46 protein-coding genes (1 of these 46 running past the window's edge) are annotated in these 57671 nt (G+C 39.2%); 28 read left to right on the plus strand and 18 right to left on the minus strand.

The annotated features are described in order from the left end of the window. Positions 1-166: 166 nt before the first annotated feature. Together I6F44_RS16160 and I6F44_RS16165 are read right to left on the minus strand one after the other, a co-directional pair. The gene (locus tag I6F44_RS16160) at positions 167-2749 is read right to left on the minus strand and encodes a TonB-dependent receptor plug domain-containing protein (RefSeq protein WP_197174172.1); all 2583 of its coding nucleotides are present in this window, start codon (positions 2747-2749) and stop codon (positions 167-169) included. 507 nt (positions 2750-3256) lie between these two features. Next, the gene (locus tag I6F44_RS16165; RefSeq protein ID WP_197174197.1) at positions 3257-3595 is read right to left on the minus strand and encodes an Mpo1-like protein; all 339 of its coding nucleotides are present in this window, start codon (positions 3593-3595) and stop codon (positions 3257-3259) included. Positions 3596-3734: 139 nt separating this feature from the next. Here I6F44_RS16165 and I6F44_RS16170 point away from each other — a divergent pair, with 139 nt between their 5' ends. Continuing rightward, positions 3735-5891: a prolyl oligopeptidase family serine peptidase gene (locus tag I6F44_RS16170; RefSeq protein ID WP_197174173.1), complete on the plus strand. Its 2157-nt coding sequence runs from the start codon at positions 3735-3737 to the stop codon at positions 5889-5891. A gap of 111 nt (positions 5892-6002) precedes the next feature. On the opposite strand, the gene I6F44_RS16175 is transcribed toward I6F44_RS16170, so the two are convergent. Continuing rightward, a complete protein-coding gene (locus I6F44_RS16175) occupies positions 6003-7295 on the minus strand; it encodes an anti-phage deoxyguanosine triphosphatase (RefSeq protein WP_197174174.1) in 1293 nt (430 codons plus the stop codon). A gap of 247 nt (positions 7296-7542) precedes the next feature. Here I6F44_RS16175 and I6F44_RS16180 point away from each other — a divergent pair, with 247 nt between their 5' ends. Both I6F44_RS16180 and I6F44_RS16185 read left to right on the plus strand, forming a co-directional pair. Next, the gene (locus I6F44_RS16180; RefSeq protein ID WP_197174175.1) at positions 7543-8349 is read left to right on the plus strand and encodes a glucosaminidase domain-containing protein; all 807 of its coding nucleotides are present in this window, start codon (positions 7543-7545) and stop codon (positions 8347-8349) included. Then, positions 8342-9010 (plus strand): DUF2987 domain-containing protein, encoded by a 669-nt coding sequence (locus I6F44_RS16185; protein ID WP_007585308.1) that lies wholly within the window; start codon positions 8342-8344, stop codon positions 9008-9010. The genes I6F44_RS16180 and I6F44_RS16185 overlap by 8 nt, the downstream gene beginning before the upstream one ends. Before the next feature lie 72 nt (positions 9011-9082). Here I6F44_RS16185 and I6F44_RS16190 read toward each other — a convergent pair whose 3' ends face one another. The 3 genes from I6F44_RS16190 to I6F44_RS16200 all read right to left on the minus strand — a co-directional run bounded on the left by I6F44_RS16190 (position 9083) and on the right by I6F44_RS16200 (position 12847). Beyond that, positions 9083-10087 carry a LacI family DNA-binding transcriptional regulator gene (locus I6F44_RS16190; RefSeq protein ID WP_007585306.1) on the minus strand — a complete coding sequence of 335 codons (1005 nt, stop codon included), beginning with the start codon at positions 10085-10087 and terminating at the stop codon, positions 9083-9085. A 62-nt stretch (positions 10088-10149) separates the two neighbouring features. Beyond that, a complete protein-coding gene (locus tag I6F44_RS16195; protein WP_024590902.1) occupies positions 10150-11472 on the minus strand; it encodes a glycoside-pentoside-hexuronide (GPH):cation symporter in 1323 nt (440 codons plus the stop codon). Positions 11473-11518: 46 nt separating this feature from the next. Beyond that, on the minus strand, positions 11519-12847 hold the full coding sequence (locus I6F44_RS16200; protein ID WP_197174176.1) for a GH1 family beta-glucosidase: 1329 nt from the start codon (positions 12845-12847) through the stop codon (positions 11519-11521). Between the two features lie 258 nt (positions 12848-13105). Between I6F44_RS16200 and I6F44_RS16205 the strand changes: the two genes are divergently transcribed. Next, positions 13106-14380: a sugar MFS transporter gene (locus I6F44_RS16205; protein ID WP_197174177.1), complete on the plus strand. Its 1275-nt coding sequence runs from the start codon at positions 13106-13108 to the stop codon at positions 14378-14380. Continuing rightward, a complete protein-coding gene (locus tag I6F44_RS16210) occupies positions 14380-16932 on the plus strand; it encodes a glycoside hydrolase family 3 protein (protein ID WP_197174178.1) in 2553 nt (850 codons plus the stop codon). Before I6F44_RS16205 ends, I6F44_RS16210 begins: the two co-directional genes overlap by 1 nt. A 180-nt stretch (positions 16933-17112) precedes the next feature. Here the strand turns inward: I6F44_RS16210 and I6F44_RS16215 are convergent, their stop codons facing one another. Beyond that, a complete protein-coding gene (locus tag I6F44_RS16215; protein WP_442960269.1) occupies positions 17113-17925 on the minus strand; it encodes a GGDEF domain-containing protein in 813 nt (270 codons plus the stop codon). 494 nt (positions 17926-18419) lie between these two features. After that, positions 18420-19310 carry a TIGR01777 family oxidoreductase gene (locus tag I6F44_RS16220; protein ID WP_197174180.1) on the minus strand — a complete coding sequence of 297 codons (891 nt, stop codon included), beginning with the start codon at positions 19308-19310 and terminating at the stop codon, positions 18420-18422. Between the two features lie 170 nt (positions 19311-19480). Between I6F44_RS16220 and I6F44_RS16225 the strand changes: the two genes are divergently transcribed. Next, positions 19481-20518 (plus strand): AI-2E family transporter, encoded by a 1038-nt coding sequence (locus I6F44_RS16225; RefSeq protein WP_170070738.1) that lies wholly within the window; start codon positions 19481-19483, stop codon positions 20516-20518. 69 nt (positions 20519-20587) lie between these two features. Here I6F44_RS16225 and I6F44_RS16230 read toward each other — a convergent pair whose 3' ends face one another. From I6F44_RS16230 to I6F44_RS16255, 6 genes are all read right to left on the minus strand, one after another. After that, positions 20588-21667, minus strand: coding sequence for a flavin monoamine oxidase family protein (locus tag I6F44_RS16230; RefSeq protein ID WP_197174181.1), 1080 nt, complete (start codon positions 21665-21667; stop codon positions 20588-20590). Between the two features lie 124 nt (positions 21668-21791). After that, a complete protein-coding gene (locus I6F44_RS16235; RefSeq protein WP_007585278.1) occupies positions 21792-22202 on the minus strand; it encodes a hypothetical protein in 411 nt (136 codons plus the stop codon). Further along, positions 22189-23526 carry an ATP-binding protein gene (locus I6F44_RS16240; protein ID WP_010552535.1) on the minus strand — a complete coding sequence of 446 codons (1338 nt, stop codon included), beginning with the start codon at positions 23524-23526 and terminating at the stop codon, positions 22189-22191. The genes I6F44_RS16235 and I6F44_RS16240 overlap by 14 nt, the downstream gene beginning before the upstream one ends. Further along, positions 23520-24194, minus strand: coding sequence for a response regulator transcription factor (locus I6F44_RS16245; protein ID WP_007375447.1), 675 nt, complete (start codon positions 24192-24194; stop codon positions 23520-23522). The genes I6F44_RS16240 and I6F44_RS16245 overlap by 7 nt, the downstream gene beginning before the upstream one ends. Positions 24195-24197: 3 nt before the next feature. Next, entirely contained in the window at positions 24198-24455 is a 258-nt protein-coding gene (locus I6F44_RS16250; RefSeq protein WP_002959808.1) for a PepSY domain-containing protein, read from the minus strand. 162 nt (positions 24456-24617) lie between these two features. Then, positions 24618-24920 (minus strand): YciI family protein, encoded by a 303-nt coding sequence (locus I6F44_RS16255; RefSeq protein WP_010552536.1) that lies wholly within the window; start codon positions 24918-24920, stop codon positions 24618-24620. Positions 24921-25109: 189 nt separating this feature from the next. Here I6F44_RS16255 and I6F44_RS16260 point away from each other — a divergent pair, with 189 nt between their 5' ends. Further along, positions 25110-26534 carry a sodium-dependent transporter gene (locus I6F44_RS16260; RefSeq protein WP_010552537.1) on the plus strand — a complete coding sequence of 475 codons (1425 nt, stop codon included), beginning with the start codon at positions 25110-25112 and terminating at the stop codon, positions 26532-26534. A gap of 275 nt (positions 26535-26809) precedes the next feature. Beyond that, positions 26810-27262 (plus strand): DUF1311 domain-containing protein, encoded by a 453-nt coding sequence (locus I6F44_RS16265; RefSeq protein ID WP_165726361.1) that lies wholly within the window; start codon positions 26810-26812, stop codon positions 27260-27262. Between the two features lie 53 nt (positions 27263-27315). Here I6F44_RS16265 and moeA read toward each other — a convergent pair whose 3' ends face one another. Next, positions 27316-28533: a molybdopterin molybdotransferase MoeA gene (moeA, locus tag I6F44_RS16270; RefSeq protein ID WP_197174182.1), complete on the minus strand. Its 1218-nt coding sequence runs from the start codon at positions 28531-28533 to the stop codon at positions 27316-27318. A 45-nt stretch (positions 28534-28578) separates the two neighbouring features. On the opposite strand from moeA, the gene modA reads away from it, so the two are divergent. From modA to I6F44_RS16285, 3 genes are read left to right on the plus strand one after another with little or no spacing between them, the layout of a single operon-like run. After that, the gene (gene modA, locus I6F44_RS16275) at positions 28579-29331 is read left to right on the plus strand and encodes a molybdate ABC transporter substrate-binding protein (protein WP_197174183.1); all 753 of its coding nucleotides are present in this window, start codon (positions 28579-28581) and stop codon (positions 29329-29331) included. Next, positions 29318-29995 (plus strand): molybdate ABC transporter permease subunit, encoded by a 678-nt coding sequence (modB, locus tag I6F44_RS16280; RefSeq protein ID WP_002959821.1) that lies wholly within the window; start codon positions 29318-29320, stop codon positions 29993-29995. Before modA ends, modB begins: the two co-directional genes overlap by 14 nt. A gap of 1 nt (position 29996) precedes the next feature. Next, positions 29997-31025, plus strand: a complete 1029-nt coding sequence (locus tag I6F44_RS16285; RefSeq protein ID WP_197174184.1) for an ATP-binding cassette domain-containing protein — start codon at positions 29997-29999, stop codon at positions 31023-31025. Here the strand turns inward: I6F44_RS16285 and moeB are convergent, their stop codons facing one another. Beyond that, complete coding sequence (gene moeB / locus I6F44_RS16290) at positions 31026-31784, minus strand: molybdopterin-synthase adenylyltransferase MoeB (RefSeq protein ID WP_197174198.1); 759 nt, start codon at positions 31782-31784, stop codon at positions 31026-31028. Positions 31785-32072: 288 nt separating this feature from the next. Between moeB and I6F44_RS16295 the strand changes: the two genes are divergently transcribed. From I6F44_RS16295 to I6F44_RS16350, 12 genes are all read left to right on the plus strand, one after another. Beyond that, positions 32073-33542: a NarK family nitrate/nitrite MFS transporter gene (locus I6F44_RS16295; protein WP_007585259.1), complete on the plus strand. Its 1470-nt coding sequence runs from the start codon at positions 32073-32075 to the stop codon at positions 33540-33542. Between the two features lie 13 nt (positions 33543-33555). Next, complete coding sequence (locus I6F44_RS16300; RefSeq protein WP_197174185.1) at positions 33556-35313, plus strand: bifunctional protein-serine/threonine kinase/phosphatase; 1758 nt, start codon at positions 33556-33558, stop codon at positions 35311-35313. Positions 35314-35322: 9 nt separating this feature from the next. Then, positions 35323-36516: an alginate export family protein gene (locus tag I6F44_RS16305; RefSeq protein WP_197174186.1), complete on the plus strand. Its 1194-nt coding sequence runs from the start codon at positions 35323-35325 to the stop codon at positions 36514-36516. A 227-nt stretch (positions 36517-36743) separates the two neighbouring features. Next, positions 36744-38267, plus strand: a complete 1524-nt coding sequence (locus I6F44_RS16310) for an FAD-dependent oxidoreductase (RefSeq protein WP_197174187.1) — start codon at positions 36744-36746, stop codon at positions 38265-38267. 26 nt (positions 38268-38293) lie between these two features. Next, the gene (locus I6F44_RS16315) at positions 38294-40990 is read left to right on the plus strand and encodes a nitrate reductase (protein ID WP_197174188.1); all 2697 of its coding nucleotides are present in this window, start codon (positions 38294-38296) and stop codon (positions 40988-40990) included. Between the two features lie 16 nt (positions 40991-41006). Continuing rightward, positions 41007-41978 (plus strand): GTP 3',8-cyclase MoaA, encoded by a 972-nt coding sequence (gene moaA, locus I6F44_RS16320; RefSeq protein ID WP_197174189.1) that lies wholly within the window; start codon positions 41007-41009, stop codon positions 41976-41978. A gap of 1 nt (position 41979) precedes the next feature. Continuing rightward, positions 41980-42660, plus strand: a complete 681-nt coding sequence (locus I6F44_RS16325; protein WP_197174190.1) for a molybdenum cofactor guanylyltransferase — start codon at positions 41980-41982, stop codon at positions 42658-42660. Then, a complete protein-coding gene (gene moaB / locus I6F44_RS16330; RefSeq protein WP_007585240.1) occupies positions 42657-43196 on the plus strand; it encodes a molybdenum cofactor biosynthesis protein B in 540 nt (179 codons plus the stop codon). Before I6F44_RS16325 ends, moaB begins: the two co-directional genes overlap by 4 nt. A 1-nt stretch (position 43197) precedes the next feature. After that, the gene (gene moaC, locus I6F44_RS16335) at positions 43198-43668 is read left to right on the plus strand and encodes a cyclic pyranopterin monophosphate synthase MoaC (protein ID WP_007585237.1); all 471 of its coding nucleotides are present in this window, start codon (positions 43198-43200) and stop codon (positions 43666-43668) included. Continuing rightward, positions 43646-43945: a MoaD/ThiS family protein gene (locus I6F44_RS16340; RefSeq protein ID WP_165721836.1), complete on the plus strand. Its 300-nt coding sequence runs from the start codon at positions 43646-43648 to the stop codon at positions 43943-43945. The genes moaC and I6F44_RS16340 overlap by 23 nt, the downstream gene beginning before the upstream one ends. Beyond that, positions 43945-44403 (plus strand): molybdopterin synthase catalytic subunit MoaE, encoded by a 459-nt coding sequence (gene moaE / locus I6F44_RS16345; RefSeq protein ID WP_197174191.1) that lies wholly within the window; start codon positions 43945-43947, stop codon positions 44401-44403. Before I6F44_RS16340 ends, moaE begins: the two co-directional genes overlap by 1 nt. 151 nt (positions 44404-44554) lie before the next feature. Further along, positions 44555-45874, plus strand: a complete 1320-nt coding sequence (locus I6F44_RS16350; RefSeq protein WP_197174192.1) for a hypothetical protein — start codon at positions 44555-44557, stop codon at positions 45872-45874. A gap of 143 nt (positions 45875-46017) precedes the next feature. Here I6F44_RS16350 and I6F44_RS16355 read toward each other — a convergent pair whose 3' ends face one another. Beyond that, positions 46018-47187, minus strand: coding sequence for a zinc-binding metallopeptidase family protein (locus I6F44_RS16355; protein WP_197174193.1), 1170 nt, complete (start codon positions 47185-47187; stop codon positions 46018-46020). A gap of 69 nt (positions 47188-47256) precedes the next feature. Then, positions 47257-48030: an SHOCT domain-containing protein gene (locus tag I6F44_RS16360; protein WP_007585227.1), complete on the minus strand. Its 774-nt coding sequence runs from the start codon at positions 48028-48030 to the stop codon at positions 47257-47259. A gap of 757 nt (positions 48031-48787) precedes the next feature. Here I6F44_RS16360 and I6F44_RS16365 point away from each other — a divergent pair. From I6F44_RS16365 to I6F44_RS16385, 5 genes are all read left to right on the plus strand, one after another. Continuing rightward, positions 48788-52099, plus strand: coding sequence for a transglutaminase family protein (locus tag I6F44_RS16365; RefSeq protein WP_197174194.1), 3312 nt, complete (start codon positions 48788-48790; stop codon positions 52097-52099). 112 nt (positions 52100-52211) lie between these two features. Continuing rightward, on the plus strand, positions 52212-54731 hold the full coding sequence (locus tag I6F44_RS16370; protein WP_024611321.1) for a circularly permuted type 2 ATP-grasp protein: 2520 nt from the start codon (positions 52212-52214) through the stop codon (positions 54729-54731). Beyond that, positions 54728-55606: a transglutaminase family protein gene (locus I6F44_RS16375; RefSeq protein ID WP_197174195.1), complete on the plus strand. Its 879-nt coding sequence runs from the start codon at positions 54728-54730 to the stop codon at positions 55604-55606. Before I6F44_RS16370 ends, I6F44_RS16375 begins: the two co-directional genes overlap by 4 nt. Before the next feature lie 46 nt (positions 55607-55652). Further along, positions 55653-57107: a circularly permuted type 2 ATP-grasp protein gene (locus I6F44_RS16380; RefSeq protein ID WP_197174196.1), complete on the plus strand. Its 1455-nt coding sequence runs from the start codon at positions 55653-55655 to the stop codon at positions 57105-57107. A gap of 1 nt (position 57108) precedes the next feature. Further along, a protein-coding gene (locus I6F44_RS16385) for an alpha-E domain-containing protein (RefSeq protein ID WP_101216455.1) crosses the window boundary here: on the plus strand, positions 57109-57671 show its 5' portion. It continues 370 nt past the right edge of the window; 563 of the gene's 933 nt are visible here — the first part of the coding sequence; it begins with the start codon at positions 57109-57111; its stop codon lies beyond the right edge, outside the window.

The raw sequence follows: 57671 nt of genomic DNA on the forward strand, positions 1-57671 counted from the left end.
AGAACGAGTGAAACGTTATATTCTTCCAGAAAAAAGAAAACGGCCCAAAAGTAGGACCGTTCGAATTTCAAAAACTCGGTACACCATTAAGTCAAAGCATGCTTAACTGAATGGTGTTAACCTAATCGGTGGCTTTTGTGTGTTTGGTTACTTTAAGCTGTGCTTATTAGAACTTCATTTCTATTTTACCGTACACGTAGCGTCCGTTAAATCCATACGGCGAGAAGCTAGAGTAAGCAAATAAACGTGAGAAGGTGGTTACATCGTCAACATTTTCACGGGTTGCATCTGGGTAAACATCAAAAATGTTATTAGCACCTAAGCTCAGCGATACGTTTTCACTAAGCGAGTAGGCGACATCTAAGTCGGTTATCCATTTAGGCTTAAGCACTTCGTTACGTTCTGGATTATCTGAAGGGTCTTGAGTTTCGCCGTAACGTGTTGTTCTAAGCGTTGTACGAATATCATCGTTAGTCCATGTTGCGCTTAAGTTGTACTTATTACGCGGTGTGCTTACTTCAAAACGACGCAGCTCAGTGCCTGAGAACAAGTTGTCTTGATCAAACCCTGCACCTTGAAGCTCTGCTGGTGGGTCGATAATATTTGTTACTTCATTTTTACCGTAGTTGTAACCTAGGTTAAAGGCTAAATCGCCGTAACCATCAGTTGCTACATTATAAGAGGCAACCACATCCACACCACGGGTTTTACTGTCAATTGCATTTAAGAAGAAACGACCTTGGTTAGCGCCTGTGCCTTGAAGTAAATCGGCAATAGCATCGCCCGATAAGTTGTTTGATAACACAATGCGGTCATCAATTAATATTTGGTAGTAATCAACCGATAAGCTGAAATTAAAGTCGGTAGACCATGTAAAACCAACGCCGTAGTTTGTTGCTTCTTCTGCATCAAGGCCAGGTGAGCCCAGTGCTTTTGCTACATCGCTGCTTGGTGCGAACGTACCTGTTTCGGTTGGTTCGCCATCAACAAATACAGTGGCCACTGAGGTAAAGTATTGCTGCTGCAAAGAAGGTGCTCTAAAACCAGTTGATACTGAGGCGCGTAGTGCTAGGTCTTCAGTTAATGAATAACGAGTTGCAATTTTACCGTTAAGTGTATCGCCAAAGTCCGAGTAATCTTCATAACGGGCGGCAACCGCTAAATTCCAATCGTCGGTTAGGTAGGTTTCAAGGTCTATATATAAGCTCACGTTGTGGCGGCTGTTATCGCCCTCTGATTCGGGTGTAAACCCCGGGAATACTTGTGCCCCCGCTGCGCCAAATGGGCCATCAACTGGGTCGGTTACTGCGCCTCCTGGGCCAAATGTGCCTTGTGCATATGATGCTTCTTCGCCTGCATCTATTTGGTATCCTTCGTGGCGATACTCAGCACCTACGGCTACGTTTACAGAGCTTTCTAAAAAGCTGACGTCTACCTCGCGGCTAAAATCAACGTTTAAAGTAAGTTGATCGTAGGTAAGTGTTCCTGCATCAAAGCTTGTTTGGCTAGAAGGGCCGTATGAGGTATTTAAGCTATTTATAACACCAAACTCAAATGCATCTTGACCATATACGGCCGATACATCGTAATTCCATTCACTTACAAAACCTTTAGCGCCAAGTGCCAGTGAAAAGTCATCTATGTCTGAGGTAATAACAGGTAAAAAGCCGTCAGGGTATACTTCTTCTATATTACGGCTATCGCTTGCACGGCGATAAAACCCGCCGCCTTCGCCTTCACGTTTGCTGTAAGAGCCAAACGAATATAAATCAACTTCGTTTGTTAACTGGTAACCTGCGTTATAAAACATTGAAAAATCTTCAACATCGCCATTACCAAAGTTATGGTTGTAACGATTTACGGTAAGTTCACGTGGGTCTAGCGCACCATCTACTGATCCGTCATCTATGCGTGCGTAGTTTTCACGGTTATCGTAGTCTGAGCGGTTAGTTGAATGGCGGTCGCGGTATTCTGTTGAAATGTTTAAAAAGCCATTATCGCCAAGCTCAAAACCCATATTACCTTGCAGCGTTAATGTTTGACCATCGGTTAAAGAGCGATCGCCTCCTTCGGTAAATGCTAAATTACCATCACTGCCTTCAGATACAGATTTTAGCTGTGGTACACCGTCCATTTCGGTTACGTTAGCACCATATATAGCCGCAACAGAACCACCGCTGCTGGCACTTTTAAGTACAATATTAATAACACCCGCTATAGCGTCAGAGCCATATTGCGCTGCTGCACCATCGCGTAATACTTCAATACGGGCAATAGCATTTGCAGGTATCGCATTTAAGTCAACCGATGATGAACCACGACCCGTTGAGCCATTTAAGTTAAGTAATGCGTTGCTGTGGCGGCGCTTACCATTAACAAGCACTAAGGTGTGATCGGGTGCTAAGCCACGAAGCTGAGCGGGACGTACATGGTCGCTGCCATCAGTAAGTGATGCTTGTGGGAAGTTAAAGCTGGGTAATAAACTGCTAAGCAGGGCATTCGTTTCAGTAAAGCCTGAATTTTTAAGTGCATCTGCACCAATTATATCGATGGGTACTGCGCTGTCTTCTACTGTACGGCCTAATCGGCGAGAGCCAATTACGCTTATTTGTTCGATGTTTTCTTCTGCTTTAATGTCTTGCTCTGCAGCATTTACGCAGAGCGAACCAAGTAGTGCAGCAGACGCGCTCATTGCGAGTAATATTTGTGGTACCGATTGCTGTAATTTAAATAACGGTTTTCTATTCATGCTGTATTTCCCCATACCCATTGAATTATTTTAGTTTTGTACAAAAAGATTAAACCTCTTTGTTACCTTGAACATATACTTAATTAACAAAGTCAGTCAATTGAATAACATTCAATTAATTTAAGGGTTTTTATAATTACATTTGGTTGTTTTTTATAATGATCATTGTTTTAGTTATATAGCGGAGGTAATTGCTAAGTAATTGATGGATAATGAATTATATTTAAAAGTTAAATTTAACGTTTAATTAACTGGTAAGATGAGATGGGTGGTTTAAATTAATTATGGGTAGGGAACCATTTTTATTGGGCTGGCAATAAATAGCTGTTGAGCTATAAATATTTTTTAAAATTTAAAATACAAATAAACCCATTAAATGTTAACTAAATTAACATTTAATGGGTGTACTATAAATTATGTACTACTTATTAGAACCTATACTTTAAAGCATGAAGCAATTTTGTTTTTATAAGTAATTGGTATAAAAAAAGAGTGCTAAAAATAGTGTTAAAATTTAATTTTTCCAACAAGCATATCTTTAAACATTACCCAATCTCCCCATAAACTGTAAAAAGGGTGTTTAAAAGTAGCAGGGCGGTTTTTTTCAAAAAAGAAATGTCCGACCCACGCAAACCCATATCCAATAACAGGTAATAGCCATAATAAACTGTAGTGTTGTTTTAATAATGCTATTGCGATTACAGCAAGAACGAGGGTGCTTCCTATAAAATGTAAGCGGCGGCAAATCACATTGCGATGCTCTTTTAAATAATAAGGGTAGAAGGCTTTAAAGCTTTTAAACGTGGGTTTGTACTTTGCATAGTGTGCTCTTTTATTGTTTTTTATTTTAATGAGGGTCGTGCTATTAAAGCGTAAGTTTACATTTGTTTACAGCGATAAATGGCGCTTAACGCATCTAAATAGACAAAAGGGCTAAAAGTTAATAACTTAGGCGCACTATTAATAAATAAGAATGGAACTCAGGATGTTTAAACACACTCTAGCATGTGCTGTAATTGTAGCGCTTAGCGGCTGTTCAGAGCCAACTAATACGGTAACTCAAGAAGAAGTAAAAGCACCAATGAAGCAAGTTAACGCAGTTATATACCCAGAAACAAAAAAAGGCGATATCGTAGATACCTACTTTGAAGAAGCCGTTAGCGACCCATATCGTTGGCTTGAAGATGACATGAGCAGCGAAACTGCCGATTGGGTTAAAACGCAAAACAATTTAACGTTTTCTTATTTAGAACAAATCCCTTATCGCGATAAGTTAAAGCAGCGCCTTGAAAAACTAATGAATTACGAAAAAATAGGCGCTCCTTTTACTGAAGGCGATTACACCTATTTTTATAAAAACGATGGCCTGCAAAATCAATATGTTTTGTACCGCAGTAAAGATGGCGGCGACGTTGAAGTATTTTTAGATCCAAACAAGTTTAGTGAAGATGGTACGACGTCTATGTCGGGTTTATCGTTTTCAAAAGATGGCTCATTACTCGCGTATCAAATATCTGAAGGTGGCAGCGATTGGCGCAAAATTATAGTTATTGATGCACGTACCAAAGAGCAAGTTGAAGAAGCGCTTGTTGACGTTAAATTTAGTGGCATTGATTGGTTAGGCAACGAAGGTTTTTATTATTCAAGTTACGAAAAACCTAAAGGGAGTGAACTTTCGGCTAAAACAGATCAGCATAAAGCGTATTACCATAAGCTAGGTACTGCACAGTCTGCTGATAGTGTTGTATTTGGTGAAACTGATGAGCAAAAACATCGCTATGTAGGCGCTGATGTAACTCATGACGGCCGTTACCTACTTATTTCAGCTAGTACGTCTACGTCAGGCAATAAGCTGTTTATAAAAGATCTAACAAAAGAAAACAGTGAGTTTGTAACGGTTGTTGGAAATACTGATTCAGATACATCAGTTATTGATAACGAAGGCAGCAAGCTGTTTTTAGTTACTAACCTCAATGCACCAAACAAAAAAGTAGTGACGGTTGATGCAAGTAATCCAAGCCCAGAAAATTGGGTTGATTTAATTCCAGAAACCAAAAACGTACTAAATCTTACAAAAGGTGGCGATACCTTTTTTGCCAACTACATGGTTGATGCTATTTCACAGGTAAAACAGTACAACAAAAAAGGTGAGTTAATTCGCGAAATTACATTACCAGGCGTGGGTACTGCACGTGGTTTTGGCGGTAAAAAAGATCAAACAACGCTTTATTATTCGTTCACTAACTACAAAACACCAGGCACTACTTATACGTTTGATGTAACTACGGGTGAATCGGGTGTTTATCGTAAGTCGGCTATTGATTTTAATAGTGATGATTACACGTCTGAGCAAGTGTTTTACACATCAAAAGACGGCACTAAAATACCGATGGTAATTACCTATAAAACAGGCATTAAGCTTGATGGTTCAAACCCTACTATTTTATATGGTTACGGTGGTTTTAATATTAGTTTAACGCCAAGCTTTAGCCCCGTTAATGCTGTATGGCTTGAGCAAGGTGGTGTGTACGCCGTTGCTAATATTCGTGGTGGCGGTGAGTACGGTAAAGACTGGCACAATGCCGGCACTAAATTGCAAAAGCAAAATGTGTTTGACGACTTTATTGCGGCTGCTGAGTATTTAAAAGATAAAAAGTACACGTCTAAAAAGCGCTTAGCACTTCGCGGTGGATCTAATGGTGGTTTATTAGTTGGTGCAGTGATGACGCAGCGCCCAGACTTATTTCAGGTGGCTCTACCTGCTGTAGGCGTACTTGATATGCTGCGCTACCATACCTTTACCGCAGGTGCTGGTTGGGCATACGACTACGGTACCAGTGAGCAAAGCAAAGAAATGTTTGAATACATTAAAGGTTATTCACCACTTCATAATGTAAAAGCAGGTGTTGAGTATCCAGCGACTATGATTACAACCGGCGATCATGATGACCGCGTTGTCCCTTCACATTCGTTTAAGTTTGCAGCTGAGCTTCAAGCAAAGCAAACAGGTAATAACCCAACGCTTATTCGCATAGAAACAAACGCAGGGCATGGTGCAGGTACACCAACGAGTAAAACAATTGAGCAGTATGCTGATATATTTGGTTTTACGCTATATAACATGGGCGTAGAGTCGTTATAAAAGCGCTTTAACAAAATAGCTAACTTTAATAGCTGAGCAAAAAGGCCGAGTAAATTTAATTTACTCGGCCTTTTCAATGTTAGCAGTTAGCAGTTAGTAGTTAGTAGTTAGCTATTGCATAGGTGAAAACAATCGTTGATACGTTTTATAAGCGTACTCGTCGGTCATTCCGCTTAAGTAATCGCAAATTATACGCATACCTTGGTTTTGCTTTTGCGCTTCTATGTATTGTGCTTGTGTTGTTTCGGGCAATAAACGCAGCGGATCGCTAGCAAACGCGGTAAATAACTCTATTAGTAAGTTTTGACCTTTGAACTCTATTTGCTGCATTTCGGGGTCACGTATTAAACGTTGAAACACAAAATGCTTAAATATTTGCAATACATTGTCGTATTGGGCATCTAATTTAGCGGTGTACTTTAAAATAGGGCATTCAAAGTCATCGTTTTGAATATCTAAATGTATATGAATAATAAAGGTATTAACCAGCTCACCTATGGCATCTTTTCGCTCATAATCATTTTTTGAAAACAAGCGCTGGGTCAGCGATTCAAGCATGGTGTTTAACCAGTCAAAGTTTAGTGCTTTTAAATGAGGTAGGGCATGAGTTTGCCAATCGTCTAACGTAAGTACATGGGTTGCAATGGCATCTTCTAAGTCGTGTACGGCGTATGCTATATCGTCGGCATGTTCCATTATTGCGCTATCGAGCGATTTATACGTTGTTTTAGCGCGGTACTTATCAATAGCGGCATGGTTACCCAGCAACGTTTTATCGTTTTGACTCAGTGGTTCTACTATCCAATTGAATATGGCTGCATCGTCGCTGTACAACCCTTTGGCAGGTCGCCAATCATCTGCTTTTATAAATGCACGACCGGTTGTATCGTCGGGAATGGTATGCCAAAGCGTATTAATAAACGCGGGGTATTTTATAAAACCTAATAAAGTACGACGAGTTAGGTTCATACCGTGCCCGTTACTGTAGGGCTCAAGTTTTGCAACTATGCGCAGTGTTTGTGCGTTACCTTCAAAACCACCGTGATCGCGCATCATGTAATTTAGCGCTATTTCGCCACCATGGCCAAAAGGCGGATGGCCAATATCGTGCGCTAAACACAGTGTTTCGAGCAGTCCGGTTGATGGAAAGTGCGTAAAGTCGCTATGTTGCGCTTTTAAATGGCGCAATATGCCAGTACCAATTTGCGATACTTCTAAAGAGTGGGTAAGGCGAGTGCGGTAAAAGTCGTTTAGGCCAATGCCCATAATTTGGGTTTTAGCTTGCAAACGCCTAAATGCAGCTGCATGAATAATACGCGAACGGTCGACCTGCCACGGCGAGCGATTATCGTTAGGACGATGTTTATATTGCTCTATTATTCGGCTTTGCCATTGTTTATTCATACTGCTTACTCACACATAGTTAATATTATTAAACTTTGCTCAGTATACCGATGGACTTATAAATTGCGAATGAACAAATGCACTACATAGGCTCTGTTTTATCTAAAACCCAAATACACTGCTGAAAATTCAACCGTAAAAGGTCACCAAACCCCAGTTATTCGCGTTTATAAAGTGGCTTAGGTATAATGCGCCTTCGTATGCTTGTGTATAAACCATGCATAACTAAGTTTAATAGAGAGAATAGATGTTAAAAACGATTTTTAAGCTTTTACTAACTGTATTTTTTGTTTGGGCGCTTGAATACCCGTTTATACAAAGTGACGATGTTGAACTAGATGAACAAACGTCAGAACAACCAAAAAAAGTGAAGAAAAAAGAAAAACCATTACATAATGTAAAACTGCCAAAGTTTTCAGAATTTAGTGATGTTAAAGAAAAAAAACATGCATTTTTTAGCTTTATTCGTCCGCACGTTGAAGCCGAAAATAAAAAAATATTACAGCAACGCGCTAAGCTCGAAATAGCACGCATGATGTTACAAAACGAATTACCTTTAGAAAAAAAGCAAAACAAAGATATTGCTAAAATTTTAAAGTCGTATGACTTACCAACCACAGTTGATACGCTAATACTTACGCAAGCATTGCGCCGTGTTGATATAATTCCTAAAGAATTAGCGCTTATGCAAGCTGCAAACGAATCTGCATGGGGCACTTCGCGTTTTGCACGTATTGGCCTTAACTTTTTTGGTCAGTGGTGCTACACAAAAGGTTGTGGCATGGTGCCAAAACGCCGTAATACCGGGGCTGCGCACGAAGTTGCTGCGTTTAAATCGGTAAGAGCTGCTATAAACTCTTACTTTAAAAACATAAATACGCATCCTGCTTATAAAGATTTGCGCGCAATACGTGAAAACTTACGTCTTGAGCAAAAACCAATTTTAGCGACTGAACTTACACATGGTTTAATGTCTTACTCTGAGCGCGGTGAAGCGTATATAGAAGAGTTAAACACGATGATTAGCCAAAATAGAGCCTACTTTGATGAATAAATACATTTTTAATTGTACCAACGCTATTGTGTTAGTACTGCTGAGCATTAGTGCGTTTAATGTAAATGCGAGAGAATTTGTGATGTCGTATGACGGTTTTTACGACCGCTTAAAAATTGTTAACAAAGGCGATTTTCAATATGCGCGAGTTAACTTTTACATTAGTGATATTGGTACTAATGAAACATGTGCGATTAAGAGCGGTACTATTTTAACCGAAAGAAACGAGTATCCACTTAACTTTACCGATAAAGCACAATTACTATTGCCGTTCGATAAGCAGCTTGATACCGATAAAGCGGTCATTGTAGTAGAGCCGCTCAATCCTGTACACGATTGCCAATTAAAGCTACAAATAGAAGCAAACGAACTTGAAGGTTTAGCATTTTCAAAGCAGTCGTTATATACCATTAACGAAGAACTTGATGAGCTATTAACTGATTTGTCGGGCTTTTTTGTAAGTAAATTAATGTGGTTTTTATTACCAGAGCAAAAGGGCGTAGCAGTTACATTTAAAAGCCCAATGCAATTTGATGATGAAAATATAACGTGTGAAAAGTCAGTGTGTTATTTTGCAGTTGAAGATAGCTGGGAAGATGATAGCGCAGTGCTTGGCGATATATCGAACGTTATTAAAGTAACGCCTTGGATTGTTAAGTAGCTCACATACAAAAAGCGGCATTTAGCCGCTTTTTTTGTACCAAAATCAGTACTCGTTTTTAGTCTTTGGTTTTTATTTAATAAGTGGCGCTGATGAATCGCGCTGCATTAAAGTAGGTTCAAAAAAGCGGTTTATAACGAGGTTTTTATTTTGATATACGTCTTTAAGCACTAATTTAGCTGCCATTTCGCCCATTTTCCCGACCGGATTATCTATGGTCGTGAGTGTAGGGTATAGGTAGTTTGCAAAAATAACGTTATCAAATCCAACAATTGATAAATCAATTGGTAAGTTATAACCGTGCTCTCGTGCATACTTCATGGCACCGGAGGCCATTTCGTCATTGGCGCATACCAGTGCAGTAAAGCTAAGTTTTTCATCAATAAAATGTTTTAAGCCTTTACTACCGCCAGTTTCGTTAAAGTCGCCAATATAAAAAAGCGTAGAATCAAATTTAACACCAGCCTCTGTAAGCGCTTGTTTATGACCTTCTAAGCGGTTAAAAGCATCGGCTTTAAACTGCGGGCCTGCAATATACGCTATTTGTGTATGGCCTTGATTTAATATCGATTTAGTGGCTAGGTAACCACCTAATTGATTATCTAGACTGATACAGTTGTCTTTTAGTTGCTCTACGTAACGGCTCATTAAGTAAACGGGTGTAGAGCCTTGGCTTAGTTTTATTAGGTAGTCGTCTGAGACGGCTTCTACGTGTAAAATAATAGCATCGCAGCGTCTGCTAATTAAAAACTCAATGCCTTCTTGTTCTTTGTCTTCTTCACTGTGTCCGGTAGTAATAATAACGTGTTTACCCGCAGCACGAAGCTCCGACTCAATGCCTGCCATCATTTGGGCAAAGAAAGGACCATGTAACTCAGACACTAAAATACCTACACTGTTAGTACAGTTAGAGGCTAAAGATTGCGCTATTGAATTAGGCTTGTAGCCAAGCTGCGCCATAGCATCAAGCACTTTTTGTTTAGTTTTATCGCTTACACGGGTATTTTTGTTCATCACGCGAGAAACGGTGGCTAACGATACGCCCGCAAGCTCTGAGACTTGATAAATTGTTGCCATGTTATTTGTTCACTCGCTTATCCTTAACTACTTCGGCTAAATAATACCTTAGAGTATATATCTTAACTAGCTGTTAGTTTAGATTGAATATTTTCAACAACCTGATTAGTCAGTGTATATTTTTTCATTATGTAGGCAACAAATAATGAGCCAAAAGCAGGTAGTACAGTGAATGACAGTAAAATACCGTGCTGGGTATCAAGAGTTTGTACTGCATCGGCCTGATAACTGTAAAAAGATAACAACCAGCCTGCAATTGCGCCGCCTACAGCCACGCCCATTTTAATAAAAAATATAACGCCTGAATAAACCAAACCCGTAATGCGTACCCCTGTTTTTTCATGCCCGTAATCTATGGTGTCGGCCATTTTTGCCCACAACAACGGGGTTGCCATATCTAAAAAGAATTTCCATAAAATAAAGGCAGTAAATGCGAGTACTAATTGATCTTTACTAATAAAGTAACTAAAACCACAAATAGCGGCGGCAATAACTTGTAAGCTTATATAGGCCTTTATTTTACAAAAGCGCTTTGCAAGTGGTTGAGCTAAAGCACAACCTACCATGCTGGCTGCAACACCTAGCGTCATAAATAAAGTGATTAAATCGTCTCGACCTAAATAGTATTTTACGTAGTAAACAGCAAGCGTAAGCCTTAATACTTGCCCGGTAAGTAAAAAGAATGCAGCTAAGCAAAGTGTTCGCCATTGATCGTTTTTAATTAATGCTTTAACACTTTGGGCAAAAGGAATGTTTTGCTCTTTAGGCTGTTGTATACGCTCTTTTGTGCCTAAAAAACAAAGTAAAAACAGTACAAAGCCTAAAATGCTCATTGCAGTCATTGTGTATTGATAGCCCTTGGCAGCATCGCCTTGGCCAAAATACTCAACCATTGGCATAGTACAACCCGCTACTATTACGCCGCCTAACATACCAAATACAAACCGGTAAGACTGAATAGTCACGCGCTCTTTTACATCAGCCGTAAGTACGCCGCCTAATGCACAATAAGGAATATTGATAGCGGTGTAGACAACCATAAGCAGAGTGTAAGTAGTAAAGGCATAAATTATTTTATCGGTGCCTTCTAAATCGGGCGTAGTGAACGCTAAAATACTAATAATGGCAAAAGGGAGGGCAAGCCAAAGTAAGTAGGGGCGAAAGTGCCCCCAGCGCGTATGTGTTTTGTCAGCAAGGTTGCCCATTAATGGGTCGGTTACGGCATCAAAAATACGCACTGCTAAAAACATAGTACCTACAACAGCAGGCGATAAACCCACTACGTCTGTGTAGTACAGCATTAAAAACATCATAACTGTTTGAAAAATAATATTACTGGCGGTGTCGCCTAAGCCATACGCTATTTTTTCTTTTACACTGACCATGATTGTTTATCCCGCTTTATACTTGTTTTTAGTTGTGGGTATACTCTTATCTTTTAGAGATGAGTTCTTTATAAGCTAAGCCACTATTTTTAATGGTGCGTTGCTGCGTCTTATAATCTACATACACAATACCAAAACGTTTTAAATAACCTTCTGCCCACTCAAAGTTATCCATTAAGCTCCAAGCAAAGTAGCCATCTATAACAACACCTTGTTCAATCGCATTATGAACCGCATTTAAGTGATCATTATAGTAATTTAAACGATCTAAGTCGTTAACTTCACCATTATTATATGTATCGGGCATGGCTGCGCCATTTTCTGTTATATAAATAGGCGGTAGGGTGTATGTTTTATTAAGCGATACGAGCAGGTCGGTGAACGATTGCGGGTAAACTTCCCATCCCATATCAGTCAACGGACCTGTAGGTGCAATGGGTTCATAAATGTCAGTAGGATGCGCCTTATAAACTTGGCGGGTATAAAAGTTAATGCCTAAGTAATCAATTGGCTGAGAAATTAATTCCATATCAGCAGGGTGTATGTCTGGTAAATGATCGCTTGGTAATTGGTTAATTATATCCGGGTATTTACCATCCATTATTGGTTTCATGTACCACTGATTTAAGTAGTCATCAGCGTATTTGGCACTGTCTATGTCTTGTTGATTATCGGTAAGTGGATATGCGGGTGTAAAGTTAAGCACAATGCCGTTTTGAGTATTAGGCGATGTTTTATTTAGCACGTTCATGGCCAGACCATGAGCGAGTAATAAGTGATGAGCTGCTTTTTTACCATACTGCTTGCCGACTAGGCCTGGGGCATGTATGCCAATTTCGTAACCCAAAAACGCGCTGCAAAAGGGTTCGTTTAATGTAGCGTACGAATACACTCGTTTTCCAAATGCGTTAGTAATTAGTTCTACGTATTGCTCAAATGCATAAGCTGTTTTTCTGTTGAGCCAGCCGCCTTCATCTTCAAGGTGTTGCGGTAAATCCCAGTGGTACAAAGTAACAAAGGCTTTTATATTTTTTCGTTTTAGTTCATCTAAAATATCAGTATAAAACTTAACGCCTACAGGATTTAACTTTCCGTCTTGAGTCATCACGCGAGGCCATGAAATAGAAAGCCTGTAAGCATCAACACCTAGAGACTCTATTAAATCTATGTCTTGTTGCCAATTATTGTAATGATCGCAGGCAATATGACCATGTGAATTGTCAGCAATTTTACCTGCAGTACTACAAAAGGTATCCCAAATACACGGTAAGCGATGCTCATATCCGCCCTCTATCTGAAATGATGCTGTAGCTACACCATAAACAAAGTCTTTTGTTAATAGAGGTGAATTAAATGGTAATGATATTTTTGTCATTGGTTACAAACCTTTTTGAGAACTTAATTGCACGCTTAGCGCTTATTTTTACTGACTTTCAGCGGGTACAAAACATTATTAAAAATAAAAGTTGTTGAAATATGTAACATGTTCGTATTTAATTAGCCGTGAAAGCGCTTACATTTTTAGATTAATGTTAATTAATCTTCAGGTCAACTCTTAAATACTGCGCCTTAGCGGGGGTTGTATTAATTACTTACTGAAGATCAATTTATAATAATAAATTGCGGAGAGCACATGGCTAGTTCAGCACCACTGACATCACACACACAGTCGCAAAACCACCAAGAGAAAAACTATGGTTTTGCACTTACATCTTTAACTTCACTGTTTTTTATGTGGGGTTTTATTACTTGCTTAAATGATATTTTGATTCCGCATTTAAAAGCGGTTTTCGATTTAACGTATGTACAAGCAATGCTTGTGCAGTTTTGCTTTTTTGGCGCTTACTTTTTAATGTCACTCCCTAGTGGACACATTGTTAAAAAGCTTGGTTATAAAAAAGGAATCGTGGTTGGGCTTTTAATTGCGGCAGTAGGGTGTGTCTTATTTTACCCAGCAGCGTCTTTACATAGTTATCCTGTATTTTTATTCGCTTTATTTGTACTTGCCAGTGGCATAACGTTATTACAAGTATCTGCAAATCCTTATGTAAGTTTGTTGGGTTCAGCAAAAACAGCGTCTTCTCGTTTAACGCTTACTCAAGCTTTTAACGCGTTAGGCACTACGGTTGCGCCATCATTTGGTGCTCTGTTAATTCTGGACTCAGCGTCGGATGCCTTTTTAACACCGGCACAAAATGCAGAATCAGTACAACTTCCTTACCTTCTTTTAGCTGCAATGCTTATTTTACTAGCCGGTATTTTTGCATGGCTTAAATTGCCAGACATTATGAGTGAACAAAAAGAAGCGGCTAAAAACTCAGAAACAATTGAAGGAAGTGCATGGCAATACCGTCACCTAACATTAGGTGCTGTGGGTATATTTATGTATGTTGGCGCAGAAGTGGCAATTGGTAGCTTTTTAGTAAGCTTTTTAGCGCAAGAACATATTGCAGGACTAAAAGAGCATGTTGCAGCTCATTACATCACTTATTATTTTGGTGGTGCTATGGTTGGGCGTTTTATTGGTGCTGCTGTAATGCAAAAATTACCCGCTGGTAAAGTACTTGGCTTTAACGCGACCATGGCTATTATCTTAGTCGTTATTGCCATGAGCACGTCGGGTCAATTAGCAATGTGGTCAATACTCTTGGTTGGTTTATTCAATTCTATTATGTTCCCCACTATTTTTAGTTTAGCGTTAAATGGACTTGGTAAGCATACAGCTCAAGGCTCTGGTATTTTGTGTTTGGCGATTGTGGGTGGTGCAATAGTGCCACTTTTACAAGGTGCACTTGCTGATAGTGTGGGTGTTCAACTTTCGTATGTTTTACCTATTTTATGTTACATATTTATCGTGTTCTATGGTTTAAGCGGTAGTAAACCAGTTCAAGCGCAGGAGACTCTATAATGAAAACCCCTTTTACACTTAATAAAATAGCCTTAGCAACATTAATTGCATCAGTAGGTACTTTATCGGCTTGTTCAAACGACGCAGTAACATCGGTTGAAACTAATGAAACGTTATCTAAAACAGCGCAAATTTGGCCAAAACTTAATATTGCCGTTAAAAAAGATGCCGATATTGAAGCTAAAATAGTTAACTATTTAAAAGCCATGACACTTGAGCAAAAGGTTGCTCAAATGATTCAGCCAGAAATTCGTGATATTACCGTTGAAGATATGCGTAAATATGGCTTCGGTTCATACCTTAATGGCGGTGGCGCATTCCCTAATGGCGACAAACATGCAACACCAATGGACTGGGTAGCCTTAGCAGAGAGCTTTTATCAAGCTTCTGTCGATGACTCACTTGATGGCAGTAGTATCCCAACTATGTGGGGCACCGATGCAGTACATGGTCATAATAACGTAATTGGCGCGACGCTTTTTCCACATAATATTGGTTTAGGCGCGGCTAATAACCCAGATTTAATAGAGAAAATAGCGTCTATTACCGCAGTAGAAGTAATGGCTACGGGGATAGATTGGGTATTTGCACCCACTGTAGCAGTAGTACGAGACGACCGATGGGGCAGAGCGTACGAAGGCTACTCTGAAGATCCAAAAATTGTTCACGATTACTCAGCAGCGATTGTAAATGGATTACAAGGTAAAGCCGATGACGATTTTTTAAGTGACAAGCGTGTAATTAGTACCGTTAAGCACTTTATTGGCGACGGTGGCACGGTTGGCGGTGATGATCAGGGTAATAATATCGACAGTGAACAATCATTATTTGATATTCACGCACAAGGCTATGTAGGCGGTTTATCAGCAGGAAGCCAATCGGTTATGGCTTCTTTTAATAGCTGGAATGGCGTTAAAAATCACGGCAATAAATATCTACTTACTGATGTATTAAAAACACGAATGGGTTTTGATGGATTTGTAGTAGGCGATTGGAACGGTCACGGTCAAATTGAAGGCTGTACTAACGAAAGTTGTGCGCAAGCCGTTAATGCTGGCCTTGATATTTTCATGGTTCCAACAGGTGCCTGGAAGCCTCTTTATAACAATACAATTGCGCAAGTTAAGTCAGGCGAAATTAGTATGTCGCGTATTGATGACGCAGTGAGCAGAATATTACGCGTAAAACTTCGCGCTGGTTTATTTGATAAACCAAGCCCGGCTAAGCGTCTTTACTCTGGAAAAACAGAACTAATTGGTGCCCAAGAGCACCGCGAAGTAGCACGTCAAGCTGTGCGCGAATCACTTGTGTTACTCAAAAATAAAAATAACCTATTGCCTATTGCAGCTAATCAACGCGTACTTGTTGCAGGTGATGGTGCCGATAATATAGGTAAACAGTCGGGTGGTTGGAGTATTACGTGGCAAGGTACTAATAATAAAAATGCTGATTTCCCTGGTGCTACTTCGATATATAAAGGGCTTGAAGATCAAGTATCTGCAGCAGGTGGAAGTGTTACTTTAAGCGCTGATGGTACGTTTGAGCAACGTCCTGATGTTGCCATTGTTGTATTTGGTGAAGAACCTTACGCAGAAGGGCACGGCGATAAAGATAACCTTGAGTTTGAGCGCGGGAATAAAAAGTCATTAGCACTTTTAAACTCACTAAAAGAGCAAGGCATTCCTGTTGTATCTGTGTTTATATCAGGTCGACCTATGTGGGTTAACAGCGAACTTAACGCATCTGACGCGTTTGTAGCTGCATGGTTGCCAGGTACAGAAGGCGCAGGTATTGCTGATGTTTTATTAAAAGCGGCAGACGGCACCATTCAAAATAACTTTAAAGGTAAATTATCGTTTTCTTGGCCTAAATCAGCAGTACAAACTGCGGTTAATAAAGGCGATGAAAATTACGAGCCATTGCTCCCTTATGGTTTTGGTTTAACGTATGGCGATAAAAACGTGCTAGCTGACGACCTTGATGAAGACTCTAAACTTGATAACTCAGGGCTTACGAGTATGGATATACTTGTTGGTGCACCTGTAGCACCATGGCGCTTATTGTTAAAATCGGGCGATGAGCTTTTAGATGTATCGAGTAGTACCCATGAATTTGGTGCAATTAAATACCGTACTGAGGACAAAACAGTACAAGAAGACGCGCGCCAATTTAACTTCAGCGGTACAGAAAAAGCCGGTGCTGAAATAGTAACAAGCTTTGCAGAAGATACCATTGCCTACGTTGAAGCCGATAGTGTGATTAGCTTTGATATTAAATTAAACGAAGCACTAACGAGCGATATAGCACTTGCTATGACTTGCTCGGGTGAATGTGGTGCAAGCATTGATTTAGCAAACGTAGTGGATAAAACCATTGAGAATAAATGGCAGTCAGTATCAATCGATCTAGGTTGTTTTGCTGATAAGGGTGTTAATTTTGCAAACCTAACAAGCCCATTTAGTTTACGCAGCAATGGTAAAGCGTCAATTTCTGTCGCTAATATTCAGTTTGTGCCAAATAAAGCAGGCGAAGCTACACTGTCTTGTAAGTAGTTTATTAACTCTATTGTGTGTATACCAAAGCCCTTCGAATGAAGGGCTTTTTTTATGTAGAGGTAACCTGCATAAACACTTGAGCTAATTGATATAACTTAATAGGAACTGGTAGCTATAAATACAAGGGTTACCGCGTTTTTATAAGAGGGGCCTTTTTGATAATTACTTATAAAATAATTAGCACTGCATTAAGAGGTTTTTCTCGTCAAAGCTGACTACTTTATCTCTGCCAGTTTCTTTAGCAAGATAAAGGCGCTTATCAGCCAGCGACAGTAAGTCTTTTACACTCATTTTACCATTTAGTGCACTACTCACACCGGCGCTTACAGATAGGTTAATATGCGAGTTTTGATAATAAAATGGATGCTTAGAAATATTTTCACGTAAGTGCTCTGCATATTCTTTAGCTGCTCGTAGAGAATAGTCTGGTAGTAATATAGCAAACTCTTCACCGCCTATTCTGGCGCAAATACCTTCATCAATAAATTGCTCTTTTATGTGCTGCGCAATCCATTTAATTGCTTGATCGCCGGTGTCGTGGCCGTACTTATCATTTACACGCTTGAAAAAATCGATATCTAGAATAATTACAGATACGTTTTTATCACTGTTGTTAGGTTGTTTAAGGGTTTCTTTGGCATTATTAAAGAAGCCTCTTCGATTAAATAATTGTGTAAGAGAGTCGGTATTCGCAAGGTTCGATAGCGTGTATTCACTATTAGAAAATAACAAAAATGGCAGTATAAGAGCACTTAGAGTGGCTAATAGTAAATGACTAATAAGCACAATTTGCAAAGGGGTTGCTACATCTTGAATACTCGAACTAAGTACCGGTATTGATAGAAATATAGCATTTAAAAACATAACACCGCTGTGCACTAAAAAGCAGGTGATCAACGCCTTTTTCTGGGCTTTAGCAACAAAGCTCATGCTTTTGATTAAATACGCCGTGTAAATAAATAATCCGGCAATTACTAAGCTCGTTAGCATTTTTGCTGCTTCGAAAGGATAAATTGCCAATAACAATAAACCAGAAAACCCAAATATGCAGTAAAGAGGCATTAAACTAATATTCTGTATATTTTTATATTTATATAGTCCAATAATAATTAAAAGTGGGCTCATAATCATAGAAATACTAGCCAAGTAGTGGGTTATCAAAGGAAAGTCTATGTATAAGCGCAAACATGCCAGTATTTCTGCTAGAGAAAATGTGGCACAGGCTAAACCAAATAGTAGAAAAGATGTTTGTTTTTTATATTTATAAATTGAGAGAAAGAATAAGCTTATGAGTAAGTTAAGAATAAAAGAGAGGAAGATCACAGTAGGCAAATGAAACATGATTTATTCTCTTTATTATAAAATGATGAAATATATATTCAATTAAGTGTGTAATTATTATGTATTAATAAGAAAAGGTCAATTCGGTTAAAAGGATTGCTTTTCAATTTTCTGCATTCTACCTTAAGAATTATTAACGCCAGCTAAACCAAGCTCTCTAAAGCTGATTTAATATCTGGATGATGAAAACGATAATTATGAGCTAGTACTTTTTTAGGAACTACAAATTGTCCCGTTGTAAGTAAGTCTGACATTTCACCCATTAATAGTTTAAGCACTACGGTTGGCATAGGGATAAATGCAGGTCGTGATAACGCCTCGCCTAAGCTTTTACTAAACTGAGTGTTGCTCACAGGGTTTGGTGCAGTTGCGTTAACAGGACCTGATATTTCAGGATGTCTAATAATAAAAAGTATTAGCTGAATCATATCGTCGATGTGTATCCACGACATACCTTGCTCGCCATCACCAATAGGGCCACCCAAGCATAATTTAAAAGCGGGTAGCATTTTACTTAATGCCCCACCTTTTTTGGCCAAAACAATACCCGTGCGTAATAGGCACACTCTGGTTTGTTCTGATTGCGCAAGTAAAGCTGCATTTTCCCAGTCTTTACAAAGCTGGTGGCTAAATTCGTCGTGTGGGTTTTCACAGGTTTCATCAATAGTGTTACTATTTTGTCGACCATAAAAGCCTACAGCACTTCCAGAAATAAAAGTATGCGGGGGAGTGCTACAAGCTTTAATAGCTTCGCTAATTTGTTGTGTAATACCAATACGGCTGCCGCGTATTATTTGCTTTTGCTTGTCGCTCCAGCGTTTATTTACAATCGGTTCGCCAGCTAGATTAATAACAATATCAACGGTGTTAAAATCTACTGTATTAACATTGCTTACGGCTTTAACTTTATGTCCCAGTAATACGTTAGCTTTAGTTGGATTTCGGCTAAGCACAGTAACAGTATTATGATGAAGTAAAAAAGGGCATAAGTGCTTACCAATTAATCCCGTCGCGCCAGTAACAAATATATGCATTATTAATCCTTACAATAAAATAGTAGCAAGTGATTAAAAAACATACTCGCTAGCAAACAGCTTTGCAAATTTATACGTAAAACAGGCTTTTATGATCACTTCGTCATTATTTCATTTAATTACCTTTTGCCTTACACTAAGGCCATATAATTAATAAAAGGATTAATAAATTGGCAAGTTTAACTGGAGTAAATAAAAGCTTAATAGTTTTTGCTTCCTTAGTGGTCGTACTCGCGGGGATAAAAGCAGCAAGTGTAATTATTATTCCGTTTATTTTGGCAGCGTTTATTGCCATTATTTGTAATCCGCTAATCAAGTTTTTTGCGCGCTACCGAATTCCTAAAGGCATTGCTGTTATGTTGGTAGTGCTTATTATAGTTGGCTTAGGTGTGAGTCTTGGCGGGCTTGTAGGGCAATCAATAAATGATTTTTCGCAGCAACTTCCTGAGTATAAAACACAACTCAAAGAAGAATTTGTATGGCTGGTAGATTTAGCATCTCAATACAATATATTGATCAATAAAGATCAGTTAATCAATATGTTCGACCCAGGTAAAATGGTTGATGTAGCCACCAATATGCTCACTGGTTTAGGTGGCGTAATGGCAAACATGTTTTTAATTATTTTAACTGTTGTTTTTATGCTGTTTGAAGGGCCAATGCTGAGCAAAAAAATACACATGGCACTTGAAGATCCTGATAGCAAAATGAAGCAAATTGACCGCTTTTTAGAGTCTATTAATTCATATTTGGCAATTAAAACGCTAGTAAGTTTAGGTACGGGTATTATTGCTGCGTTTTACTTATGGATTTTGGATGTAGACTACTTTGTGCTTTGGGGCGTATTGGCGTTTATGTTCAATTACATTCCTAATATTGGGTCAATTATTGCGGCTGTACCGGCAGTATTACTTGCACTTATTACTCAAGGCCCGTTAATTGCGGGATTGGTTGCTGCAGGCTATTTAACAATAAATACGGTAATGGGTAATATTGTAGAGCCTAAATTTTTGGGCAAAGGGCTAGGTCTTTCAACGCTAGTAGTATTTTTATCATTAATATTTTGGGGCTGGTTATTAGGTACTGTAGGTATGCTTTTATCTGTGCCATTAACTATGATTGTAAAAATAGCCCTAGAAGCCAGTGCAGAAGGTAAGTGGGTTGCCACTCTACTAGGCAGTGGCGAAGACGTTGCTAAAAATAACTAACATCTATAACCATCAAGGGCTGTAAAATTAAAGCCCTTGATGGCTACGTTAACAGTAAATACAAGACTATTAATTAACAAACAATTTAATAGCGTCATCCACTGCGTTTATTGCGCCTTCTAAATATCCCGCTTCTTGTTTTGCAAACTCACTCGCTACAAAATGAATATTTAGGTTATTTAATTGCTCATCCAAGCCAGAAAAATCAAATTCTGGGTGCTGTGAAGGCTGAGTTTGATCGTCTCTATTCGCTACAAACTTATCGTCTGCCCAGTCTTTAATAAAGTACCCCGTTGCCTTTTCTGCATCTTTACCATAAAAGTAGCTAAGCTGCTGGGCACAGGCTTGAATTAATTGCTCTTGAGTTACTTGGTTTCGTGATAAGTAGGGCACACCTATAAAGCCAAATAATGCGGCGTAATTGCCATCTTCAGCACTGGCGTCGTGAATTTCGACCATAGGGCCTACGCGGCTAAAGCACTGCCCTGATAAGTTTTTATCACGCCAAAATGCATGTTCAAAAGTAGCTATAAATTTGGCTTGTCCTGCCATCCATGTAGGTACACTACTAAGGCGGTTTATGAGTGCTGGAGTCGCCCATAGTTCAGGTGTTAAGTGTGTTGTAACCATACGAGCAGGAACTGCTGAAATTAGTTTTTCAGTAGTAAAGTGCTTAATATTACCTAAGTGATTAACCGTAATTTGCCAGTTGTTATCACCTTTTTTAAGCTCAGTGACATTGTGTTCTAATAACACAGAATCAGGATTAAGTTGCTCGTATAAGGCAGTTATTAAAGTATTCATGCCGTGTTTGAGTCTAAATAGTTGCATATCTCCAGCACCTGCAATTTGTTGAGGCTGCTTGGCGTTAGGTGCTTGATATAACACATCACCTTTGTTGTATTGCTCAAATATACTTAAGTGGAGTGACTTTACTAAAGCTTGGATTTTTGGTTGGTGAGGAAATATCCACGTAGGACCCAAATCAAAACTAACATCGTTATTTATTGGTGATTGCGCAGCAAAAATTCGGCCGCCTAATTGCGATTTAGCTTCCAGTAATAAGTACTCAATATTAAGCAGTTGTAATTTATACGCACTGTATAAGCCGGCCAGTCCGCCACCTATAATTATTACTGGTTTAGTCATTTGTTTACCTATTAGCTATTTAGCAATCTACTAGTAGGTAGTTTGTTTTGATATGAATAAATTGTCAAGTAGGCTAAAGGGAGTGAGTAAAGAAACGTAACTAGTCTAGTGCGCTTAAGTTACGTTAAAATGGGTGTTTTAGTGATTCTGTAAATTGATTTATAAGCTCAATTTCACAGAGTTTATAGCTAATGGCCGCTGTTGTCGCATTAGGAAGTTTTATTAAGTAACGCCATTGGCAGGCACTCTCAAGGTACTTTTCGTTATTTTTAATGCTGCGCATAAATAACGGCAATACTTGCGTATTGCCTGTGCTTTCTTGTGATTTAGTTAGCTCATATTTGCGCTTTTGTATCCAACTGCCTTGTGCTTGCTTTGCTTTATCGATTTGGCTATCTAGGCATTGAATATACCGCTTAGCTTCATCGGTTGTTGCTTTAGCGGCTAAAGTACATGCTTCATCTGCAAAGCTGTACTGGCTTGTAGTTAATAGCACAATGGCAGTTAGTTTTAATAAATAGTTACTTTTTGTCATTGTAATTAAACTCTAAGATAAATTGAGCGCCGGCTAAGTTATCAGCATCGGTAATGGTAAGCGTCCCGTTATACGACTTAACTAAATCAGATACAATCGCCATGCCTACGCCGTGTCCGCTTTCGTATGTATCGAGGCGAGTACCACGTGTAAGTAAAGATTCACGTTTATCCTCTGGCACACCAGGGCCATCATCGCTAATTCCAATACACAGAGTTTTACTTTGGATTACTTGTATTTCTACTTGCGAGCGACACGCTTTACAGGCGTTATCAATTAAGTTACCGAGTAATTCCATTAAATCTGTTTGGTCACCTAAAAAGTAATCTTTTTCGGTTACGGTGCAGGTAAAAATAATATCTTTATCACGGTATACTTTTGCCATAGCACTGAGTATTGAATCAAGTACTGGCTTAATAGGTGTTTGCTTTTTCCACGTGTCTGATGCACCGGTTGCAGCACGCTTTAATTGGTGCTCGATCATCACATTAATTCGGTCGAGTTGTTCTTGTGCATCGGCATCGTTTGCCAATGGACTTGATTTTAGTACTGCAAGCGGTGTTTTAAGTGCATGAGCAAGGTCGCTTAATGAGGCTCTGTAGCGCTCTTTTTGGCGCTGTTGCGACTCAAGTAGTAAGTTTAGGTCTGCTTTTATTGTTTGCAGCTCTACAGGGTAGAGGCCTTTAATTTCTTGAATATCACCCGATTCAATCGCTTTTATTTCTTTATCGAGTCGTTGGAGTGGGCGAGCGCTCCAAATGAAACCAATCGCCATTAGGCCTGCAATTGCAATCCCCATGATAAACATCCAATCTACTAGGGTTTGCTTAAAGCCATCCATTATACGAAGTAGAGCGTCGTTACGTTTGACTAATATAAAGCGAGCTTGTTCTGATTGATCTATGTTGTTTAAAATTACAGTCAGGCTAAGTTGCCAGTACGCGGTATTATTATACTCCACACGCCTGAAGTCGGCGGCACCGGCTTTGGTCTCTATTTGTTGAGGTACATAGTTTAAATTTACAGCCGATTCTGAGTTCCAAACAGGGTCATCATCGCGGTAAATCATTGCGTAGGTGTCTGAATTTAATCTGTTTAACTCAGGCGCTAAAATAGTGCTGGGCATAATAATACCATGCTCAGTAAAGTCGACTTCAGATATTAGCGAGTAGAGCTGTGCCTCGAGGGTTTTTTCTGTCGCATCAACAAGTGAAGCGTAATACGCTTTGCCAATTGAATAAAATAAGATAGGGAGTGCGACTAATAAAACAAAGACAAGGATAAATCCTTGCCTTATTTTTAACGATATTTGCGGTATTACCACTGGCTTTTAAGCCTGTAACCACGCCCACGTAGTGTTTCTACTGGGTTTAGTACGCCTTCAGGGTCAAGCTTTTTACGCAAACGTAGTACAAATACTTCAATTACGTTTGAATCAAGGTCGAAATCTTGGTCGTAAATATGCTCAGTAAGTTCTGATTTAGAAATTACTTTTTGCGGATTTACCATTAAGTATTCAAGTACTTTATATTCGTAAGCTGTAAGGCTAAGTTCTTTATCATCAACCCATACTTGTTGTGAACGTGTATGAATTTTAATTGGACCCGCAGTCATTTCTGGATTTGCTTTACCAGCACTACGGCGAATTAATGCATTACAACGTGCAATAAGTTCTTCAACATGAAATGGTTTTGTAAGGTAGTCATCTGCACCTGCATCTAAACCTTCTACTTTATCCTGCCAGCGATCGCGCGCTGTTAAGATTAAAATAGGGATGGTAATGCCTTGTGCTCGTGCTTTATTGATTAGCTCAATACCGTCTATTTTAGGTAAACCTAAATCAACTACGGCCATATCAAGCGGGTATTCTGTAATGTGGAAAAGACCTGCTTCACCATCGTGACATAAATCCACGCTGTAACGTTCTTTTTCTAAAGCATTACGTAGGTTATCTGCTAAATGTAAATCGTCTTCAATAACTAAAATTCGCATTTGTTAATCCTTTTTCACTTCGCCGGTTTTTTTATTTATATGTAAATCAACGACGTGGCCGTCAGATTTGAGTATTCGTACGGTATAAAAATCTGTTTTTTCGGTAATTTTTAAGGTCTTACCGCCTATTGTTTTCTTTGCAAGTATTACGGCTTTCTTTTTGTCCACCTCAGCATGAGATGCTTGGGTGGCCGTCGCTGCTTGAGCAAAGTTAGCTAAGCTAACACAAGCAATAAAACCGAGGCTTAATAATACGCGCATAATGGAAAACTCCTAGACCAGACCCACTTAGTTTAATTAACTAAGTTACTAAAATTCAAGTAAAAACGCTAAATTCGCTTTTATCTCAGCAATTTTAATTAAAATCTTGTGAACAAACCCTGAATTACAGTGCAACACACGCTCTTAGGGTTTAATACACTTTTAAGCAGGGAACACTTTTTTAAAAGGTTTAACAATTGTATTTTCATAGATGCCAGCGGCAACGTAAGGGTCAGCTGCTGCCCACTCTCGAGCTGCTTCTATTGATTCAAACTCAGCAACAACTAATGAACCGGTAAAACCTGCTTCTTGAGGATCTTCACTATCGACTGCCGGAAACGGACCCGCAGTTAATAAACGGTTTTGTGAATCAAGCTCACTAAGGCGTGCTAAATGTGCCGGGCGTGCTGCTTTTCTAAGCTCTAAGCTGTTTTCAACGTCTGTTGAGTGAATCATGTACAACATAAGGAATCTCATAAAAATTGTTAAATTTGATTAACGCAATACTACCACAGCGTTGAAAATTGGTGAATTAAAAGCGTATTTACACAGGTTTACACTTCGATTTTATTTTTAAGCTGTAATTGCTTGAAAATCTCTGTGTAACACTGGTAGAGTCGCTGAAATATACAAAATAATAAAAAGGTTTTATGCATGAGCGAAAATAGAGAACGATTTAGTTCCCGTCTCGGATTCATAATGGCAGCGGCAGGTTCGGCTGTTGGTATTGGTAATTTAGTTGGTTTTCCGGTTTCTGCTACCAAAAATGGTGGTGGCGCATTCTTATTAATTTACGCTTTATTTGTCGTATTTATTTGTTTACCAGTCATGATGGCTGAAATGGCAATGGGTCGTAACGCTCAAAAAGATCCACTTGGTTCGTACAAGCTATTATCTAATAACGATAAAAAATGGAAGCTAGCAGGTTTTTTAGCGGTGCTTACACCATTTATGATTGCTGTGTTTTATATGGTAATAACGGTTTGGATTTTTGGTTACTTAACGCAAACAGGCCTCGGTAATTTAGATTTACTTGCAGATCCTGGCCACTTTGGTGTTTTTATTAATAGTTACACTGTGTTTGGCTATATGGCCGTTGTAGTTATTATTGTTAACTTAATTTTGTTAGGGGGTGTTAAACAAGGCATTGAAAAAGCCGCTAAATTCTTGATGCCAGCCTTACTTTTCATGCTACTTGCTTTAGTTACTTACGTATTAACGCTTGATAACGCAATGGCCGGTGTTAAATACTACATTATTCCTGATTTTTCTAAGATGAGTGCAAGTGTACTTAATGGCGCATTAAGCCAAGCGTTTTTCTCGCTATCGCTGGGTATGGGTATATTAATGACTTACGCGTCGTATATTTCTAAAAAGGATGACATTGTAAGTAGCGCTAAAATGGTCGCTATTACAGACTCACTCGTTGCGTTTGTAGCGGGCCTAATGGTGTTGCCCGCTATATTTAGCTTTGATCCAAACACAGACCCATCAGCACTTTCTGACTCGTCTGTATCAATGATTTTTGTATACCTACCTAAAATATTATTAGCACTGCAAAATGATATTGGTTATGTAGGTGCATCTATTGTTGCGTTCTCATTCTTTTTATTAGTATTTTTTGCAGCGATTACTTCACTTGTTTCAATAGTAGAAGTACCGACAGCAACACTAAGTGACCGTAAAGGTATTAGCCGTAAAAAAGCATTGGGCATCCTTACACTTTCAACCGGTGTACTTACTATTTTATGTACAATGTCGTTTGGTATGATTGACAGCCTTACTTCGTTCACCAGTTATGGCGGCGTTAATAAGAGCTTTTTTGATATTATTGTTGATGTATTTTACGACACAATTTTACCGCTTAATGGCTTAATGGTGTGTTTGTTTGTAATGTACCGCTGGAAAAAAGCACGCTTAACACAAGAGCTAAGCTTAGGTTCGCCTAATTATGCGGGAAGCTTGATGGAAAAGTACGTTAACTTTTCACTTTCAACGTTTATTCCTGTCATTCTAGCTGTGATATTTATAAATACAGTGGCGACTAAGTTTTTTGATTTAAAAATATTTGGTTTTTAAATAGACCTCTTTAAAAGCTTATTGAATAATATAATGCCGCTCAGCTAAGCTTAGCGGCATTTTTTATAGGCGTTTTTTACAGGTATCTGGTCTAACTATTATACCAACCTGCATAAATCTTTGATCAATTTAACGAATTAAATTTCACTATAACGCCGTTAAAAATTTTTTATTTAGAACAACTAGATACAAAAATTTTTGCCTAGTTCTAGCGTAATTTTCTTAACGTTAAATAGACCCCATATATAAGCAGATTGGTATTAAAGAGATTTAAAATGAATAAAATTATTATTGGGTTTGCTTTTGCTATTTCATCATTTGGCGCATTTGCACAAAGCGCTGATGGTTGGCCAGAAGGCGGTGCAATGCACACGGGCAATACTTATAATTTAGAGGGCAATAGATACAAAACTAAAATCAGTAAAATGATGGATGAAATCTACCCACAACTAAATGACGATTACCAAGTAGATGCAGTTAAAGCACAAATAAAAGCATGGGAGCAGTATATAGATGCTACATGTAACGTTGTTGGCATAGCAACGGGTGCCGGTGGCTCTTGGCCCTCAACATATAGTGTTAAATGCGAAAGAAGCCTAAGTTATGATAGATACTTTGCGACTAAAAATGCGCTAAAGTGTGTTAATAGATTGAGCAAAGAAGAGTTTGTAGGACATAGCGAAAAGTTAAATTGTTTAATTCAAACATTAAATATAAAAATATTTTAAGACCTACATAGCGCTACAGCTAAATTATACAGTTAGCTGTAGCATTTTAGGCTTTATAGTAACTCAATACTTACTGTTGCGCCTTTTTCGATATTGCCGCTTTGTGCTGGCACTACAATTAAGCAGTTAGCTTTACTAAGCGACGAAAGTACACCCGAGCCCTGTTTATTAAACGGGGCAACCACCAAGTCACCTTGCTCGTTAGTTGTTGCAGTACCGCGTTGAAAATCAGCTCTTCCTGGGCGCTTTTTAATAACGGATGTAGTAACAGCGTTAAAACGCATTTTAGGGTTTACTTCACCAAGACCCGACAGCTTTTGCAGTGCCGGCTCTACTAACTGATTAAACGTAACAGCAGCCGACACAGGGTTACCTGGCAAGCCAAAAAAGTAACTGTTACTTAGTTTACCAAAGGCAAAAGGTTTGCCTGGTTTCATGGCTATTTTCCAAAAGTGAATTTCGCCAATTTCGTTGAGCACTTCTTTAGTAAAGTCGGCTTCACCAACCGATACACCGCCTGAGCTTATTACGGCATCGGCAAGTTCGTTCGCTTTTAAAAATGCATTAGTGATGAGTTCTTTGTCATCAGGAATAATTCCTAAATCAATCACGTCGATATTGTTTTGTTGCAGCGCACTAATAATAACAGCGCGGTTACTTTCAAAAATAGCACCTTGCTTAAGCGGCTGACCAGGTTCTATTAGCTCATCACCAGTAGAAAGCACGGCTATTTTTAAGGTTCTTACCACGTCTATATTGGCAATCCCTAAAGATGCAAGTAATCCCACATCAACGGCTTTTAATTTATCGCCTGCTTTTAAAATAACATCGTCAATTGCAATATCTTCACCAGCAAAACGCACGTTTTCATTTAGCTCAGGTTGCGCAGTAAACGTAATTTTATCGCCATCAACCGAGGCGTTTTCTTGCATTACAACGCCGTTAGCGCCTGGTGCAATGGCGGCGCCGGTCATTATTCTTACGCATTGACCAGGGGTAAGCGTTTCTTCAAAAACTTGCCCCGCAAACACGCTACCTACTTGTGTATAAGTTAAGCTTTTATCTGAAATACACAGCGCATAGCCATCCATCGCGGAGTTGTTATGAGCTGGTACGTTTATAGTTGATTTAACATCGCTTGCTAAAACGCGATCAACACTTTGCATTATAGTGATGGTTTCAACGTCTTTAACAGGCGTTATTGAGCCAAGTATATTTTGTATTGCAGTTTCAATTGGTAATAAACCGGGTGCATTGCAAACATCGTTCATATATATTGCTTACTTAAATCATTTTATTTTGAAACAATACTTATAATGTCAAAGCTTTACAATACATGGTTGGGTTATTTTTTGTGTATAGCATGCATGCTTTCGTGCAGCGTAAACGCAAAAGAAACGCTGCAAGTAGCCGTAGCGAGTAATTTTAAAACTGTATTGCAAACCCTACTAAAAAAATCCCCATTACCTAATGTTGACGTGAAAATATCAGCTGCTTCTAGCGGCGTTTTATATTCGCAAATAGTGCATGGCGCGCCATTTGATGTGTTTTTATCGGCTGACGATTTTCGACCGCAATCACTTATTAAAGAAGGCTATGCCGAGCAAAGCAGTTTAATCACTTACGCGTTAGGCGAACTTGCTTTGTGGCAACCAAAAGCTGAAAAAGTAAATGATAAAGTAGCCATTGCTAATCCGCGTTTTTCACCATACGGGCGTGCCTCAGAGTATTACGCGAATAACCATTTTAAAAAGCCAGTAAATTATGTGTACGGTAATAACATTACACATGCTTTTCAGTTTGTTGAAAGCGGTAATGTAGGAGTAGGGCTGGTGGCTGTTTCATCGCTAAAGGCGGCTTACAGTAACACGCAAGATCAAAAATATTTAGATTATACTGTGCTGCCTACCAATCAATATCCCGATATAATTCAACAAGGCGTTATTATTAAGTCGACTAAAAAGCATGCTAGCGCTAAGCAACTTATGCAATTTTTAATGGCAGAAGCTACGCAGCAGCAGTTAATTGAATTAGGTTACAGAATAAAGGACAACAATGCTTCAAAGTGATTTAACCGCGCTGTGGTTAACTATAAAACTTGCCTTTATAACCGCAGTGCTCCTTCTTGTTTTTTGTATTCCACTGGCTTACAAGCTTGCTGGCTATAACGGTAAATTTAAACCATTTTTAGAGGCATTAATTGCAATGCCTTTAGTGCTGCCGCCTACGTTGTTAGGGTTTTACTTACTTGTTTTGTTTTCGCCTGATCACGCTTTTGGGCAGTTTTGGTTTTGGCTAACGGGTACTCAGCTTGCGTTTAGTTTTCAGGGCGTGGTTATTGGCTCGCTTTTTTATTCGCTGCCTTTTGTAATGCAGCCGCTTGTGGCTGGGTTTAAGCATATTAATCAAACCTATAACGAAGCTGCCATTGCGCTTGGATTAAGCCCGTTTAAACGCTTTGTACATTTAATTATTCCGCTTTTAAAACCCAGTATTGGTAGCGCATTTGCTTTAGGCTTTGCGCACACATTGGGTGAGTTTGGTTTGGTATTAATGATTGGCGGTAATATTCAGGGGCAAACACAGGTGGTGTCTATTGCGCTTTACGACCATGTTGAATCGTTAAATTATACGGCGGCGCATCAGCTTTCACTTATTTTACTGGCTATTTCGTTTGCCTGTTTAGTGCTGTTATTTAAGTTTAATAAAAGCATTGTAGGGGTTAAGCAATAACATGATTAAGTTAAGCCTTTTTAAAGCACTCAATAATTTTGATTTAGATATAAACCTTAAGCTTGAGTCGTTTAATGTATTGGGTGTTTACGGGCCTTCTGGCTCGGGTAAGTCAACATTACTGCGTTGTATTAGCGGTTTAGAGCCTGCAAAAAGTGTTTATGTAAACAATCAGCCAGTGCATGAGCTGCCAAGCGATAAACGCGGTATAACGCTTCAGTTGCAATCGTGCCCGTTGTTTCCTCATTTAGATGTGGCAGGTAATTTAGCGTTTACACAAAAACACTGCGGGAATAAGCAAACCAGCTTAACGCTTCAATACGTTGTTAAAACACTTGAATTACAAGACTTACTAAACCGTGATGTACAAAGCTTATCGGGTGGCGAACGCCAACGTGTAGTATTTGCGCGCACTTTGCTTGCCGGTCAAAAATTTATAATGCTTGATGAGCCTTTTAGTGCGCTTGATTGGTCATTGCGTTTTAAAACGCTCACTAAACTTAGCGAGTTTGCAGTTAAGTTTAATATTAAATTTATAATAGTAAGTCACTCATTAAAAGAGCTGCTATTTTGCTGCGATACCCTTATTCAGCTTGATAAAGGTAAGGTGATAAACCAAGGTGCAAGTGCACACGTTGCAAAAGCTATTTATGCAAACGATAGACAAACACCGCTGAGCTTAATTAATTACAATGTGGTTAAATTTGATGAAGACTACGGGCTATATCAACTGCAATTACAGCAAAGTGAGCAGCCGCTTTTTGTGCTTCCTGCACTTGTAGATAGCAGTAATAAGCTAATTATAGAAAGTGAGCAAATGTCGTTTAGTGCGTTAAAGCCTGAGCAAACAACGCACAGTAATGTTTTAAAGTCGGTATTAACTCAGGCTGAGCTTATTAATAATAAGTGGCAGCTAACGCTTAATGTAGATGGGCAAACATTGTATTGCTTGGCATCAAGACGAGTGTGGGACAAAAACGACTTTAAAGTGGGCGATGTGCTTTATACAACAATCAGTAATCTAGAATAACTAAATGCTGCACACCGCACATTGACTGTTTTTAGCTATTTTAAAACGATTAAACTCCATGCTTAAACCATCCACCAGCAATAAGTGCTCGCTTAAACCACTTGGCAAACCAGCAAGCATTTTTAGCGCTTCAGTAGCCTGAATGCTGCCTATTAACCCCACAATAGGAGAAAGCACACCAGATTCAGAGCAGCTTTGTGTTTGTTCACTAAAAAATTGCGATAAACAACCATAACAGTGGCTGTTTTCATCCATAGTAAAACACGCGACTTGTCCTTCCATACGTATTGCAGAGCCTGACACTAGCGGAACTTTAGCGTTAAAACAGGCGCTATTAAGTGCATTACGCGTTGCTAGGTTATCTGAGCAATCAATCACTATATCAATGTTATTAAATAATTGTTCTGTGGAGGTACTTGCATCAAAAAATGCCTCAATGGTGTTTATGTCTATTTCACTATTAAGCGCGTTAAGCTGTTTTTTAGCAGCACTGCATTTTGAGCTACCAATATCACTTTCTTTATACAGTATTTGCCTTTGCAGGTTGGTCACGTCTATTTCATCGTTATCAACTAAAGTAAGCGTCCCAACGCCAGATGCCGCTAGGTATTGAGCTACCGCACACCCAAGCCCACCCACACCAATAATTAAAGCATGCGATTGCCATAGCTGCTCTTGTCCGTCTATATCAAGCTGCGGCAGCATAATGTGCCGAGAATAGCGCAGTTGCTGCTGGTAAGTTAGCGGTGTTTTTTGCATTTTCAAAATCTCAACCTTTTTTTGAACAATACCAAGTTGTTAAATCCAAGAGCAAGTAGTAACGCTTTTTATTTGCACTCTAACAACCCAGAGCCCTTCACTCATATAGTGCAACTATAACGTATAAAAACAACTGTTGCATGTAACCATATGAAATTTATGGTTTTTAATTAGTGGCTCAGTAATTGCTATATCGGGTTAACTTAAATTTAACAAAAATTGGGCTGCTACTCATATAAAAGGGTGGGGCATTAATAAAACAATAATACGTTTACGAGGAAAATAAACATGCAACCGAGTTCTGGGTTTAACCTAATATCGTTTAGCGGAAAAATGAAAGTATTGCATCTAAGTTGGATGGTCTTTTTTGTGTCATTTTTTGTATGGTTTAACCATGCTCCTTTATTAGGTGCCATAGCGGGTTCACTTGGGATCACCATGGCACAAGTTAAAACATTACTAATTTTAAATGTAGCGTTAACTATTCCAGCGCGTGTTGTGGTGGGTATGCTAACCGATAAATTTGGTCCCCGTATTGTTTATGCGGCACTCCTTATTAGCTGTAGTATTCCATGTTTTATGTTTGCTATGGCAACTACATTTGAGCAAGCTGCAATAGCGCGTTTTGCTTTAGGCTTTATTGGTGCTGGTTTTGTTGTGGGCATTCGTATGGTGAGTGAATGGTTTCCTGCTAATGAGTTGGGTATAGCGGAAGGTATTTATGGCGGCTGGGGTAATTTTGGTTCAGCAGCTGCGGCTATGTTATTACCAATTATTGCACTTATGTTTGGTGGCGAAGATGGCTGGCGTTATGCCGTAGGCTTAACCGGTGTATTAAGCGTTATATTTGGTGTTATTTGGTACTTAAATGTAACCGATACACCAAAAGGCGGTACATACTTTAAGCCTAAAAAAGTAGGCGCAATGGAAGTAACCAGTAAAGGCGACTTTGTATTACTGCTTATTATGAAAATCCCTATGTACGGCGCATTAGCATTACTTACTTGGAAGCTTTCGCCAACCGGTGCAAACCTAATTTCGGCTAATTTTGTACTTGCTGTGTATGCTTTTTTAGTCCTACTTTATATTTACGAAGTGTATAAAACCTTTGACGTAAATGGTCATATTTTTAAAGAGCCTGTACCTGAGTCGCATCGTTATGAGTTTAAGCAAGTGGCTGTTTTAAATATTTTATATTTTACAACTTTTGGTTCTGAGCTTGCGGTTGTCTCTATGTTGCCGCTGTTTTTTATGGATGTATTTGCGCTTGATATGGTGTATGCGGGTATTTTAGCCTCTGCTTACGCATTTATGAACTTAGCATCTCGCCCTGGTGGCGGTTGGATTTCAGATAAATTAGGTCGTCGTATAACACTTATTGTACTTACGATGGGCCTTGCTGTTGGTTATTTTGTAATGGGCTTGGTTGATGCATCGTGGCCTTTATGGCTTGCAGTTGTAGCGGCTATGGCGTGTTCGTTCTTTGTGCAAGCTGGTGAAGGCGCTGTATTTGCCGCAGTACCGCTAATTAAGCGTCGTTTAACAGGGCAAATTGCAGGTATGACAGGGGCTTATGGTAATGTTGGTGCAGTAGTTTACTTAACGGCATTGTCACTTGTTGATTATCAAACTTTCTTTTTCATTATTGCGGGTAGTGCATTACTTGGCTTAGGCGCACTGTTTTTTATGAAAGAACCAGACGGACACATTACCGAAGTAAATGAAGACGGCACCGTTGAACTTATTTCAGTGACTTAAGGCATTATTGACTATGTTTGATGAAACACTCCACGCTAAAGCGCTAAAAAATGAACTCAATGTTTCATTTGGCGGGCACAGTGCTAAAGGGTTAAAAGCAGAAAACCAAGATGCGTTTGCTGCTCTTAATACCAAAGCGCAAGAAAAAGAGTCTAAAGGCGTTATTGCCTGCTTAGCCGATGGGTGTTCATCAGCAAAAAATGCGAAACAAGCGTCTCAACTTTCGGTTACTCATTTTATAAATGAGTATTTAAATACTCCCGAAAGTTGGGCGGTTAAAAAGTCAGTGTCGAAGGTGTTAGCAAGTTTAAATCAGTGGCTTTATTCGCAATCAGTTAATTACAATCACCTTGGTCAACGCCAAGCCGATTGGATGACCACTTTTACAGCACTTATTTTAAAGTCGGCAACGGGTTATATATTTCACTTAGGTGATACGCGTATTACCCGCCTACGAGGAAATAAAATAGAGGCGATAACACGGGATCACAAAGTAAATGATACGCTAACACGTGCACTTGGCGCACAACTTCATCAAGAAATAGATGTATACGAAGTTGACCTAAAAGCAGACGATATTTATATATTAACCTGCGATGGTGTACACGATGTGCTCCCAAGTAGTGATATAGCTAAATTAATTAATGAACACGTTAATTTAGATCACACTAATTTAGAAAATGCAGCTAAAGCAATTACCGAACTTGCATTAGCGCGAGGTAGTGACGACAACGTAAGTTGTTTGCTTGTAAAAGTAGAAAATATTGCCGAGCAAAAGTTAGATGAGCTTTATCATTCGCTAACACGACGAAAAATTCCACCTGCGCTTAATGTTGGACAAAAAATTGATGACTACACGGTTATCCGTAAATTGCATGCCAGTAGTCGCTCGCATATTTATTTAGTGCAACAAGCGCCCGATATACCGCCAGTGGTTTTAAAAGCACCTTCGGTTAATTTTGAAGACGATGTGCACTATCTTCAAGGCTTTATAAGAGAAGGCTGGGTAGGGCAACGCATAAACCATTTAAATGTGATGAAAGTACTGAGTACGCAATCGCAAAGTCGTTTTTTGTATCATATTTGTGAGTACATGGACGGACAAACACTTAGTGATTGGAAGCACGATGTGCCGCACCCAGAAATAACCCAAGTGCGCAGTATTATTGAACAAATAGTACATGCACTAAGGGCGTTTCAACGACTCGATATGGTACATCGCGATTTAAAACTCGATAATGTAATGATAGATGCGCACGGAAAAGTAACGCTAATAGATTACGGCACAGTAAGTGTTGCGGCTATGGACGAGTCGGTTGAGCAAATTGCGGATGATTGCCCGCAAGGCACTGCCGACTACACCGCACCCGAAACACTTATTACTATGCACGCCGATTTTAAAAGTGATTTGTTTTCACTTGGCGTTATTGCATACGAGTTATTGTGCTCAAAATTGCCTTATAAACCATTGCCACTTAACCACGTAGCGCCAAAAGATTACAGCCATTGGCACTACACAAGTATTCGTAAATACAGAGCCGATATTCCGTTTTGGTTAGATCAAGCCCTTATGAAGGCGCTTGCCCCTAAACCAGAGCTCAGATACCAAGCTTTTTCTGAGTTTATAAACGATATCAACAAACCTAATCCTTATTTAGAAAGTACCGCTAATAAAAGTTCAATAATGAAACGCGATCCAGTTATGGTGTGGAAATGTATTTCGCTGTGTTTATTTATTGCTTTGGTATGTGTATTAATAATTAAAACTTAGAGAACCAAAATGCTTAACTATAAGAACAACTTACCTATTATTTTTATACTGGGTTGCTTCACTGCGCCTTCAATAAGCCAAGCTTCGCAAACTGATCTTGATTTTAGACTGCGTTTTGAAAGCGTTGATCAAGATAATGCTTTAAAAGATGCAAGCGGCTTAACACTTAGAACTCGCTTAATGCATCAAACAGATGAGGTTAATGGTTTTTCAGCCGTTATTGAAGTAGAAGACACTCGCAGCCTATTGGGCGTAGATGATTACAACAATACGGTGGGGAAAAACACTAATTATTCTGTTATTGCAGACCCAGAAAGCACTGAGATAGACCAAGGTTTTGTTAAATATGCCCGCGATGGTCTATCGCTAAAAGTAGGACGCCAAGTAATAGCCCTTGGTGGGCAGCGTTTTGTTGGGCACGTAGGTTGGCGCCAAGACAGACAAACCTTTGATGCAGCAACCATTAATTACGCATTTAATAACATAGATTTACAATACAGTTATTTAAATAAGCGTAACCGCATATTTGCTGACGATAAAGACATTAAATCGTCCGATCATCTAATTAATGCAAGCTTTAAAACAGACTACGGTAAAGTGGTTTTATACAGTTACTTATTAAGTGACGATGCACTACAAGACGACAGTTTAGACACTTATGGCGTCTCTTTTAACGGTAATAAAACCCTAAACGACATAAAATTTTATTACAAAGCGGAGTATGCAACGCAGTCTGCGTCAACAAGCGTGAGTGATTTTGATGCCGATTACTATGCATTTGAAGGCGCTGTTGATTTAAATGGTTTGGGTATAAAAACAGTAACATTAAAAGTTGGCATAGAGTCACTTGGCTCTGATAATGGCGATTACGGGTTTGCAACACCACTTGCCACGTTACATAAATTTAATGGTTGGGCAGATACGTTTTTAAATACACCCGCACAAGGCTTGGACGACACTTACATAAGCTTAAATGGTAAAGCGTTTGACGGAAAATGGCTGGTGGCTTATCACAGTTTTGATGCTAATGAGCAATCAAATGGGGTTGACGATTTAGGCAGTGAGCTAAACGTACAATACGTTAAACCTATTAATAAACAATACGCAGTGGGTGTTAAATACGCTGATTACTCAGCGGGCGATACCGCTGCTAATAAAGTCGATACTCAAAAATTATGGGTATGGATGAGCGCTAAATTTTAACCCTCACTATCTTCTAAAATCCTCTTGTAATTTATAGCGACACAAGATGGTGCAGTTGCACCATCTTGTGGGGCTTTACGCTTTTCACCTCTGCACCAATGTAGGCAACTTGCTGATTTTAAATGCTTATATATTTGGCTTACATATTGCTATAACAAACCTATAACAAATAATTCGATTTCAATTTTAGCCAATTACTAAAGTAGATATCATTTTAAGGTGAGTAAATGCTAAGCAAGCAGCGTGTTGTAGTAGTAGGAAACGGAATGGTGGGGCACCATTTTGTGCAGCAGCTGGTTTCTCAAAATCAAGCTGATGAGCAATTTGAGATTACGGTACTCAGCGGTGAAGACCGTTTAGCGTATGACCGTGTGCAATTATCGTCTTTTTTTAAAGGCAAAACCGCAGACGACCTCGCACTTACATGCAATAAAACCTATGACGATTGGCAAGTACGCTTTCATACTCATTCTAAAGTGGTTGATATAAATCGTGATGCGCAAACTGTAACGACCGCTAAAGGGGAGTCGTTTGAATACGACAAGCTTGTGCTTGCTACAGGTTCATTTCCATTTGTACCGCCTATACCGGGTAAAGATCGTGAGCATTGCCTTGTTTATCGGACCATAAACGATTTACACGCAATAAAAAACTCAGCCCACGGTAGTAAAGTAGGCGTGGTAATTGGTGGCGGTTTACTGGGTCTTGAGGCTGCAAACGCATTAAAGCAACTGGGTTTACAGACTCACGTAATAGAATTTGCACCGCAACTTATGGGCGTACAAGTTGATGCGGGTGGCGGTCGGTTACTAAAAAACAAAATTACAGATTTGGGCGTTACTGCACATACGTCAGTGGCGACTGAGGAAATAGTAGAAGGTGAAAGTTGCCGTTACAAAATGTGTTTTAAAGGCGGCAAAACCCTTGAAACCGACATGATTGTATTTTCGGCGGGTATTCGCCCTTATGATAATTTAGCCCGCGAGTTTAATTTAGAGTTAGGCGAGCGCGGCGGTATTGTAATTAATAACCACTGTCAAACGAGCGACAAAAACATATACGCAATTGGTGAATGTGCACTATGGAATAACTTTATTTTTGGCTTAGTGGCACCCGGTTACGCCATGGCTAAAATAGCAGTTGGGCATATTTTACAAGATACGCAGCAAGGTACTTTGCAAAGTACTGGCTTAGACAATAAAGCCGATGAATTTAGCGGTGCCGATATGAGCACTAAGCTTAAATTAATGGGTGTTGAAGTGGGCTCTATTGGCGATGCGCATGCACGCAGCGAAGGCGCAATAAGCTATTATTTTGAGGATCAATCCAATGGCATTTATAAAAAAGTAGTCACTAATTCACAAAGTAATAAGCTGATTGGCGCGGTACTTGTTGGCGATACCAGCGATTACGATAATTTACTGCAATATCATTTAAACGACATTGAACTTACCACCGCCCCCGAAGCGCTCATTATGCCCCTTGCCGGCGACATAGCAGAGCTAAGCGCCGACGACTTGCCTGATGACGCTATTATTTGCGCTTGTCATAAAGTAACTAAACACACCATTGAACAAACAGTCGCTAAAGGCTGCATAGATTTGGCAAGTGTGCAGCAAAGCACCAAAGCCAGTACAGGCTGTGGAGGTTGTGAAAAGCTCGTTCAAAACGTAATAAACAGCGCACTCGCTAAAGCAAGTAACACTATTAACGTAGTTACTATTAATGAGCCTGTTAAACAGCCCGCATAAATTAAAGCACACTAAAAGAGAGCAGTATGGCAACCGCAAACACGTCACCAACTATAAATAAAACGAGTTTAAAACAAACAACATGTGCTTACTGTGGTGTAGGGTGTGGTGTTGATATTTCACTTTTTAATAATGTGCCAACCAAGCTTGAAGGCATGCGAGAGCATCCCGCAAACTTTGGTCGTTTATGTGTAAAAGGCACGCATTTGCTCGACACCACAGGCAGTGATAATCGCTTAACGTCGCCTCTTATTAATAACCAATCCGTTACATGGGATGAAGCAACCGACCATGTTGCCAATAAATTTAACGATATAATACAAAAGCACGGACCCGATGCGGTGGCATTTTATGTGTCGGGGCAGTTACTTACTGAAGATTACTACATCGCGAATAAATTAATGAAAGGCTACATAGGCTCAGGCAATATTGATACAAATTCGCGCCTGTGTATGTCATCTGCTGTGGCAGGTTATAAACGCGCTTTTGGTGAAGACGTAGTGCCGTGTACCTACGAGGATTTAGAGCAAACTGAGTTACTTATTTTAATTGGCTCTAATGCCGCATGGACTCATCCTGTTTTGTATCAGCGAATGGAGCGTGCAAAGCAACTTAACCCAAATATGAAAGTAGTGGTTATTGATCCGCGTAAAACCGACACCGCTGAGCTTGCCGACACATTTTTAAATATAAAACCAGGCAGTGACGCTGCGCTTTATAACGGCTTACTTAATTATTTAATTGAGCATGACCACCTCGACACGCAATTTATTGCTCAGCACACAAACGGCTTTGAAAGCGCACTGCAAGAGGCAACAAAATGGAGCTGTGAGGCAGTTAGCGACTTTTGCGATATAGCAATTGAGCAAGTAACTGAGTTTTACGCGCTATTTGCTAAAAGCCCAAGTGCGATTAGCTTTTATTCAATGGGTATAAATCAATCAAGCTCGGGTGTAGATAAATGCAACGCCATTATTAATGCGCATTTAGCCTCAGGTAAATTACTTAAACCAGGCAACGGTCCGTTTTCGATTACTGGGCAGCCCAATGCGATGGGCGGGCGCGAAGTAGGTGGTTTGGCTAATCAGTTAGCGGCGCATTTAGATATTGAAAACGAAGCGCATCAATCACTTGTACAACGTTTTTGGCTCTCGCCAACGATCGCTAAAAAAGCAGGCAGCAATGCCATTGATATGTTTGATGAAATAGCCGCAGGCAAAATAAAAGCAGTGTGGATAATGGCAACAAACCCAATGGTGAGCTTGCCCAATAACGCCGCTATTAAAAAGGCATTAGAGACCTGCGAGCTGGTAGTTGTATCTGACTGTATTGCAAAAAGTGATACGTTAAAATTTGCCGATGTTGTTTTTCCATCAACCGGATGGGGCGAAAAAAACGGCACAGTAACCAACTCAGAGCGCAGAATATCAAGGCAGCGCCCGTTAGTAGCGCCTTATGCGGGAGCTAAAAACGATTGGCAAATTATGTGCAGTGTTGCTAAAAAAATGGGCTTTGAAGGGTTTGATTTTACAGACCCAAGTGGCATTTTTGAAGAATGGGCACAATTAACCGACTTTGAAAATAACGGCAGCCGATTATTAAACCTCTCTGGTTTAGTTGGGCTCACACAAAGCGAGTACGATAATTTAAAACCCATTATGTGGCCTGTTGTTAAAAATCAGCCTTATAAAAATGGTCAGGTTTTTACAGATAACCAATTTAGCACCGCTGATAAAAAAGCGCGCTTTATACCCATAACGCCACAATTACCGGTACAAAAAACATCAAGCGATTATCCGTTTGTAATGAACTCAGGGCGTATACGAGACCAATGGCATACCATGAGCCGCACCGGTAAAAGCACTGCGCTTTCATCGCATATTACACGCCCGTATATTGAAATTAATCCGCTTGATGCCAGTAAATTAGCAATAAAACAAAACGATTTAATAAGTGCGATTGCCCAAACAGGGCAGGTTACCGCGCATGCAAAAGTAACCGATTCGGTGCGAAAAGGTGAATGCTTTATGCCTATTCATTGGAACAAGCAATTTGCGTCATCAGCAACAGTAAGTGGGTTGTATCAATCGGTAGTTGACCCTCTATCTGGTCAGGCTGAGTGCAAACACGGCGCTGTTAATATAGTTAAAGCACCCTTTGTGCAATATATGCAGCTGTTTGCTAAAAACGAACTTGTTATAAACAGTGATTTTTGGCTCAAAGTTAATGCAAGTAATTGCTTTAATTACCAATTAGCGCTTAATGAACCACAAAGTGATTTACTGTATTACTGCCAAACCTTAACCGGTTTACAAGGGCAGTGGTCGGCTATGAACACGGCAAAAGCCATGCATGTGCAGTGTATTCAAAACGATCAATTAGCGTTTGTTGGTGTTATTTCATCTGAGCAAAAAGAAATATCACTTGAGTGGATAAACCATTTGTTTGCAGAGCCGTTACTGACTTTTACACAGTTACAGTCTTTGCTTTATGCAACCCCCGATGAAGAATTTACCCAAGGCGTGCAAGTGTGTAGCTGCTTTAAAGTAAGAGAGCAGCCAATTATAAACGCCATTAAAAACGGTGCAAACACCGTCGAGCAATTGGGGTCTGAACTTAAATGTGGAACGAATTGCGGTTCGTGTAAAACACAATTAAGCCAATTAATAAAACAACATTACAAAGCAGGTTCTAGCAGCATTGATGTTGCGGTTGTAATGTAAAGAAAAAAGGAAGCATATGCTTAATGATCAATTTGGTCGGCAGTTTAACTATTTGCGCCTCTCAATAACCGATGTATGTAATTTTAGTTGTAGTTATTGTTTACCAAACGGGTATCAGTGCGATACGCCGCGTAATTTTTTAAATAAAAACGAAATTAGCACGCTGGTAAATGCGTTTGCAGAGCTAGGTACTAAAAAAGTGCGCATTACAGGTGGCGAACCATGCTTACGAAACGACGTAACCAATATTATAAAGCTCTGTAAAAATACGCCAGGCATAGAAAAAGTAGCTATTACTACCAACGGGTTTAATTTATTAAATAAAATTGATGAATTTGCAGAAGCAGGGCTTGATGCGCTTAATGTCAGTATTGATAGTTTAAATCCGAGTATGTTTAAACTCATAACAGGGCACGACAAACTTAACCTTATTTTAAAAGGGATTGAACGCGCGGTAGATCTGGGCATAAAAGATATAAAAATAAATGCAGTGCTTGCCAAGCAGTTTAATAAAAATCAATTGAAGGATTTTTTAGCGTGGGTAAAACACCACAAAGTTACAGTGCGCTTTATAGAATTAATGGAAACCGGTGACGGCGCAACCTTTTTTGAAGAAAACCACTTAAGTGGGCAAACGGTTAAAGCCCAATTACTCAACCAAGGCTGGTTACAAGTCGTTAGGGGAAAATTAAACGGACCCGCCGAGGAATTTTGTCATCCTGATTACGATGGTCGTATTGGTTTAATAATGCCGTACAGTAAAGATTTTTGTAAAAGCTGTAATCGCTTAAGGGTGTCGGCGCTGGGTAAATTACACTTATGCTTGTTTGCCGAGCAAGGTATAGATTTACGCGAGCTACTAAACGAGGATGATACTGCAGCAACCGTAAAGGCTATTCGAGCTGCTATGGGCAATAAAGAAATAAGCCATGAGCTAGATAAACGCTTAACAGGTGCGACAACTCACTTAGCTATGTTGGGCGGCTAATATGGAAGTAAAAGCTAATCGAGATTTTACAGGTGTTGTGCTTGCTGGTGGTAAGTCATCAAGAATGGGCACAGACAAAGCCGATTTAGTTTTAAAAAATAAAACACTATTGCAAAATGGGTGTGATTTATTAAAAGACGCAGGCGCTAAAAACATATTGGTAAGCCGCAACGTTACAAATCCAGTCAAGTCATTGAACAATTATTCACCGAGCGATTACCCCTCAGAAAAGTACGTTAAAGATATATACCCAAACAGTGGGCCCCTTGGCGGAATTTATTCCACATTAATAGTTACCGAGCACGATTTACTTATTACTGCGGTAGATATGCCTCTACTTACGAGTAGTTTGTTAAGCACAATAGTGCTGGCTTCTCAGACAAATAACGTACAAAGTGTGAGCAATCAATTAAATCAGTCACAAATACATGCTTGGCACTTTGAAAATGAACCACTACCGCTGTATATTCGTAATACAAGCAGTGTAAAAAATCATTTAAAACACATACTCACAAACGCAAACAGTCATAAATCAATAAAACAGTTTACCCAAAGCATTGGTGTGCAAACGCTTTTATGTAATAAAGCGCATGCATTAATAAACACCAATACACCGGCGCAATTTAAAGCTGTAAATGAGCATTTTGACCTAAGCATTAACCTATTGAGAAGAACATTATGAGCCACACAAGCGATACACAAATACCTTTAAACATTGCCGTACTTACAGTAAGCGACACGCGCGATGCGATTACCGATACTTCTGGTCATTACTTAATTAAAGCGCTAACTGAGGCGGGTCATCACTTAGCGGATAAAGAAATTGTAAAAGATGATGTGTACCAAATGCGCGCTATTGCATCGCAGTGGATAGCCGACGACACCATTCACGCTATTTTAGTGACTGGTGGTACAGGATTTACCGAACGTGATTCAACACCTGAGGCATTTGCGCCGCTGTTTGATAAAAGCGTAGACGGCTTTGGTGAGCTATTTAGACATATATCGTACGGTGAAATTGGTAACTCAACTATTCAATCTCGTGCACTTGCGGGACTTGCTAACAACACCGTTATTTTTTGTATGCCAGGCTCTACAGGCGCATGTAAAACAGCGTGGACAGGCATTATAAAAGATCAACTTAACTCAATGCATAAACCGTGTAACTTTGTACCGCACATTACCATTGGTAAAAAGTGTGAATCGCGTGAGCAATAGTATGTTAAGCCACGTTGACGAAAACGGCCAAGCTAATATGGTTGATGTATCGCTCAAAGACGTAACCTTGCGCGATGCCTCAGCTGAAGCATTTATTAGCATGAGCAAGCTTGCCTTTGAGCAGGTAATGCTTAATCAAAACAAAAAGGGCGATGTGTTAGGCGTGGCACGTATTGCGGGTATTCAAGGCGCTAAAAAGTGCGCTGATTTAATCCCGCTTTGTCATCCGCTTGCACTTACTAAAGTCGCTGTTGATTTTGAACTTGATGAAGCAAACAGCCAAATTAAAATAACCAGCTACTGCAAACTTGCCGGTAAAACCGGGGTCGAAATGGAAGCGCTAACGGCGGTATCTGTGGCTAGCCTTACTTTGTTTGATATGTGTAAAGCAGCCGACCCACTAATGGAAATTAGCGGCATGCGCGTTACTCAAAAAGCTGGGGGCAAAAATGGCAGTTGGCAGCGAGATTAATCCAAACGATGCTATATCTAGCGCCCAAAATGTAGAGTTATTGTTTTTTGGGCAACTAAAAGAGCGCTTGAAGTGCAGTAAATTAAGCCTTGAGATTACGCAGCCGCTTAGTATTTCAGAGCTTAAATTAAGATTAGTTAGCCAATACCCGCATTGGCAACCGTGGCTGGAGGAGCGTGAGCTACTTGCAGCGCTTAACCAAACTATGTCATCAAGCGACGAAATAGTGAAAGCAGGGGATGAGCTTGCCTTTTTCCCGCCGGTTACAGGTGGCTAATGAGCATACATATTCAAGTACAAACTGATGATTTTAATGTAAGTGACGAGCACAATGCGCTTTGTAGTAATAATAAAAGCGATGGCGCTGTTGTCACCTTTACAGGTTTGGTAAGAGAGTTCAGCAGTGGCGATAACGTTATTGCACTTGAGCTTGAACACTACCCTGGTATGACCGAGCAACTTCTTCAATCTATTGCAGAGCAAGCACAAATGCGCTGGCAACTAGCGAGAATATGTATTATTCACCGCGTTGGTTACTTAGCACTTGGCGAGCAAATTGTATTTGTTGGCGTAACTTGCCGCCATCGCCAAGCCGCGTTCGAAGGTGCACAATTTATAATGGATTATTTAAAAAACCACGCCACGTTTTGGAAAAAAGAGCACTTTAAAGACTCATCAAACTGGGTTGAGTTTAAACAAAGCGACAAACAAGCGCTGGGCAAGTGGGAAGAGTGATATAAATATTTAATTATTTACGTTCAGTAAAGGCTTCACAGCTCGATAATAAATAACTTATGTAACTCTCAGTTTGCGTGTGAAGTCTGCGTTTTTCGTGTTATAAATCAGCAATATTAGATTGTTAGCTCGACCCAAGTCTGGAAGACATATGCGCACATCAAAAATGTTATATTTTACAATATTATTACTTGTTCTACTTTCAGCTTTTCTTGCTGTATGGGTATATGATTTAAAAGAAGGTAAAGATTTACTAAGCTTTACTATATCAACAGTAAGCTTTTGTATAGCCGTATTAGCTTTATTTATTACTGTTAGAACATATACATCAATTGATAGTGTAAATAACATTAGTAAAATGGAAGGTAACATTTTAGATAATGAAAATTACGTAACCTCACTTCCAGAGTTAATTAATCAGTTTAAATCCCAAGATGAAAATACACTAGAGAAAGAAATTTTTGACTCTATTGAGCATAAACTAAAAAAAGAGTCAGAAACCGCCGTTCTTTTTGCCGATACCCTTCAGTATATAATTGACCTAATTGTTTTATTTCCAGCTGTTTTTAATGCATCAGAAACTAACAAAGTGCTTTATAAAAAGCGTATGGATACAATTTTGTCAGAAGTTGATAGGCGCTGTGAAATATTGCACTCGGTGAGTAAAGGTAATTCAATTCAAATAACGGAAACAATAAAGCTATTTAAAGCTGTTGTGTCTTACCAAAGTTTTGTGGCTGATGATAATTTTAATATTCATGCAGACTTACTTCATGTGAGAGGTCCAATTCTTCGTAATCCAGTGACAAAAACCATTTACCATAATTACCTAGGTTTGTATTACAACAAAAAAGGCATGCATTTATTACGAGAGTCGCTAAATATGAACTCTGTAGATATTTTGTCGATTGATGGTTTGGAGTTGGCTCAAAAAAATATTAACACTATAGAGCCATCAATACTTGAAGAAGTAAGTATGTATCTTAAATCTGCCGCTGAGCAGTTCGATAAAGCACTTAAAGTATCTAGCGAAGATGTTATGTGGCCTGGTTTTATTAATTACAATAAAGCACGTACGGTATATTTTTTAGCTTTACTATCAAATAGCGAACTTAATTGGTTAGATATTCTCGACGAAGCAATAGAGTCTCGCAGCAGATTAAACCGACTAATTGACGAAATTTTAATGATAGACAGATCAAAATCAGCCAATATTGTTAGCACACATTTAAGAGAGTTTTTTCTGTATCAAGAAGAGTTAGCACGTACAGTAAAATTGAATATTTTACTGTCGAATAATCTAACCAGACAAAATAATGCACCTATTATATACAAAGGGATTAATATCTCTGATATATCTAACGAAAAACTAACTGACTTATTTGTTTCAATACAAAAGTTTTCTACAGTTAGTATTTACCAAGAAAAAATCATAAGTCGACTTAAGAATAACCTCGCTGTGACAAACTAACAAAGCTTCAGCGAGAAAGTAGGGGATATACTATTTTTACGGCTTTTTTCTCATCATAAAAAAGCCACCTACCTATGCATGAAAAGTCATAGCAAGAATAAATGGCTCTTTATTAAAATGTTTTTTGGACTGAGCTTATTTTATTACACTTTTCCAATGCTCAAATCAGGCATTAAATTGAGCCTGTTATGGATAGCATGATGGATGAAAGATAACTTAGTTCGCACCGCTTGAGTAAGTACAAATGGGTAGGCATCGGCAAGTCCCATGCTGCGATTTAGTGAATTTAAAATGATCGAAAATTCCATCCAAGTATCTAAAATAGCATCAATCGATGTTTGTGAATTAAAGTAATAAGCACTTTGTGGCAATCGAAGCTCGTCTGCTTCATCTAATTCAAACTCATTACCCGTTGTTGAGCCTGTAATTGAAAAGTTTTTGGCTGTTTCAAGCGTATCGATAATATGCATGTAATGCGCCCATGTTTCTGCCCAGTCTTCATAAGGGTGCATAGTAGCGTATTCACTAATAAAGGTTTCATGCCAGTTAGCTGGCGCACCTTGCTTGTAATGAGTATCGAGCGCTTGCTGGTAATCTAATTCGTCATCACCAAAATATTGCTTACATAAAGTATGTTTTTTTGGTGAATTTGCGATTAGTTGATCAAAATAATAATGACCAAGTTCATGGCGAAAATGACCAAGTAAAGTACGATAACGCTCACCCATTGCTATTTTAGCTTGAGAGCGTGCTACGTCGTCTGCCTCGGCTAGGTTTATAGTGATATGCCCGCAATCGTGCCCTGTAAATACAACGTCCTGACCTATAATAGGGCTTACAAAGTGATCGCTTACGTTACGGTCTGCTATAAAATCGAAGCTTAATCCGCTTTCAGGTTCTTGAATCGTTGTATTTAAAGGGAGTGATAATGATTTTAATGTATACAAAGCGCGACGTTTTGCTGTCTCCATTTTTTTCCATAATGGAATATGTTCAACAATACTTAAATCGGGCACCGTTTCATTAAAACGACATGAAAAACACAGTACCTCGTCTTTATTGGCAACAGGTATAAATGTGTCTAAATTAACCATACCATTGCATACGTGATACTGAGCGTTGTTATCACATTTTTTATAAAAAACTTCAGGCGCTTCTGCTTTGTAAAATAACCCCGATTGCTCATCAATTTCATAGGGTTCAACTTGGTCGAACTCATCATCAATACCCACGGTTCTGCCGCAAGCCAAACAATGGCTGCTTTCAAAAAATAAAATAAGTTGATCTGTGCAATTACATTTAAATGTTTTCATATGTTACCGAATAAAAAAGAGACCGTATAAACCACTTTTACTTAGCGCTATGCTATTGGAGGATAGTGGTTAAATCCTTTTTAAAAGTTCAGACTTTTTAATATTAAATTCATCATCACTCAACGCATTAGAGTCGCGAAGTTGTGCTAACTTTTCAATAATTTGAAGCGTTTCGTCTACCGAGTATTGCCCCACAGTATTATTAGCCGGTGCTTCAACTTGGTTTGGTGTTAACGATGCAAAATTCGGCTGCGTTACTTGCTGCGTAAAATCTTTTTGTGGTTCTGGAGGCGTTGGCGTTTGCCCTGAAATTAATGGCAGGGTATTTACATTAATTGTCCCCCACTGACTGTTAAATGTAAGAGAGGTATTATTGCCTTGCTGTTGGCTTACACCACCAATATTATGATCTAACGTGTCGTATACGCTCACTTGTCCATTTAATTCAACGGCTAAGCGATTAGGGAATATAGCGTAACGAATATTATTTTGTGCACCACTGCTAAACGGGCTGCCTAGATTACCTGGCCACCACTGATTGCTACCAGGCGTTCCTGCAGGAATAACCGGAAATATTTGGTTATTGCTCAATATATTAGCAAGTTCGTTGCACAAGTTATCAACGGTTGATTTTAAGCCGTTGTTAAACATGTCGCCAACCATTGTCATTCCGCCGCGCATCCATTGACCAGAACCACCAAGTTCTGGGCAATTAAACTGTGCCATTGAGCAACCGCCGTTATTAACGCTAACTAACATGTGAATTACTGCATCGTGACTGAGGTTATAACGAGATGCTATACCATTAACTAAGTTTTCACCGACATCTGTTAGCTTTTGCATAAGAAAATATCCTATTAGGTAGATTGGGTTGATTTAAAAAATCTGAAAATACGCCAGGGCTGCATTACCTTTAGCATTGATGATAATGAAAAATTAACAGGTTAGTGAGGTGTGCTGGTCTTTCAAATTGGACGAGTTCTGTTTTGTCTGAAATGAAAACACACCACTGCAAAGCTAATCTTTAAAGTAAGCATCTATGTATTAAAAGTTGCTTGTTTTATCTCATAGAGATTGTTAGTTTTGCTGTAACGTAAGCGGTTAAAAATCGATCTAGTATAGCACCGTTACTTACTTTAACAGCAGCTTTATTGTGAACTATTTCTTACTATTTAATGATTATTTTTAATGATTTTTAAACTCTAAATAAATCCTTTTAATTATATCAGTTTAGCGGTATAAATAACGGAGTAAGTATTTTTAAAAATTAACTTTATTTGTTTTATTTCAATATTTTAAATTAATTAGCTTTAATTGTAAGTTATTTTAAAGCACTATTTTGGTGCATTTTCTGCACCATTAAAAATCTAAAATTGATGGTTTAAATTACACTCAGTTTACTATTTATTGAATTGGTGTGTTTTTCCTATTAATTAGGTCAAAACCTTTATGCATAACGTTGCTTTGTGCAATAGCCGCGAGTGGATGAACAGTACTACTTTAGTAAGTCTTTTGGTATAAAAATTGCACAAGCGAGTTAGGTCAAGCAATATTTTTAGCGTTATATTGTGGCCATATATTATTAAAGGGGAATTAATAGATGACAATTACAGTTGGGATTTCGCACCATACTCAGTATAAATACGACCGGTCAGTTAATATGGGACCGCATATATTCCGCTTACGTCCCGCGCCACATAGCCGTACTAAAATTAAAAGCTATTCTTTAAAAATAGTACCAGAAGATCATTATATAAATTGGCAACAAGACCCTTTTGGTAACTACCAAGCAAGGGTGGTTTTTAACAAACCAACCACCGAATTTAGTTTTACGGTCGATTTGGTCGCCGAACTAACGGTTATTAATCCTTTTGATTTCTTTTTAGAAGATTATGCCGAAAACTTCCCATTTGTTTACGATGCTATTTCAAAGTCAGAGCTCGCTCCTTATTTAAAAAAACGCAAAGCCAGTCCAAAATTTAAAGAGTTAATTGAATCTTTAAACCCTAAAGAGCCGCTTAGAAGCGTTGATTTTTTAGTCGCTGTTAATCAAGCTATTTATGAGTTAGTTGGTTATGGCATTCGTTTAGAACCCGGTGTGCAAACGGCAAACGAAACAATAAGTAAAAAAACAGGTTCGTGTCGTGATTCTGCTTGGTTGTTAGTACAATTGTTTCGTCATTTAGGGTTGGCATCTCGATTTGTATCGGGTTACCTAGTACAGCTAACCTCAGATCAAAAATCACTAGATGGTCCAAGCGGTCCTGAAGAAGACTTTACCGATTTGCATGCATGGACCGAAGTGTATATTCCTGGTGCAGGGTGGATAGGGCTTGATCCTACCTCGGGTTTATTTGCCGGTGAAGGGCATATTCCATTGGCATGTACGCCAGAGCCAAGCTCGGCGGCGCCGGTTACAGGCGGTATAGACGACTGCAAATCTGAGTTTAGCTTTTATAATAAAGTAACGCGTGTACACGAAGACCCACGTGTAACTAAGCCATATTCTGAGGCGCAGTGGGCGGCAATTAATCGCTTAGGTCAGCACGTTGACAATGTTTATAATGAAGAAAATATACATTTAACCATGGGTGGCGAGCCTACGTTTATTTCTATTGACGATATGGAACATCCTCAGTGGAATACTGATGCCGATGGCAAAGAAAAAAGAATATTAGCTCAAAATTTATTTGTAGAAATGAATAAAGTATACACAAAAGGTGGCTTTACTCATTACGGACAAGGTAAATGGTATCCGGGTGAGCCATTACCACGTTGGCAATATGCGTGCTATTGGCGCAAAGACGGCGAGCCTTTATGGCAAGATGCCGCACTATTAGCCGATCCTAATAAAGACTATAAATTTGATCATACTGATACTAAAAAGTTTGCTGATAAACTGTGTGACTCACTTGGTCTTGAAACCAAGGCACTTACTACTGCTTATGAAGATATTTTATATCACATGTGGCAAGAAGCCTCATTACCTACCGAAATAAAGCCAGATCAGCCTGAGCTTCTCCATGCAATGAGCCGAAAAGGCTTTTTAGCTAAAATGGATAAAGGGATAGAAAAGCCAGTTGGTTATGTTCTCCCTTTAAAATGGAACGATAGCAAAAACTGCTGGCAGTCGTGTACGTGGGAGTTTAAACGAGGCAATTGTTTCTTATTACCTGGTGAATCCCCAATGGGGTATCGCTTGCCCTTAGATAGCCTTGAATGGAGCGGCAACATTATTGACCGCGACCCGTTTGATATTCCTGAAAACTTTGGCAAAGCTAAAAAGCTTAAAAAAGGCTTTATTGGCAAAGAAATGGTTAAAACTGCCCTTGTAATGGAAGTGAGAGAGGGGCGTTTATACATATTTATGCCACCAACAAGTCATTTTGAACATTACATGGGTTTAATAAGTAGTATAGAAAGTGTGGCTAAAGCACTTAAAATGCCGCTTGTTATTGAAGGCTATAGCCCACCTAAAGATAGCCGCGTAGAAAAATACGCTGTAACGCCAGATCCAGGTGTTATTGAAGTAAATATTCATCCTTCAACATCGTGGGATCAATTAGTCAGTCGAACCACAACGTTATACGGTTTAGCAAAAGAATGCCGATTAGGTACCGATAAGTTTATGGCAGATGGTCGTCATACTGGTACTGGTGGTGGTAACCACGTAACGCTGGGTGGCGAAACACCTGAGCAAAGCCCATTTTTACGCAGACCCGATATTTTAAGAAGTTTTATTACCTATTGGCAGCATCATCCTGGTTTATCGTATTTATTTTCGGGGCTTTTTATTGGTCCTACAAGCCAAGCACCGCGAGTGGATGAAGCCCGTGATGAAGTTTTATACGAGCTTGAAATTGCCTTTTCACACATGCCCGAAGGTGAGGTGCCTGAACCTTGGTTAGTTGATAGGTTACTTCGTAATTTATTAGTGGATTTAACGGGTAATACGCACAGAGCAGAGTTTTGTATAGATAAGCTCTATTCACCCGACTCAGCCACAGGTCGTTTAGGGATTGTAGAATTTAGAGGCTTTGAAATGCCTCCGCATTCACAAATGAGCTTAGTGCAGATGCTGCTGTTGCGTACTTTACTTGCTTGGTTTTGGAAAAAACCTTACCACAAGCCATTAATACGTTGGGGTACAGAGTTACACGATAAGTTTTTATTGCCACAATATGTAGAAAACGATTTAGCTGAAGTAAGCCGCGATTTACAACAGGCAGGTTTTCAATTTCAGTTAAGTTGGTTAAATCCATTTTTTGAATTTAGATTTCCGGTGTGTGGTACGCGAGAACTTGATAACGTGACACTTGAGCTTAGAACCGCAATCGAGCCTTGGCATGTACTGGGCGAAGAGGCAAGTGCGTCGGGTACGGCGCGCTATGTAGATTCGTCATTAGAAAGAGTACAGATAAAAGTACAAGGAACAATGAGCGATCGCTATGTTGTAACGTGTAATGGTCGAAGAGTGCCGCTTAAACCGGTTAAAGGTAAAGCAAAAGATGAAATGGTCGCGGGTATACGATACAGAGCTTGGCAACCACCTACAGCGCTTCACCCAACTATTGGCGTACATGCTCCATTAGTTTTTGATTTAATCGATACGTGGGAAGGTCGTTCAGTTGGAGGCTTTGTATATCATGTGAGCCATGCTGGGGGTCGTAATCCTGAAACGCTACCGGTTAATGCATTTGAAGCTGAAGGGCGCAGAGTTGCAAGATTTTGGGAGCATGGGCATACACCATCGTTACTTGCATCAGCAGAACCAAGCTGGAGCCCATCGGCGGTTACGCATAGTTTTCAATCGGCGCAAAGCGCAAGTGAATACGTGGTACCTGATGAAGAAAGTAGTAATCCTGATTATCCAAATACCTTGGATTTACGCAGGCAGCCTAACTTTAAATAATAATTGATAGTTGTGTCATTCCACTTTGAAATTATTTAAAGTGGAATGACTAAATATTTTTAAAGCATCATTATGAACACGGCTATTTACTATAAATTGGAGCGCTTTCAGCTTGTATATTAACAATAACGCGATGCCGGAATTGCCTGAGTGGTTGTCTTTATACCTTGATAAATCACATGGACATGATGAACTAGCAAACCACAGTGGTTTAAACCCAGACCATTGGGATACTTTATTTAAGCGTTTAGCTAGTCTAACAGCAGATGATGTTAGTAGCCGCGCTACAGAAATTAGCCAATTGCTACAAAATGGCAATATTAAAAATGAAAGCAATAAGCAGTGGCACTTCGACCCATTGCCATTTATGTTATCTAAAGCTGATTGGGCATTGCTTGAAGAGGGAATAAAACAAAGAACCCTTTTATTAAATAAAATTCAGCAAGATATTTACGGTGACCAAACATTATTAGTTGATGGTCATATTCCTGCAAAGCAGCTTTTTCAAGACCCTAATTACTTACGCGAAGGTTTTAGCTTACCTAGTAACGAATTAACACTATTTTTTACTGCATTAGATGTTTACCGCACGCCAACAGGCGAATTTAAAGTATTAAGCGATCATTGTCAGTGCCCGTTAGGCTTAGGGCTATTAATTAAAAGCCGTATTATTGCAAGGCGTGTAATGGCTGAAGAATTTGCCGAATGTAATGTTCAGCAAATTAAAGAATTTTTAAACCTATTCCAAGAGGGTATTAATGAATATACCCACTATATGGATGACCCACGAATTGTAATTCTAACCCAAGGAATTGATGACCCTAACTACAACGAGCATGCATTCCTATCTACCTACTTTGGCTATACATTAGTACAAAGCGCCGACTTAACCGTACGTGGTGGTGACGTTTGTTTAAAATCGTTACAAGGCTTGGGTAAAATTAATGTCATTTTACGCTGGGTTTCTGATCGTTGTATTGACTCTTTAGAGCAAACTGAATATTCACTTCATGGTATTCCGGGCTTATTACAATCTGTACGACAAGGGTCGGTTAAGGTTTTAAACCCGTTTGGTAGTGGTGTGCTCTCGTCACCTTCAATAAAATGCAACTTAGAAAAGTTATCGCAGCAAATTTTAAAACAACCGCTGTTGTTAGGTGAGCCAAATTATTTAAGTGTAAAAGAAGCGCAAGCCGTTGATTGGAATAACCTCGAACTACTATCTGCTATAGACCCTACACTTAAGTTAGATGGAGTGTTAGACGAGCAAGAAATAAAGCTACTTATTAGCAAAGAACCCGATAATTACTTTTTCCAAGAAAAACCTTCTTTTAGCAGTGCACCATTTTGGCATGACGGGCAATTAATCTCCAAGCCAGTGGTGTTTAGATGCTATGCATTAACCACAGAAAATGGCGTAGAAGTACTTCCTTCAGCACTGTGTTTTTCGAACGAAAAAAGTAACAACCCGAGAATATCTGGTTGGATTAAAGATACATGGATAAATACAGCCGATAGAGTTGATTTAGGCGAGCATAATCCACCGGTGCCAATTAGAAAAAGAATGGATGTAACGCTACTCGAAGGGGTTATTTCGAGCCGTACGGCTGAGCACCTTTTTTGGTTGGGTCGATACTTAGAACGCTGCGAAAACACCATACGTATTTTGCGTATTTTTATAGACAAGTACACCGAGTTTTCTGTTTACCCAGATTCAATACGAAAAAGTATAGTTGCACGGCTTTCTAATGCCATTAGGTCGCAATATATTGTTTATCCCTATATAGAACCTGATTTAAAACTAGATGGCATTGATGTAAATCTGTCTAAAGAAACTGCTTTTCAACTCCTTGCAGACGAGCAATGCGCTGGCAGTATTATTAATACATTAAAGTACATTGCAAATGCGTCGGTGCAAATTCAAGAATTACTATCTCATGATAGTCGTCGAATAATTGATGATATTAATGAGCAAATTAAAGTATTTAAAAATGTAAATATTAATATTCCAACGCGTGCAATGCAAAGCAGCCTAGATAGAGTTATAGGCTCAATTATGGCTTTTAATGGCTCGATTACAGATTGTATGCCAAATAGTAACGGCTGGTTTTTACTCGAAATGGGTAGAAGAGTAGAGCGTAGCTTACAAATAACATCATTAAGTGCGGCTTTATTAACCAAAGAGTTAGACGAGCCCGAAGAGCTTGGCTTACTTGAAGCAGTGCTAAGTTGCCAAGTTAGTTTAGTTACGCATAAGCGCCGATACAGAATGTATCAAACCATTGGTACAGGGCTTGAGTTATTACTTTTAGATGCTGAATACCCACGTTCTTTATTATTTCAGTTAGAGGAAATTAATAAGTTGTGTAAGCATTTACCCACAAAACGCAGACAAGGCGTAATTGCGGCACACGAAAAAGCAATTTTGCTATCTAAAACAAGTTGTTATGTAACTGAGAAAGATTACCTACAAAAAAGTGAAAATGGACAACGTAACCAGTTAATCGAATTTAACCATAATACGCGTATGAACTTAGATACATTTTGTGATGTATTATTACTACAGTATTTTTCTCATACCCAAACGGCAAATAAATTGAACTGGACTAATATTGAGCAAGCTCAATCGTGAAATATAAAATAAAGCACTCGACTACATACAACTATTCTGACTTTGTTAGTTTGTGTCAAAACCAAGCGCGATTAACGCCAAAAACGAATCGCGGGCAAATATGCCACAGTAGTCGTGTAGAAATTGAACCTACACCGACTTACTTACAAACATTTACTGATTATTTTAATAATCAGGTAACAGCGTTTGAAATAGCAATACAGCATAAAAAACTTAAAGTAACGATGATCAGCGAGGTAGAACTGTTAGTCGGCGCTAATAGTAATTTAGAGAGCGTTGATATTGCTTGGCGAAAAGTACGTGATTTATTGGTTAAACCAAATACGGCGGAATTATTAAAAACGTCTGAATTTGTACTACCTTCACAGCTTATTCCAATAGATAAAGGAATTAAGGAATACGCATTAATTTCGTTTGATGCACACAAAAATATAATTTCTGCATGCAAAGATTTAATGGCACGGATTTTTCATGAATTTCATTATGATCCTGGTTTTACAACAATTAGTACGCCTTTGAGCACTATTTTTGCACAAAAAAGGGGCGTTTGCCAAGACTTTGCACACTTTGCGCTTGCATGCTTACGCAGCGTGGGGTTAGCAGGTCGATACGTAAGTGGGTACATAGAAACCATGCCGCCAGAAGGCGAAGAAAAGCTAGAAGGTGCAGATGCAACTCATGCATGGTTTGCGGTATTTGTGCCAAACTTTGGTTGGGTTGATTTTGATCCAACAAATAATGTTTTACCACGCGATCAGCATATTACTCTAGCCGTAGGGCGAGACTTTTCTGACGTAACTCCTTTAAAAGGAGTGGTATTTGGTGGCGGTAGTCAATTGCTTGATGTAGCGGTTGATATGATTCGAATGGAATAGCAGTTTAACTACGTCATATATGATGATGGATAAGGTGAAAGAGTGTATGAAAATTGATTGGAAAGCGTACCAAACAAAAGGTTTCTTTGATGAATTAATTGATGCAGAAGGAAACGTTAGATCGCATGGAACACAATTAGCACAATTTTTTGCTAATTTATCAGCAGAAGAATTAGTAAAAGCCAGAGCGGTTGCTGATTTAGCTATTAAAGAAATGGGTATTACTTTCACGGTTTACAACGAAGGTAATATGATAGATAGAGCCTGGCCGTTTGATATTATTCCTCGAACTATAGGTAAAAAAGAATGGCAAAGCGTAGAGGTTGGTTTAAAGCAACGTGTTGAAGCGCTTAACCTTTTTATAGATGATTTATACCATGACCAAAAAATAATAAAAGATGGTGTTTTTCCAAAAGGGTTACTAGAAAAATCTGTGAATTTTCGCCAGCAATGCGTGGGTATAAACCCGCCAAATAAGATATGGGCGCATATTTGTGGCTCAGATTTAGTACGCGATGGTAGTGGTACTATGTATGTACTTGAGGATAACCTGCGTGTTCCTTCTGGTGTGTCTTATATGCTTGAAAATCGCTCTGTAATGAAGCGTGTATTCCCTGAATTATTTGAGCAAGTGTCGATTTTACCTGTTGATGATTACCCCTCACAATTATTTGATATGCTAGCGGCAATGTCGCCTCGTCCACAAGATAAACCAGAAGTTGTGGTACTTACGCCAGGGGTGTTTAACTCCGCTTATTTTGAACATTGCTACCTTGCCCAAGAAATGGGTTGTGAACTGGTAGAAGGACGGGACTTAGTTGTTGAAAAAGATGATTGTGTATACATGAGAACAATCACAGGGCTACAACGAGTTGATGTTATTTATCGTCGTATTGATGATTTATTTTTAGACCCAGAAGTCTTTTTACCTGACTCTCAACTGGGCGTTCCTGGTTTAATGCGCGCTTGGTCTAAAGGTAATGTCGCTTTGGTTAATGCACCAGGTGCAGGCGTTGCTGATGACAAAGTAGTTTACGCCTATGTACCTGAGATGATTAAGTACTACTTAGGCGAGGAAGCTAAACTTGCTAATGTCCCAACGTTCAAATGTTTGGACCCGAAAGAATGCGACCATGTGATTAAAAACATTGATAAGCTTGTTGTTAAACCAGCAAATGAGTCTGGTGGCTACGGGCTATTAATTGGTCCTAAATCAACCAAAAAAGAACAAGAAGCGTGTATTGCTCAAATTAAAGCGGACCCACGAAACTGGGTAGCTCAACCAACATTAGATTTATCAACAGTACCCACATTTGATGGCAATAAACCAGATGGCCGACATACCGATTTAAGACCGTTTATTTTATCATCAGGTAAAGATACGCAAGTTACCACTGGTGGATTAACGCGTGTTGCTATGGTTAAAGGCTCTTTGGTGGTTAATTCATCACAAGGTGGTGGCAGTAAAGATACTTGGATTGTTGACGAAGAGGCTAAATAATATGTTATCAAGAGTAGGCGAAACTTTATATTGGGTATCTCGATACATTGAACGTGCGGAAAATGTAGCTCGTTTAATCAACGTTAACAATTTACTGATGATGGACTTACCCAAAGGCGTATGTACCGGCTGGGAGCCATTAATTGATATTATTGGTGTACGCAAAGCGTATTCAGAAAACCATACTGATTTTTCTGAGCAAAAAGCATTAAGGTATTTACTTGTTGGTAGTGATAATAGCTCGTCAATTTTAAACTCTATCACTTCTGCCAGAGAAAGCGCGCGTACAATTCGTGATGTAATACCGCGAGACGTATGGGAAGAAATAAACTCTCTGTATTATTATGTAAAAGACAATCAAAAAGAAGGGATAACAAAGCGTGGGCGTTTTGAGTATTTAAAAAAGATTATAGATTCAGCCCATCAAATATTTGGTGCGTTAGATGCCACAATTAATCATGATCAGGGCTATGTTTTTATCCGTTTTGGTTCGATTATAGAGCGCGCAGATATGACATCGCGAATTTTAGATATTCGCTCTGCTACGTTAATTACTAATGAAGA

It is taken from the genome of Pseudoalteromonas sp. NZS11_1, from assembly GCF_015864275.1.
Taxonomy (GTDB): Bacteria; Pseudomonadota; Gammaproteobacteria; order Enterobacterales; family Alteromonadaceae; genus Pseudoalteromonas; species Pseudoalteromonas arctica.

Coding starts and splice junctions, on each gene's coding strand:
- I6F44_RS16220 (WP_197174180.1), bottom strand. CDS start 19,310: ATGCATATATTTGTTACTGGCGCGACGGGATTAATTGGTAAGCACTTA.
- I6F44_RS16380 (WP_197174196.1), top strand. CDS start 55,653: ATGAAAATTGATTGGAAAGCGTACCAAACAAAAGGTTTCTTTGATGAA.
- I6F44_RS16325 (WP_197174190.1), top strand. CDS start 41,980: ATGGAAGTAAAAGCTAATCGAGATTTTACAGGTGTTGTGCTTGCTGGT.
- I6F44_RS16260 (WP_010552537.1), top strand. CDS start 25,110: ATGAGCGAAAATAGAGAACGATTTAGTTCCCGTCTCGGATTCATAATG.
- modA (WP_197174183.1), top strand. CDS start 28,579: ATGTCAAAGCTTTACAATACATGGTTGGGTTATTTTTTGTGTATAGCA.
- modB (WP_002959821.1), top strand. CDS start 29,318: ATGCTTCAAAGTGATTTAACCGCGCTGTGGTTAACTATAAAACTTGCC.
- I6F44_RS16285 (WP_197174184.1), top strand. CDS start 29,997: ATGATTAAGTTAAGCCTTTTTAAAGCACTCAATAATTTTGATTTAGAT.
- I6F44_RS16185 (WP_007585308.1), top strand. CDS start 8,342: ATGAATAAATACATTTTTAATTGTACCAACGCTATTGTGTTAGTACTG.
- moeB (WP_197174198.1), bottom strand. CDS start 31,784: ATGCAAAAAACACCGCTAACTTACCAGCAGCAACTGCGCTATTCTCGG.
- I6F44_RS16175 (WP_197174174.1), bottom strand. CDS start 7,295: ATGAATAAACAATGGCAAAGCCGAATAATAGAGCAATATAAACATCGT.
- I6F44_RS16355 (WP_197174193.1), bottom strand. CDS start 47,187: ATGAAAACATTTAAATGTAATTGCACAGATCAACTTATTTTATTTTTT.
- I6F44_RS16245 (WP_007375447.1), bottom strand. CDS start 24,194: ATGCGAATTTTAGTTATTGAAGACGATTTACATTTAGCAGATAACCTA.
- I6F44_RS16170 (WP_197174173.1), top strand. CDS start 3,735: ATGTTTAAACACACTCTAGCATGTGCTGTAATTGTAGCGCTTAGCGGC.
- I6F44_RS16340 (WP_165721836.1), top strand. CDS start 43,646: ATGGCAGTTGGCAGCGAGATTAATCCAAACGATGCTATATCTAGCGCC.
- I6F44_RS16305 (WP_197174186.1), top strand. CDS start 35,323: ATGCTTAACTATAAGAACAACTTACCTATTATTTTTATACTGGGTTGC.
- I6F44_RS16350 (WP_197174192.1), top strand. CDS start 44,555: ATGCGCACATCAAAAATGTTATATTTTACAATATTATTACTTGTTCTA.
- I6F44_RS16300 (WP_197174185.1), top strand. CDS start 33,556: ATGTTTGATGAAACACTCCACGCTAAAGCGCTAAAAAATGAACTCAAT.
- I6F44_RS16205 (WP_197174177.1), top strand. CDS start 13,106: ATGGCTAGTTCAGCACCACTGACATCACACACACAGTCGCAAAACCAC.
- moaC (WP_007585237.1), top strand. CDS start 43,198: ATGTTAAGCCACGTTGACGAAAACGGCCAAGCTAATATGGTTGATGTA.
- I6F44_RS16200 (WP_197174176.1), bottom strand. CDS start 12,847: ATGACAAAAATATCATTACCATTTAATTCACCTCTATTAACAAAAGAC.
- I6F44_RS16160 (WP_197174172.1), bottom strand. CDS start 2,749: ATGAATAGAAAACCGTTATTTAAATTACAGCAATCGGTACCACAAATA.
- I6F44_RS16190 (WP_007585306.1), bottom strand. CDS start 10,087: ATGGCAACAATTTATCAAGTCTCAGAGCTTGCGGGCGTATCGTTAGCC.
- I6F44_RS16230 (WP_197174181.1), bottom strand. CDS start 21,667: ATGACTAAACCAGTAATAATTATAGGTGGCGGACTGGCCGGCTTATAC.
- moaE (WP_197174191.1), top strand. CDS start 43,945: ATGAGCATACATATTCAAGTACAAACTGATGATTTTAATGTAAGTGAC.
- moaB (WP_007585240.1), top strand. CDS start 42,657: ATGAGCCACACAAGCGATACACAAATACCTTTAAACATTGCCGTACTT.
- I6F44_RS16250 (WP_002959808.1), bottom strand. CDS start 24,455: ATGCGCGTATTATTAAGCCTCGGTTTTATTGCTTGTGTTAGCTTAGCT.
- I6F44_RS16210 (WP_197174178.1), top strand. CDS start 14,380: ATGAAAACCCCTTTTACACTTAATAAAATAGCCTTAGCAACATTAATT.
- I6F44_RS16180 (WP_197174175.1), top strand. CDS start 7,543: ATGTTAAAAACGATTTTTAAGCTTTTACTAACTGTATTTTTTGTTTGG.
- I6F44_RS16215 (WP_442960269.1), bottom strand. CDS start 17,925: ATGCTAACGAGCTTAGTAATTGCCGGATTATTTATTTACACGGCGTAT.
- I6F44_RS16195 (WP_024590902.1), bottom strand. CDS start 11,472: ATGGTCAGTGTAAAAGAAAAAATAGCGTATGGCTTAGGCGACACCGCC.
- I6F44_RS16310 (WP_197174187.1), top strand. CDS start 36,744: ATGCTAAGCAAGCAGCGTGTTGTAGTAGTAGGAAACGGAATGGTGGGG.
- moaA (WP_197174189.1), top strand. CDS start 41,007: ATGCTTAATGATCAATTTGGTCGGCAGTTTAACTATTTGCGCCTCTCA.
- I6F44_RS16315 (WP_197174188.1), top strand. CDS start 38,294: ATGGCAACCGCAAACACGTCACCAACTATAAATAAAACGAGTTTAAAA.
- moeA (WP_197174182.1), bottom strand. CDS start 28,533: ATGAACGATGTTTGCAATGCACCCGGTTTATTACCAATTGAAACTGCA.
- I6F44_RS16255 (WP_010552536.1), bottom strand. CDS start 24,920: ATGTTGTACATGATTCACTCAACAGACGTTGAAAACAGCTTAGAGCTT.
- I6F44_RS16235 (WP_007585278.1), bottom strand. CDS start 22,202: ATGACAAAAAGTAACTATTTATTAAAACTAACTGCCATTGTGCTATTA.
- I6F44_RS16365 (WP_197174194.1), top strand. CDS start 48,788: ATGACAATTACAGTTGGGATTTCGCACCATACTCAGTATAAATACGAC.
- I6F44_RS16360 (WP_007585227.1), bottom strand. CDS start 48,030: ATGCAAAAGCTAACAGATGTCGGTGAAAACTTAGTTAATGGTATAGCA.
- I6F44_RS16265 (WP_165726361.1), top strand. CDS start 26,810: ATGAATAAAATTATTATTGGGTTTGCTTTTGCTATTTCATCATTTGGC.
- I6F44_RS16295 (WP_007585259.1), top strand. CDS start 32,073: ATGCAACCGAGTTCTGGGTTTAACCTAATATCGTTTAGCGGAAAAATG.